This window comes from Pseudomonas sp. NyZ201, from assembly GCF_049860765.1.
Lineage (GTDB): Bacteria > Pseudomonadota > Gammaproteobacteria > Pseudomonadales > Pseudomonadaceae > Aquipseudomonas > Aquipseudomonas bharatica.
The window spans coordinates 6,150,373-6,205,869 of sequence record NZ_CP187557.1; the positions used below are offsets into that span (position 1 = coordinate 6,150,373).

Below are 55,497 nucleotides of genomic sequence, written 5' to 3' on the forward strand. Positions count from 1 at the left end.
CGCTGGCAGGATGCAGACCTCAACGGCCAGATCACCAGCGCGGCGGTCTATGGCTTTTTCGATACGGTGATCCAGTCGTGGCTTGCCAGCCATGGCCAGATCGATCCGCAGGAAGGCGAGGTGGTGGCCTTCGTGGTGAGTTCGTCCTGCGATTTCTACGCCTCGGCAGCCTTCACCGATATGTTGCAGGTGGGCCTGCGGGTCGAGCGCTTCGCCGGGAGCACGGTGGAGTACGAGGCGGCACTGTTCGATATGAGCGGTAAGCAGCTGCATGCCCTGGGGCGGGTGGTGCAGGTGTTCATCGAGCGCAATACCGGCAAGCCGGCCACCTTCCCGCAGCACCTGGAGGCGGCACTGTCGGCCCTGACCTGACAGCGCTCAGTCGTTGAGCCGGATGATTCCTTCGCGCACCGCGAACAGCACCAGCCCCGGTACATCGTGAATCTGCAGGCGATGCATGATCTGCGAGCGGTGCGCCTCGATGGTTTTTACGCTCAGTCCCAGGCCGTCGGCGATGGAACGGGTCGATTCGCCCCGGGCGATCAAGCGCAGGATCTCCATCTGCCGCGCCGTGAGCTGCATCGCTGCGCTGACCTGCGGCTTGCGCCGGTTCTGCTTCACCGCCTGGCCGATCACCAGCGGCAGCACCGCCGACGACAGGTACTGCCCACCCCCGCGCAACGATTGCAAGGCCAGCTCCAGCTCCTGCACCGTCGCACTCTTGAGCAGGAAGCCATGGGCGCCCTGCTGCAGGCAGTGCATGACGAAGTCCAGCTCCGAGCGCGACGACAGCATCAGCACGGTACAGGCCGGCACCCGCAGGTACAGCTCGCGCAACAATTCCTCGCCAGCCATGGTGCCGAGGGCGATATCCAGCACGATGATGTCCGGCTTGAGGGTTTCGGCCAGCTCCACGGTAGTCACCGTGTCGCCCGCTTCGCCAACCACGGCATATTCTTGTTTTTGTTCGAGCAACGCCCGCAGACCTGCACGGAACAGGGGCGAGTCGTCGGCTATCAGTAAACGGCAAAGCATAGGTTCGAGCCTGTATCGCGCGCAGGGCGGCATTGGAAGGTGATACTGGACTGCTCAGCCATTGCGGGCACTGACACCGAACTGGTTGATCAGGATCGGCATGCGATCGAGCGGCTCGATGGTCTGGGCCGCGCCGAGGCGAATGGCTTCCTTGGGCATGCCGAACACCACGCAACTGGCCTCGTCCTGGGCCACAGTGCTGGCACCCTGTTCGCGCATGGCCAGCAGGCCACGGGCTCCGTCGTCACCCATGCCGGTCATGATGATGCCCAGGGCATTGCTGCCGGCATGGCGAGCGGCGGAACGGAACAGGACATCGACCGAGGGCTTGTGCCGGTTGACGGCAGGGCCGTCGAGCACTTCGACCAGGTAGTGCGCACCACTGCGCTTGAGCTGCATATGCAGGCCACCGGGTGCCAGCAAGGCGAGTCCGGTGTGCACGCGATCCAGATGCCTGGCTTCGCGAACTTCGATCTGGCACAGGCCGTTGAGACGGCGTGCGAAGTCGGCAGTGAACTTCTCCGGCATGTGTTGAACGATGACCAGACCCGGACAGTCGCGCGGCAGTTGCCGCAGGACGAACTCCAGTGCCTGGGTACCGCCGGTCGAGCAGCCAAGTGTAACGATTCGGTCGGTGGTTTTGCGCAGCGCCGGGACCGGCTGCAGGTCTTTTTTTTCCGTCGCGGGCAAGGCGTGACGGGCCACTGGCCGGGTTTTCGCGGCATCCTCGATGCAGCGCACCAGATTCCCGGCAATGTTCTCCAGGCTCTGCTTGAGCCCCAGTTTCGCCTTGGTGAATACCCCGACAGCACCAGCAGCCAGGGCTTCGACATTGAGGTCGTTGCCGGCCTCGGTAAGCGTCGAGCAGATAATGGTCGGCGTCGGCCGCTCGGCCATGATCTGGCGCAGGAATGTCAGCCCGTCCATGCGCGGCATTTCCACGTCGAGGACCAGCACATCGGGCCAGTCGCGGCGCATCTTGTCGATGGCGTAGAGCGGGTCGGCGGCCATGCCGACCACCTGGATGCCGGGATGGTTGCCGAGATACTGCCCGAGCACCTGGCGGACCAGGGCCGAGTCGTCGACGATGAATACACGGATGGGAGTGGAACGCTCGATCATAAGCGTTCGAACACCGAAGGCCGCACCGGGCGCAGCGGCAGGTTGAAGCCGTGGATGCTTTCGGCGTGGCCGATGAACAGCAGCCCACCCGGGCACAGGCGCTCGACCAGGTTGCGAACGATGCGCTGCTTCTGCTGGGTATCGAAGTAGATCAGGAGGTTGCGCAGGAAGATCACCTCGAACTGGCCGAGGCTTTCCGGCATGGGCTGGATCACGTTGATTTCGCGCAACTGCACCTTGTTGCGCAGCCAGGCCTGCACGCGCATGCGCCCCTGCATGTCGTCGATCCCGCACAGGCAGTGACGGTGCAACCAGCCCTCGGGGAAATAACGCGCCTGGGCCAGGTCGTAGATGCCCTGCTCGGCGATCTCCAGCATGCTCTGGCTGAGGTCGCTGCCCAGCACCGACCACTCGTTGCCGCGCGCATGCTCGGCGGCGGTCATCGCCAGGCTGTAGGGCTCCTCGCCCGACGAACAGGCGGCGCTCCACAGGCGCAGCGGCCCGCCGCGCTTGCTCAGCCATTGGCCGAGAAACTCGAAATGGGCGAACTCGCGGAAGAAGTAGGTTTCGTTGGTGGTCAGCAAGTCCACGACCAGGCGCCGTTCACGGGCGTATTGGGGAGTGGCCAGGCAGTTCAGGTACTCGTCGTAGGTTTCGATCTGCAGGTGGCGCAGGCGCTTCAACAAGCGTCCGGCCACCAGCGAGCGTTTGTTGCTCGCCAGGTGGATGCCGGAGGCATCGCGCATCAACTGCTGCAACTGGCGAAAATTCTGTTCGCCGAGCACCGGCAACTTGGGCATCGCGGACATTTCAATGGGCCTTCGCCGCCTGGCTGAGGTGGCGGATATCGTCCAGCGACAGCACTTGCAGCATGTTGAGGATGATCAGGAATTCCTGGGCCTGCTGGGCCATGCCAGCGATGAAGTCGGAGCGGATGGTGGTGCCGAAGGCCGGCGCCGGCATGACCAGGCGCGGATCGATTTCCAGCACTTCGTCCACCTCGTCCACCACCAGGCCGATACGCTGCAGGCCATCGGCCAGCGCCAGTTCGATGATCACGATGCAGGTGCGCTTGCCGGGCTCGGTCAGGCTCAGGCCGAAGCGCGCGGCCAGGTCCAGCACCGGTACCACGTTGCCACGCAGGTTGATGACGCCGTGGATATAGGCCGGCATCATCGGCACCCGGGTGATCTCGGCGTACTCGATGATTTCGCGTACCAGGGCGATGGGCAGCGCGTAACCGGCCTCGCGCACGCGAAAGCTCAGGTGCTGGACGGCATCGACTTGCGTCTCGATTCGTTGCGGCTGGCTCATGGAAACCTCGCTCAAGTGAAACTGACGAACTGGCCTTCATCGATCAGCGCCTTGGGCCCTGGGCGTGCCGGGGCCGGCAGGCTGTCGCCGCGCGGATTGCGCACCACGACGCTGCCCTGTTCGAAACGGAAATAGCCGATCAGTTCCTGGAGCTGGCTGGCCTGGGCGTTCATCTCCTCGGCGGTGGCCGCCAGTTCCTCGGAGGCCGAGGCGTTCTGCTGGGTGATCTGATTCATCTGGCCCATGGCGATATTGATCTGCCCCGCCGCGCTGCTCTGCTCCTGCGAAGCCGCGGTGATTTCCTGCACCAGGTCGGAGGTGCGCTGGATGTTCGGTACTATCTCGCCGAGCAGTTGCCCGGCCTGTTCGGCCAGTTGCACGCTGCTCGACGCCACCTGGCCGATCTCCTGCGCGGCCACCTGGCTGCGTTCGGCCAGCTTGCGCACTTCCGCCGCGACCACCGCGAAGCCCTTGCCGTGATCGCCGGCGCGGGCCGCCTCGATGGCTGCGTTAAGGGCCAGCAGGTTGGTCTGGTAGGCGATGTCGTCGATGATGCCGATCTTGTCGGCGATCTGCTTCATCGCCAGCACCGTGTCGCCCACCGCGCTGCCACCCTGCACCGCATCGTTGGCGGCCTTGCCGGCGATACCGTCGGTGATCTTGGCGCTTTCGGTGTTCTGGGCGATGGAGGCGGACATCTCTTCCACCGAGGCGCTGGTCTGCTCGACGCTGGCCGCCTGTTCGTTGGCTGCCTGGCTGAGGGACTGGGAGGTCGAGCTGACCTGCTCGGACGCCGACGACAGTGCGTCGGCGGAGCTGCGGACATCACCGAGGATGCTGCGCAGGCGCTCGGTCATGTTTTGCATGGCACCGAGCAGACGGCCGGTTTCGTCCTTGCGATCGATCACCAGGTCCTGGCTCAGGTCGCCGGCGGCCATGCGGTCGGCAGCCTGCACCGCGCCAGCCAGCGGGCGGGTAATGCTGCGAGTGACCAGCACCCCGATCAGCATGCCGAGCAGGGTCGCGGCCAGCACCAGGACGATCATCTGCAACCGCGAGCTCTCGGCGATGGCACTGATATCGGCATTGGCCTCGCTGGCGCGGGCCTGCTTGGCGTCGCTGGCAATGCCCAGCAGGCGGTCCACTTCGTTGGCCGCAGCGGTGTTGCGCGGCATCAGTTCCAGGGCGGCGCTCATGGTTTGCAGCTCACCGGACTGACGGTGGGTATCGAGCATCAGGTTGGCGGCGCTGATGTACTCCTGCAGCGGGCCTTCGATCGCCGCGACCTGCGCCCTGCCCTCCGCCGTCAGGAAGTACTGCCGGGAGCTGGTCAGCAACTCGCGGGTCTTGTCCATCGCGGCCCGGGCCTGGGCGGCGGATTCGTCGCGGTCCTGTGCATCGCTGGCCATCAGGCTGCGGCGTACCGCACGGTTGGCCAGGAGCAACTGGATATTGGCTTCCTGGAGCGTGGACAGGCCTACCACGTCCATGTCGTACATGCGGTCGGAGAGGTCGTTGACCTGGCTCAGGTTGCGGATGCCGATGAAGCCGATGACCGCGGTCAACGCCACCACCAGCAGGAAGCCCAGGGTCAGGCGCACGCCTATCTTCATGTTGCTGATCATTTGCATGGTGACTCTCCGGAAGGGCTGAGCAGGTTCGATCGGGGTTCGCTTTCCGCACGTTGCTGCAACTGGCGGAACAGGCTGGGAATATCGAGGATCAGCGCGACCTGGCCGGAGCCGAGGATGGTCGAGCCGCTGATGCCGGACAGGTGCTGGAACATCTGCCCGAGGGGTTTGATGACGGTCTGCAGCTCGCCCAGCAGGTGCTCGACGATCAGCCCGGCCTGTTGCCGGCCCTGGCTGACCACGACGATGTTGCGCCGGGCGCGCGGGTCGCCACGCAGGCCGAAATGCCGACCCAGGTCGACGCTGGGCAGGGGCTTGCCACGCAGATTGAGGTGGCCGCTGGCATCGAGGGCGTCGGCACGCTCTTCCATGCACTCGGTGACCATGTCCAGCGGGATCACGAAGTGATCGCCACCAACGCTGACCAGGAAGCCGTCGATGATCGCCAGGGTCAACGGCAGGCGGATACGGAAGGTGCAGCCCTGTCCTGCGCTGGATTCGATCTCGATGATCCCGCGCAGCTCGTCGATGGCGCTGCGCACGACATCCATGCCGACACCGCGACCGGACAGGCTGGACACCGCTTCGGCAGTGGAGAAGCCGGGTTCGAAAATCAGTTGGTGGATGTCCTGCTCGCTGATCTGCGCATCGGCGTCGAGCATGCCGCGGGCGATGGCTTTTTCGCGGATGCGTTCGGTGTTCAGGCCGCGGCCGTCGTCGCTGACTTCGAGGACGATCATCCCCGAGTCATGGCAGGCGTTCAGGCGCAGGTTGCCCTGCTCCGGCTTGCCTGCGGTGCGGCGCTCTTCCGGCGATTCGATGCCATGGTCGATGGCGTTGCGCACCAGGTGCACCAGCGGATCGGCGATACGGTCGGTGAGGGTCTTGTCCAGCTCGGTGTCGCTGCCTGACAGGCTTAGCTGGATCTGCTTGTTCAGCCCCTGGCTGACATCGCGGACCACGCGATGGAAGCGGTTGAAAGTCTCGCCGATCTCCACCATGCGCAGCTTCAGCGCGCGCTCGCGGATCTGCTCGACGTGCTGCTGCACGGCCTGGACGCTTTCGATGCAGGCCGTGGAGCCGCTGCGCAGCGATTGCATATGCGCGCCCGCGGTGCTTATCACCAGCTCGCCGACCAAGTTGATCAGTTCATCGAGCTTTTGCGCGGCCACCTTGACCATCGCGCTGCCGTGGTTGCCGCTGCGCGGTTCGCTGGTGGCGCCCGGGAGGCTGGCGATGGACGGCAGCGGGGCCGGCGCCAACGTTTGCGCTTCGACTTCCGAAGCGAGCGGACCAGGCTCGCCGGCGTCCTCCCGCAGCTGCAGGCGCAAGGTGCAGAAGTCTTCGGCCAGGGCGAAAACGTCGAGCAATTCCTCGCGACTGGCGGCGCTGCGCAAGGTCAGCTCGTAGCCCAGGTAGCAGGCTTCGGCGTCCAGTGCATGCAGGTCCGGCACCGCCCAGGCGAGGGTTTGCAGCGTCTCGATGCGGCCCAGGCGGTCCAGGTAGCGCAGGAAGCTGCTGGGTTCGAAGCCGTTGCGCAGCAGTTCGTTGTCGAAGCGGATCGACAGGAACCACTCGTTGATCTCGCCCGCCTGTGCAGCACTTTCGGCAACCGCCTCGCCGCGCTCGGCCACGCCGCCGCCCAGCGCCACGAGCAACTCGCTCTGGCGTGGCGTATGAGGCGCCAGGGTACCGTGCCGAGGGTCGATGCTTTCGACCATGCCGTTGAGTTCGTCCATGCACTGCAACATCAAGGACACCAGCGGTGCGGTCAGTTGGCGCTGCCCGTCGCGAACCCCCATGAGCTGGTTTTCCAGCTGATGGGCCAACGACACCAGCGGCTCCAGCGAGAAGATCCCCGCCGAACCCTTGAGGGTATGCACCGCGCGGAACAGCGCGTTGATCACCTCGGCATCGTCGCTGCCCTGTTCCAGGCGCAGCAGGTTGTCCTCGGCTTCCTTGAGCAGGTCGCGGGCTTCCTCAAGAAAGCCTTCCAGCAGTTGCGTCCATTGATCGCTATCGAACATCGCGCAACTCCTCGCCAGCGCCAGAGGCGCCCAGCGGATACAGGGATTCGAGGCGCAGCAGGTCGACCAGTGCGCGGGCCTGGGCTGGCAGGTCGATTACCTGCGCGCCCTGCACCAGGGTCTTTTGCAGCGACAGCAGCAGTTGCAGGCCGGCGCTGTCGATTTCCTCCAGGCCGCCGAGATCCAGCGCCCAAGGGCCCGGGTCTTGCGCCAGCAGGGCCAGCAAGGTCTGTCGGGTCTCGCCCGCTTCGTAGATGGTCAGGTCGCCGTGCACGCTCAGCCGCGCAGGCGCCAGGTCGCTGGCCGGATGCAGCGTGACGGTGGCCATCAGCCGATCAGCTTTTCGACCGCCGCCAGCAGCTGCTGCGGCTGGAACGGTTTGACGATCCAGGCCTTGGCCCCGGCCGCCTGGCCTTCGGCCTTTTTCGACTGCTCGCTTTCGGTGGTGAGCATCATGATCGGAGTGAAACGGTACTCGGGCTTCAGCTTGACCGCCTTGACCAGGCCGATGCCATCGAGGTTGGGCATGTTCACGTCGCTGATGATCAGGTTGATTTTCTGCCCGGTGAGTTTGTTCAGGGCGTCCTTGCCGTCGCAGGCCTCGATCACCTGGTGACCGGCACCGGTGAGGCTGAGCTTGACCAGTTGGCGCATGGAGGCGGAGTCGTCGACGATCAGGATGGTCTTGGCCATGTCAGGGCCCTCGGTAGTTAGAAAAAGGTCACGTCACTGCTGCTGGCGGCCTGGCTGTGGCCGGCGCGCTCCTCGCTGGTGGTGAAGCGCTCGCGCAGCCGGGCAAGCCAGGCCTGGGCATCGTGCAGGCGCTGGTCGCCGCGCTCGATGGCTTCGAGCAGCTGCTGCAGGTCGGTCTGAAGGTGGTCGAGCATCTGGTCGGCGCGGTCCTGGAACTGCAGGGCGACCATGACGGCGTGGATATCGCCCTGGGTGGAGCGGGCGTTGTCCTGGAGATTGCGCGAGGCGGCGTCGAGCTCGTCGAGGTTGCTGCCCAGGCCGTTGATGACCTCGCCCAGCACTTGTTCCAGGCGCGCGAGGTTCTGCTGCTCTTCGGCATTCAGCTCGTTGGCGGATTCGATGCTGGACTGGATCGCCTGGTTGATCTCGCCAACCTTGCTGTCCATCGATTGGCCGGTCTCGGCCGACAACCGGGAAAGCTTGCGCACTTCGTCGGCGACCACGGCGAAACCGCGACCGAACTCACCGGCACGGGCGGCCTCGATGGCGGCGTTGAGGGCCAGCAGGTTGGTCTGGCTGGCGATTTCCTGGACGTGGCGGGCCATCTGCTGCAACTCGCCGGTGTAGCCGCCGAGGTGGCCGATGGTCGCGAGGAATTCCTGCTGGCGACGGCTGCCAGCGGCGAAGGCTTCGGTGACGCCCTGCAGGCGCTGGTTGGCCTGGCGCAGGTTCTCGCCGAGACCGCCGCTGGTGAGGACGTCTTCGCTCTGGTCGAGGCTGGCCTGGAGGCGCTGGCTGATATCGCTGAAGCGACCGAGCAGGCCGCCGATGTTATCGGCGAGCAGGCGGCGGCTTTGTTGCAGGCTGTCGGTCCAGGACGGCACGACAGCGGGCAGGAGTTTTTCCAGGGCGTGGGTTTCAGGTTCGAGCGGCAGGCGCTGCGCTATTTCCTGCGACCCGGTCGCGGCGACCTTGCGCGGGGCCAGGAACAGCGCGGCGGCGGCGATCAGCAGCAGACCGACGATGTTCAGCCAATGCAGTCCGGAGAGCATCGCGGCGACGCACAGAACAATCCCTATACCGATTCCTACGTGCATTCGCATCCCTTACGCCCACCGTCCCTTCTTTGAAGGCTTCGCATGGTAGCGATAGTGATTTGACGTCAAAATCGGGACGCCCCTTAATCCGACCGGAGCGTCACAAAACTGCGACGACGAAAGGCTACGGGAGTGCGCTGACCAGTCCGACAGGAATGTCGGGTGAAACGCTTTAGGCGCAGCGCGCCCGGGGATTCCGGGAAGGATTAGGAGGGAGTGGCAGGCGTAGGAGGATGGCTTAAGGCAAAGGTGTGATGGCGTTTAGCTTGATAAGCCATCGGTTACAGGGACCTTGGGGGCTTTCCCGCATTCCGTCCTCCGGGAGAACGGAATGCGGGGCGACGGATCAGTCGCGCCAGTGACGCTTGTGCTTGCGGTGGCCGTAGTGATGGCCACGATCATGGGCATAGCGGCGGTCGTAACCACGACCGCGATCACGGTAGTGACGATCGTCGTCGTCGGCCTTGTTGCCCATGTAGTTACCCAGGGCACCACCGGCGCCACCGCCGGCTGCGGCGCCGATCAGGCTGCCGGTGTTGCCGCCCATGCTGCGGCCCACCACGTTGCCGCCGGCTGCGCCCAGGGCACCACCGATGGCGGCTTCGCCGCGGCTGCGTTTGTCGGCGCCGACGGCACTACCGGCCGCACCGCCGAGACCGGCGCCGATCGCCGAACCGGTGCTGCCACCGATCGACTGGCCGACCACCGAGCCCAATACCCCACCCAATGCGCCGCCAATACCGGCTTCGGTGGTGCCGCCTGCGCTGGCAACGCCACTGAGCAGGCTAAGGGACAACAGAAGAATCGAGGAGTACTTCATACGAAAGCCTCAAAGGGATGACGCGGCGATCCTGCGTCCCGCGCGTGAGGCTGACAATTGAAATCCGACGAGTAGCACGACTGTCACACATATTTCTAACTTATTGATTTCAGGGTGAAACTTATCGTGTTTTTGCGGGTCTTACGTTACTTGCAGGATAAGGCTCTGACGGATGTCAGGGCCTTTTTTGTGGGCGGGGATTTGTGGTGTTGCTGAGGACCTCATCGCTGGCAAGCCAGCGATGAGGTCCGAATAAACGACATCAGACCCGAATCAGGGCAACGCCTTCTTCACCTCCAAGCGCTTCGGCAACAACCGGTTCTCGTAGAACAGATCCGCCGTCGCCTGCTGCGCCGCGATCACCGCGTCGGTGATCGGCAATACCGGCGAGGGCGGCCGGTTATCCACATAGCTGGCGACCACCGCCTCCGGTAGCCCCATCGAAGCGCTGAGCACTTTCAAACTCCCCGCACGATCGCTGCGAGTCAGTTCTTCCGCTGCGGTCAGCTGGTCCAGCAGGCTGTGGATAAACTCGCCATTCTCCGCCGCATAGGCCCGCCGTGCGGTGTAGATCGGCCCGGACAGCCCCAGGCCCTGCCCATCCGCCAGCTTGCGGCTGTGCCCCTCGCTTAGCGCCAGCGAGACATAGGGATCCCACACCGCCCAGGCATCCACGCTGCCGTGCTCGAACGCCGCGCGGGCATCGGCCGGGGTGAGGTACACCGGCTGGATGTCCTTGAAGCCCAGCCCTGCCTTGTTCAGTGCGCGCAGCACCAGGTTGTGCGAGCTGGAACCCTTCTGCAGCGCGACCTTGCGTCCCTTCAGATCCGCCACCTGCTTGAGCGCGCTGTCATTGCGCACCAGGATCACCTCCGCCGACGGCTTGGCCGGCTCGGCGCCGATATACACCAGGTCCGCCCCCGCCGCCTGGGCGAACAGCGGCGGAATATCACCGGTGGAACCGACATCCAGGCTGCCGATATTCAACGCCTCCAGCATCTGCGGCCCGGCAGGAAACTCGATCCACTGCACCTTCGTCCGGGCAAAGCGCTTCTCCAGCAGCCCATGCTCCTTGGCCAGTACCAGGGCGATGGAGCCCTTCTGATAGCCGATCCGCAATTCCTGCGGATCAGCCACCGCCACCGTCGCCAGCCCCAGCAGGGCCAGGCCGGCCCCCAGCATTGCGATTACCTTCATGCATCACTCCGCCAGCGAGGGCTTTTCCCATAGGTTGATACCGCCCTCGACCGCATGCCGGTCGATCTGCGCCAGTTCCTCGGCGCTGAACACCAGGTTATTCAAGGCACCGACGTTCTCGACGATCTGCTCCGGGCGGCTGGCACCGATCAGCGCCGAGGTCACCCGGGTATCGCGCAACGTCCAGGCCAGCGCCAGCTGGGCCAGGCTTTGGCCCCGCGCCTTGGCGATCTCGTTGAGGGCGCGGACATGGGCCAGGTTGGCCTCGGACAGGTGCGACGGCAACAGCGAGCCACCGCCCGGCTTGTTGACCCGCGCATCCTTGGGCACGCCATCGAGGTATTTGTCGGTCAGCAGGCCTTGGGCCAACGGCGTAAAGGCAATCACCCCGGCCCCGAGCTCATCGGTGACATCGAGCAGGTCCTTTTCCACCCAGCGATTGAGCAGGTTGTAGGCCGGCTGGTGGATCAGCAGCGGCACCTTCCACGCCTGCAGCAACCGGGCGATTTCCCGGGTCTTGCTTCCGGAGTAGGAGGAAATCCCGATATACAGCGCCTTGCCCTGCTGCACCGCCGTCGCCAGTGCGCCAGCGGTTTCTTCCAGCGGCGTGTCCGGGTCGAAGCGGTGTGAATAGAAGATATCCACATAGTCCAACCCCAGCCGCGCCAGGCTCTGGTCGAGGCTGGCAAGGATGTATTTGCGCGAGCCGCCGCCCTGCCCGTAAGGCCCCGGCCACATGTCCCAGCCGGCCTTGCTGGAGATGATCAGCTCGTCGCGGTAGCCCTTGAAGTCCTCGCGCAGCAGACGACCGAAGTTGCGCTCGGCGCTGCCGTAGGGCGGGCCGTAGTTGTTGGCCAGGTCGAAGTGGTTGATGCCCAGGTCAAAGGCGGTACGCAGCAGGGCGCGTTGGTCGACCAGCGGCGTGCTGTCGCCAAAGTTGTGCCACAGGCCCAGGGACAGGGCGGGCAGTACCAGGCCGCTGCGTCCGACACGGCGGTACGGCATGGAGGTGTAGCGGTTTTCCGCGGCAACGTAGGTCATCGGCGTGCTCCTCAAGAAAAATAGGGGTTGTTCGGCCGGCTCAGGCCAAGGTGTTCGCGCAAGGTGGTGCCTTCATAGCGGGTGCGGAACAGGCCGCGCCGCTGCAACTCGGGCACCACATGGTTGGCCACGTCTTCCAGGCCGCCCGGCAGATGCGGGACCAGTACATTGAAGCCGTCGGCGGCGTCGTTTTCGAACCATTCCTGCAATTGATCGGCGATCTGCGCCGCAGTGCCGATCAGGCTGTGATGCCCACGTCCACCGGCGATACGCCGGCCCAGCTGGGCCAGGTTGAGGTTTTCCCGCTCGGCCAGTTCGCTGAGCAGACGCTGGCGGCTGCGCTGGCCGCTGTCGGTGAGCGGCAGCTCCGGCAACGGGCCGTCCTGTGGATAACCCGACAGGTCGAAGTTGCCCAGCATCCTGCCAAGCAGGGCGATCCCCACCTCAGGCTCCACCAGCTCCTGGAACCCGGCGAATTTGTCCTCGGCCTCGGCCTGGCTGGTACCGGTCACCACGAACACGCCCGGCATGATCTTCAATGAATCGCGATCACGCCCGTACGCCGCGAGCCGGCCCTTCAGATCGGCGTAGAAGGCCTGCGCCGCCGCCAGCGAGGTCTGCGCGGTGAACACCACGTCGGCGGTGCGCGCCGCCAGGTCCAGCCCGGCCGGCGAGGAACCCGCCTGGACCACGACCGGGCGACCTTGCGGAGTGCGGGCTACATTCAATGGACCGCGCACTTTGAAGTGTTCGCCGTGATGATTGAGCAATCGTACTGAACCAGGCTTGTAGTACGTACCGGATTTCTTGTCGCGCACGAAGGCATCGTCGGCCCAACTGTCCCACAAGCCGACCACCACATCGTGAAACTCACGCGCGCGAAGGTACCGATCCGCATGGCCTACGTGTTCGTCCAGGCCAAAATTGCGCGCCTCCGCCGCTGCGTCGGAGGTCACCAGATTCCATCCTGCACGCCCTCCTGACAGATGATCGAGCGAAGCGAACTTCCGTGCTATGTGGTATGGCTCGTTGTACGTTGTAGTAGCTGTACCCACCAAACCGATGCGCTCCGTGACGCCGCTCAGCGCCGATAGCAATGTCAAGGGCTCGAAGTGGTCGGAACGGGCCATCCGGCTGGCAATCTCGCCTTCGGCAGCCGCAACGCTGTCGGCGACGAACAACGCGTCGAAGCATGCGTCTTCCGCGATCCGGGCCAGGTGTCGGTAGTGCTTGATATCCAGCCCGGCATTGGCCGGAACATCGGGGTGGCGCCAGGCGGCAACGTGATGCCCAGTGGCCATCAAGAAGGCGCCGAGGCTCATTTGCCGTGGGGTTTTGCTCATGTCAGAAGTCCTTGCGTAGCTGGATGCCGAAGTAACGTTCATCGTCCCGCGGCACCGCGCGGTAGATGTAGTTGCCTCCGGTGGCCAGGAGAGGTGAGTAGGATTTGTCCGCAAGGTTTTTCGCCAGCAGCGCCACGCGCCAGCCTTGGTTGTAGTCCGCCAGGGCGACACTGGCATTCCAGATGCCATAGGCGCCCTGAACGGTGTTGGCGTTCTGGGAAATGTCGTACTGCACTTTGCTCTGCCAGCTGAAGTCCGTACCCAGCTCGACATCCAGGCCGTTATCCAGCGGGATGCTGTAGTCGGCGCGGACGTAGCTTTTCCAGTCCGGGCTGTACGGCAGCGGCTTGCCATTCACGTTGCACGAGGCCGCCGCGCCCGCCGGACAGGCGAATTCGTCGATGCGCGCCTTGGTGTAGGCCACCGCACCGGAGAACTTCAGTTGCGAGGTGGCCTGCAGGGCGAAGTCCAGCTCGGCACCTTCGCTCTTGACGCTGCCGGCATTGATCAGGCGGGTCACCACCTGGCCGGCGACGCTGTCGAAGAAGTTCGCCTGGTAGTTGTCGTACTCGGTATGGAACACCGCCAGATTGGTGGTCAGGCGGTTGCCCCACAGGCTGGCCTTGAGCCCGGCTTCCCAACTGTTGGAGGTTTCCGGCTTGAGCGCCTCGGTGTCGCGCGGCTGCATGTTGAAGAACACGTTGTAGGCCGGGCCCTTGTAGCCACGGGAGTAGGTCAGGTAGCTGGTGATGTCGTCGGTCAGGTCGTATTGCACACCAAGGCGCCCGGACCAGCCGTCTTCGTCCACCGAACCGGAACTGCTGGTGCCCGGCTGGATGCCATTGACCGCGGTTGCCGAGGTAGAGACGCGGCGGTGGTCGTATTCGAGGTCGTCGTGGGTCCAGCGCAGGCCGGCAATACCACGGAAACGCTCGGTGAAATTGAGGGTGCTTTCACCGAACAGCGCATAGCTGTCATTGGTGGTGCTGTAGTCGGCGATGCCCTGCTGGGTCGCGGTGGTGGTGCGCAAGGTGCGGCGGTAGGTTTCTTCGTCCTTGCCGTGCATGTAGAACAGGCCACCGACGTATTCGAGGAACTGGCCCTTGGGCGAAGCCAGGCGCAGCTCCTGGGAGTACTGGTTGTACTCCAGCTCGCCCTTGTCCTCGATGCCGGGGAAGGCCGCACTGATGGTCGCCAGGCGATCACCGTCCTGCCATTGGGTGTTGTCCCAACCGCGCCAGGCGGTGATCGACGTCAGGGTGTAGTCACCGAGGCTCCAGTCGAGCTGGGCCGAGAGCCCCTTGTTGGTGTCGTCCACGTGGCTGCGGTAATCGCTGACGATATCGCGGTTATCGCTGTCGGCGCGGACCGGCGCCAGCGCGTTGGAGAAGGCCGGCAACAGCGACTTGCTGACCACGCCGTTGGGCGCGTCGTCGCGGGATTTCAGGTAGTCGGCGGCGAGGGTCAGGCTGAGGTCGTCATTGGGCGTAAACACCAGCTTGCCGCGCACGCCCTTGCGGTTGTAGCCGTTGACTTCCTGGCCGTTGGCCTTGTTATCCACATTGCCGTCATAGCTGCCGAACAGCGTGGTGATGGAGCCTTTCAGGGTGTTCGGAACCAGGCTACCGCCGATGCCGAAACGGGTGCGGCTCTCGTTGCCGCTGTAGTACGACTGCTCGACGAAACCGTGGGTTTCTTCCGTCGGCGTGCGGGTGGTGATGTTCAGTACACCGGCCGAGGCGTTCTTGCCGAACAGCGTGCCCTGCGGGCCGCGCAACACTTCGAGGCGTTCGATATCCAGCAGATCGAGGGTCGATTGGCCCGGACGACCGAAGACCACGCCATCGATCACCGTCGCCACGGTCGGCTCGACGCCCGGCGACGTGGAGATGGTGCCGACACCACGGATAAACAGCGAGGTGTCCTTGTTCGATGCGCCGGTACGGAAATTCAGGCTCGGCACTTGCTGGACGATGCTCGCCACGCTGTTACGGTTTTCCCGTTCCAGTTGCTCGCCATCCACCACCGAGACGGCGACCGGCACCTGTTGCAGCGAGGCTTCGCGGCGGGTGGCGGTGACGGTCACGGCCTTGAGGGTCGGACTGTCACCTTGAGCGGCCGGGGTGGTGTCGGCAGCCATTACCGGCGCCATCGGCAAGGCGCTCAGCGCGAGCGCGCCGAGGGCCAGGCGTTGACGGCGGATGGCCTGGGCCAAGGGAGAAGTGGTGGGGAAAAACGCAGCGCGGCTGTGCATGGTTTGCTACTCGAAGAATGCCCTGTCCACCGCGATCCCTGACCGCGGCGCCTGATGAAACGTCAGCGCGGGGTTCTTGGGCATTCGCTCGTGCGAGTAGCAGACAAACCACTTTGTTAGCGCTAACATCGCCAGTATCATCGGGCGCCGAATAGATCGTCCAATACTGAAAAATTACTTTTATATGCGTTTTGGTTTTTAAGGACATGCCTCGTGAGCGATGAAAAAAGCCCGCCCCGCAAGCGCCGTGGCGCCGGTCGCGTCACCCTGCAGGCGGTGGCGCGGGCTGCCGGGGTCTCGGCGATCACCGTGTCCCGCTACTTCAACCAGCCGGAGCAGGTATCCCCGGAGCGGCGCGAGCGGATCGCCGAGGTGGTGGCCGAACTGGGCTATGTGCCGAACCTGGTGGCGGGTGGGCTGGCCTCGGCGCGAGGGCGGATCGTCGGCATGGTGATCCCCAATATCTCCGGGCCGATCTTTGCCGACACCATCCAGGGCTTCAGCGACACCCTCAGTCGGCATGGCTACCAGCTGCTGCTGGCCTCCAGCTACTTCTCCGTCGAGCAGGAAGAAAATGCCGTGCGCGCTTTCCTCGGCTGGTCGCCGGCAGCACTGGTGCTGACCAGCCACTTCCACAGTGCCACCACGGAAAAGATGCTCGCCGAGGCGGATATCCCGCTGGTGGAAACCTGGGACTACCGGCCCGAGCGCGCACCGGTGCAGATCGGGTTTTCCCATCATGAGGTGGGGGTGGTCGCAACCCGGTACCTGCACGGCAAGGGTTACCGGCGGATTGCCTTCGTGCAGAACAGTGCGGCGGGGGACTTCAGCGCGCTGGAGCGGCGGGACGGCTATATCGACGCGCTGACCGCGCTGGGTGGCGAACCACAGGTATTCGCACCGGAGACGGACCTGGCGCCCTTCGAAGCGGGGAAGCAGGCGATGCTGGCGTTGATGGAATCAGCGCAGCGGCCGGAAGCGATCATCTTTGCCAATGACAACCTGGCGGCGGGGGCCTTGCTGGCGGGGCAGCGCGCGGGGTACAGGATCCCCGAGGATTGTGCCGTGATGGGGTTCGGGGATTATCCGTTCGCCGGGATGCTGATGCCTGGGCTGACCACGGTGAAACCGCCTGCGTTGCAGATGGGGGTCATGGCGGCTGAGCGGGTGTTGCAGCAGCTGGGGGTGATCGAGGGGGAGGCGGTACAGTTGAATTTGTTGGGGTGTGAGGTGATTGGGCGGGAGAGTGCTTGAAGGGATATCGCTACCGTTTTGTGTATTTGGACAGGATCGGTAGCTAACGTAGTCTCCGCCTTATCCTGAACAAACGCCAAGGCTCCCATTGCGTAGGGATGGCAAAGCAGTGAAGAAAAATGGCGGCGGTGGCTACTATTTCGACTATCAAATTACTTTTGAAGAGCCCAGGAAAACATTTAAAAAACAGCACACAATCACGCTGGGTAAGCTCCATGTAAAAGAAACCACAGAATCCATTGAAGAGCACGATAAAACATGCGATGAATTTATTGTAATTCCTTCCTGAAAACCTATATTTAAGAATATAGGCGAAAACGACGCCTAAGATCGCCTCCAATACAAGAGCACAAATTATCACTTCTTAAACCACACGCCTAGGCTCATTTTCTACAGGAAAAGCGAAGCAGTGAAGAAAAACGCAGGCAAATGCAAACCAACTCAAAACCGGATATTCAAAATGCAAACCGGGGAAACAGCCTATAAACATAATGCAGCGATTGGTTATGATTTCCAGATGAAAAATCCCAAAAGGAAAGTTGCACGCCACGCATAGCACAAAATACCTTCGCCTATAGTTTCTTCCCGAAAATTTCCGTCGCACCCAATAAGCGCAACATACAATCAAGGACGAAGTAAAGATGAACAACCCCGTAATCACTTCTCTGCTTCTTCCGCAATCTGAGAATACGTAAGCCAAGCTATATACGCCTCAAATATACGCGCTCCATTCCCCATTAGTTTGTATGCCGGAACATGATCAGCTGGTATTCTGTGAAAAAGCTTCCAGGCGTCAGGTCTCACAACAGGACGTAAAACCCCATAACCGGCCAACCCCAAATCAGCTAGCCAATACGCCATACTTCCTTGGCTTTCAGTTCCACCGAAGGCAACGGAGACTTTCTGATAGAGAGTCCGTACTGGTCCAACTATATCCGACCCGCCTTCCCATAAGTTGGCACCATTCTCATACATGTTATTGGTGCCATGAGCGATCATCGGTACACCAGCAAAACCACACGCCAAACCCGCACTTCCGTAACAGATTCCTGCGCCGGTCAAAGCTACAACGCCTCCTGAGACGAAACCTGCTAATTGTTTGCCAATATCCTGCGAACTTTTCTGCATGTGCTTGTGCTCGGTCTGGATTCTGAGCAGACCGTCATCGACCCTTAACCTCCCATTCCTTACATCCGACAAAACCTGCCGCACGTAATAAGCCATATCCCGGTTGAACTGCCCACGCAGCACCCCATCCTTGATATGTCTTGCGCTCACCATGCAGGCGTACTGCGTCAGATTCGCCGCGCTTTGGTGAAGCTCCTGCAGTTGCCTGTCACGCTTGTATGACGAAAGCTGGGTACTCATTCCTCCAGCCCCGAGAAGGCATAGCCATCGGTACGGGCGATATGGTGCGTCCAGGTGATGGTGTGGTAGCGCAACACCACCTGCTCCGTCGGCAAGGCGTCGTTGAACATCAGGACGTTCGGGATATCAAGGGTAAGACCGACGATGCGCGCGCCTTTCAGCGTGAGGGTGTAGTACTTCTGGTGGGTCGCGTCAGCGGTCCGATAAAGATCAATCTCGCACTCCAGCTCTTCCCGACGGGCCATTGCGTCAGCCAGCAACGGACTGGCCTTGTCCAGCAGCTTGTTGATGACCATGGGATTGTGAACCGCATCGAACATATTGCTGACGCTGGTCATCGCATGATTCAGCGCCAACACGAGGATTTCGTTGGTGTGCCCTGCCTGGCACAGGTTGCCGATGGACTTCAGAGTGGAGCACCCCGCAGAAATCAGCCCGCTCTTCTTGCCGGTAATGCGCATATAGCTGTGATTGGCCATGATCGAACGCCACTTGTAGCTTGGAGTTCGCAGCCTAGAGAGGTGAGACGGCAGCGTCTGTGAGACGTTTCCGAGAGAGTGTGCGGATTTTCGGAAAGCTGGTGGGAGGATGCCGTTTCCGGGAAAACACATGACCTTGTGGGAGCTGGCTTGCCAGCGATTGGGCCCGACCTGACAACATCTTTGTCATTGCCGGCCTCATCGCTGGCAAGCCAGCTCCCACAGTGACCGCGCTGCTAGCGCACCAGATGCAGATACTGCAAATGCCGCTCGTACTGGTCGAGGATGTCGTTGATGATCTGCTCCTTGCTGTAGCCCATCAGGTCATAGTCCTGGCTACCCTCGGCCAGATGCACCTCGGCGCGGTAGTAGCGGCGGTTCTTCAGTTCCTGGGTACCCAGCCCGGCCAGGGCGAAGGACGGCGTGAAGTACCCGCGCATCTGCACCTGGTAGAGGAACGGCTGCTCCTCGCCATGGCCGATCTTCAGGCTGACATTGTCGTGACTCGGATCCTCCTGGGTGATGACGCTCAGCCCCTTTTCCGCATAGACCTCGGTCACCTCGGCAATCGCCGGGCGCACTACGTCGTCCATGAAGCGATACACCTCGTCGCGCGACGGGAAGTGCACCGCCTGGCTCAGGCGCTGGCGCCAGCCGCCCTTGCCACGGCGCGAGCTGGCGAACGGCGCCAGCGAGTGCATCTGCGCGATCTGCCGCTGTGATTCCAGGTAGAACGCCTTGTGCAGGCCCCACATCATCGCCAGCAGGATCACCGAGAACGGCAACGAGGTGAGCACCACCGCGGACTTCAAGGAGTCGATGCTGCCGGCGAACAACAGCCCGCAGGTGACCAGCGCGGTCATCACGCCCCAGAATACGCGCAGCCAGTTCGGCCCGTCCTCGTCGGTGCTGCCGCCCTTGGCCGAGAGTGTCGAGAGCACCACGGTGCCGGAGTCGGCCGAGGTGACGAAGAACACGAAGCTGATGAACACGGTGATGGCGATCACCACCTTGCTCCACGGGTAGGTTTCCAGCAGCAGGTACAGGGTCATCGACGGATTCTCGATGGCCGAGTGGGCCAGCGCGGTCATGCCATGGTCGAGCACCTGGGTCAGGGCGCTGTTGCCGAAGATCGACATCCACGCCAGGGTGAAGCCGAGCGGGATCAGCAGTACGCCGAAGACGAACTCGCGAATGGTCCGGCCCCGGGAAATCCGCGCGATGAACAGCCCCACGAAGGGCGCCCAGGCAATCCACCAGGCCCAGTAGAACACCGTCCAGTTGCCCAGCCAGTCGTTGGACTGGTTGTAGGCATACACGTCGAAGCTCTTGCGCGGCAACACCGCGAGGTAGTCGCCAAGGTTCTGGATCAGGGTGTTGAACAGGTGCTGGGTGGGGCCGGCGAACAGCACGAACAGCAGCAGCGCGCAGGCGAGGAACAGGTTGATGTCGGACATCACCCGCACGCCCTTCTCCACCCCGGCGACAGCCACCATCACCGCAGCGCCCATCATCAGGGCGATCAGCGCGACCTGTATCCATTGGGTGTGGGCGATACCGAACAGGTAGTCGAGCCCGGAATTGAGGTGGAGCACGCCGAAACCCATGTCGGCACCGAGGCCGAACACCGTGGCGATGATGCCGAAACCATCCACCGCGTAGCCGATCGGCCCGTTGATGCGCTTGCCGATCAGCGGATACAGCGCCGAGCGCAGGGCCAACGGCAGGTTGTGACGGTAGGCGAAATAGGCCAGGGCCATGCCGACGAAGGCAAATACGCCCCAGCCGTGCAGGCCCCAGTGCAGGAACAGCACCTGCATCGCCTGACGCCCCGCCTCCACCGTGCCGGCTTCGCCCTGGGGCGGCTGCATCAGGTGGGTCAGGGGTTCGGAGACACAGAAGAAGAACAGGGTGATGCTGATCCCCGCGGCGAACAGCATGCCGGCCCAGGACAGGTAGCTGAACTCGGGCTCGTCATGGTCGGCACCAAGCTTGATCTTGCCGTAGCCGGACAGCGCGGTGACCACCACGAACACCAGGTACAGGGTCATGGCCAGCATGTAGTACCAGCCGACGGTATGCGCCGCCCAGTTCTGCGCGGCCAGCAGCCACTCGCCAGCGGCCTGCGGGTTGGCGATGACGGTCAGGGCGAACAGCAGGATGAAGGTGGCGGCGAAGTAGAACACCGGAGGGTTCATGCGGATCCTGGACGGGGCATTCATCGTTGAAGTACCTCGCAGGAACAAGGAGCGGTGGGGTTGAACGGGTTCAGCAAAGGCAGATCCTCCTGTTGAACACCGGCAGCGGACCAGCGTTTTTAATTTGAACAAGCGTTCAAGTTAAACATGGATCGGGATTCGAGGCGACCTATGGCTGACTACTGGACTGAGAAATTTCTGACAAGCACATCGAAAAACTTGTGGGAGCGGGTTCACCCGCGATTGCTGTAGTGAACCCACTATCGCAATCGCGGGTGAACCCGCTCCCACAGGGTCCCCATTCCAGTCAGTGAGGGTGTGTATTACTTCTGCGCGCCCTCGTCCGACTGCAGGTTGGCCTGGGTGATATTGCTTTCGGCCGGCACACTGCGGGTCAGCCAGACGTTACCGCCAATGGTCGAGCCCTTGCCGATGGTGATCCGCCCGAGAATGGTGGCCCCGGCATAGATCACCACGTCATCCTCGACAATCGGGTGGCGAGGATGGCCTTTCTGCAGCTTGCCGCATTCATCCTCGGGGAAGCGCTTGGCGCCCAGGGTGACGTGCTGGTAGATGCGCACGCGCTCGCCGATGATCGCGGTTTCGCCGATCACCACGCCGGTGCCATGGTCGATGAAGAAGCTCGGGCCGATCTGCGCGCCCGGGTGGATGTCGATCCCGGTGATGGAATGCGCCAGCTCGGAACTGATCCGCGCCAGCAGTGGCAGCCCGGCGCGGTAGAGGTGATGGGCGAGACGGTGATGGATGATCGCCAGGACGCCGGGGTAGCACAGCAGCACTTCGTCGACGCTGCGTGCCGCCGGGTCACCGTGGAAGGCGGCCAGTACGTCGGTGTCGAGCAGCACGCGCATGGCCGGCAGGGCTGCGGCGAACTCCTGGATCAGGCGCAGCGCCCTGGCATCGACATCCGCGTCATCCTGCTTGTCATGGCGCGCGGCGTAACGCAGTTCCAAGCGGGCCTGGGCGAGCAGCGAGGTCAGCGCCGAGTCGAGGGTGTGGCCGACATAGAAATCTTCGCTTTCCTCGCGCAGATCCACCGGGCCCAGGCGCATGGGGAACAGCGCACCACAGAGTTGTTCGAGGATCTGCCTGACCGCCTCGCGCGACGGCAGCTCGCGTCCGCCCTGCTCACCGCTGCTGCGGCCATTGCGGGTGCGCCACTCATCGCGGGCCGAACGAAGCTGGCCGACGATGGAATTCAATTGCCAATACCCGGACTGCGCGTTGTCGCTCACGGTTGTTTCTCCTGCTCGGCGGCATGGGACTGGTAGGGGAATGCCGCTCTCCTGTCCAGCACTCTACGTCATGGACGGGGGCTGGAAAAAATACCCTGTTATGACGGTTGGCTATATGCCATGCATAAGCAGGAATACCGGGGTGGCCCCAAATCGCTGGCAAGCCAGCTCTTACAGGTTCAGTGACGCCGCGGATACTTGTGGGAGCTGGCTTGCCAGCGATCGGCAGCACGGTTGTCCGTGAGTCGATCACTGCTTATGCTCGAATTTTCCTACAACTGACCAAGCCCATGATCGAACGACAGCTGTCCCGCTTCAATCGCCTGGAACTGCTCGGTACCCCGACCCCGCTGGAAAAGCTCCAGCGCCTGTCGGCCTGGGCCGGGCGCGAGATCTACCTCAAGCGCGACGACCTCACGCCCCTCGCCCTCGGCGGCAACAAGCTGCGCAAGCTCGAATACCTCGGCGCCGACGCCCTGGCCAAGGGCGCGGATACCCTGGTCACCGCCGGCGCGATCCAGTCCAACCATGTACGCCAGACCGCTGCCCTCGCCGCCCGTCTCGGCCTCGGTTGCGTGGCGCTGCTGGAAAACCCCACCGGCACCGATTCCACCGAGTACCTGGAGAACGGCAACCGCCGGTTGCTGGAGCTGTTCGATGCCAAGGTCGAGCTGGTCGACAACCTCGACAATGCCGACGAGCAGCTCCAGGCCCTCGGCGTGCGCCTGCATGCCAGCGGCCGCAAGCCGTACCTGGTGCCCATCGGCGGCTCCAATGCCCTCGGCGCCCTGGGCTACGTGCGCGCCGGGCTGGAGCTGGCCGCGCAGATCGAACAGAGCGGCCAGCGCTTTGCCGGCGTGGTCCTCGCCTCCGGCAGCGCCGGCACCCATGCCGGCCTGGCCCTGGCATTGGCCGAGCGCCTGCCCGACCTGCCGGTGATCGGCATCACCGTTTCGCGCAGCGAAGAGGCCCAGAAACCCAAGGTCCAAGCCCTGGCCGAACGCACCGCCGAGCTGCTCGGCGTACAACTGCCAAACGCCTTCAAGGTCAACTTGTGGGACGAGTACTACGCGCCCCGCTACGGCGAAGCCAATGCCGGCGGCCTCGCCGCGATCCGCCTGCTGGCCAGCCAGGAAGGCGTCCTGCTCGACCCGGTGTATACCGGCAAGGCCATGGCCGGGCTGCTCGACGGCATCGCCCGGCAACGCTTCGACGAAGGTCCACTGATTTTTCTGCACACGGGCGGGGCGCCGGCATTATTCGCCTACCCTGATGTCTATACACGCTGAGACCGGCGCAGACGCATAAGCCTGAAAAGAATATGAGAATTACTTTTTATTATTTTCAGGCCTATAGAGCGCGCTCTTATAGTCACCACCACTTTCACAACAAGACTGGGGACAGGGCATGACGATTTCCGTTTTCACCAAACGCATTCTCGGTGTCGGCGCCGGCATTCTGCTGGGTGCCAGCCTGCTCGGCCAGGCAGTGGCCGGCGAGCAGTTGCAGACCATCAAGGACAAGGGCGTGATCAACGTCGGCCTGGAAGGCACCTACCCACCGTTCAGCTTCGTCGACGAGAACGGCAAGCTGACCGGCTTCGAGGTAGAGCTGTCGGAAGCCCTGGCCAAGGAGCTGGGCGTCAAGGCCAAGGTCCAGCCGACCAAGTGGGACGGGATTCTCGCCGCCCTGGAGTCCAAGCGTCTCGACGTGGTGGTGAACCAGGTGACCATCTCCGACGAGCGCAAGAAGAAATACGACTTCTCCGAGCCCTACACCGTTTCCGGTATCCAGGCGCTGATCCTGAAGAAGAAAGCTGCTGACCTGAACATCAATGCCGCCGCCGACCTGGCCGGCAAGAAGGTCGGTGTGGGCCTGGGCACCAACTACGAGCAATGGGTGAAACAGGCCGTGCCGCAAGCCGACGTGCGCACCTACGAGGATGATCCGAGCAAGTTCGCCGACCTGCGCAACGGGCGCATCGACGCGATCCTGATCGATCGCCTGGCCGCACTGGAATATGCGCAAAAGGCCAAGGACACCGAACTGGCCGGCGCCGCCTTCTCCCGCCTGGAATCGGGCGTGGCCCTGCGCAAGGGCGAGCCGGAGCTGCTCGAGGCGATCAACAAGGCCCTGGACAAGCTGCGCGCCGACGGCACGCTGGCCAAGCTGTCGGAGAAATACTTCGGTGCTGATGTCACCAAATGATCGCTGAAAGCCTGCAACTGGTTGCCGACTCCACGCCCTTCCTGCTGAAGGGCGCTGGCTACACCGTATTGCTCAGCGTCGGCGGGATGTTCTTCGGCCTGATCCTGGGCTTCGCCCTGGCGTTGATGCGCCTGTCGAAGATCCCCCCGCTGGACTGGCTGGCGCGCATCTACGTGTCGTTCTTCCGCGGCACGCCGCTGCTGGTGCAATTGTTCGTGATCTACTTCGGCATGCCGCAGATCGGTATCGAACTCGATCCGATCCCGGCTTCGCTGATCGGCCTGTCGCTGAACATGGCCGCCTATATCTGCGAAATCCTGCGCGCGGCGATCTCCTCGATCGACCGCGGCCAATGGGAAGCCGCCGCCAGCATCGGCATGACCCGCACCCAGGCGATGCGTCGGGCGATCCTGCCGCAGGCGCTGCGCACGGCCCTGCCGCCGCTGGGCAACAGCTTTATCTCGCTGGTCAAGGACACCGCCCTGGCCGCCACCATCCAGGTACCCGAGCTGTTCCGCCAGGCGCAGTTGATCACCGCGCGCACCTTCGAGGTGTTCACCATGTACCTGGCCGTGGCGGTGATCTACTGGATCCTTTGCAGCATCCTCGCCCACTTCCAGCACCGCATGGAGGCCCGGGTCAACCGGCATGACCAGGAGCCGCAACGATGATCCGCGTGCAAGGCCTGAACAAGCATTTCAACGATCACGCCGTGCTCAAGGACATCGACCTGACCGTCGAGCCCGGGGAAGTCATCGCCATCATCGGCCCCAGCGGTTCGGGCAAGACCACCTTCCTGCGCTGCCTGAACCTGCTGGAAACCCCGGACGGCGGCACCATCCAGGTCGGTGACGTGCAGATCGACGCCGGCCGCCCGCTCAAGCAGCAGGGCGGGCTGATCCGCCGCCTGCGCCAGCAGGTCGGATTCGTGTTCCAGAACTTCAATCTGTTTCCCCATCGCACCGCGCTGGAAAACGTGATCGAAGGTCCGTTGATCGTGAAGAAAACACCCCACGAACAGGCGGCGGCACTGGGGCGGGCACTGCTGGCCAAGGTCGGTCTGGCGGGCAAGGAAGACGCCTATCCGCGGCGCCTGTCCGGCGGCCAGCAACAGCGCGTGGCCATCGCCCGCGCGCTGGCGATGGAGCCCCAGGTGATCCTCTTCGACGAGCCCACCTCGGCCCTCGACCCGGAACTGGTCGGCGAGGTGCTGGCGACCATCCGCGACCTCGCCAGGGAAAAACGCACGATGATCATCGTTACCCACGAAATGAATTTCGCCCGCGACGTGGCCAACCGGGTGATCTTCTTCGACAAGGGCGTGATCGTCGAACAGGGCGAAGCCAAGGCGCTATTCGCCAACCCGCAGCACGAGCGGACCAGGCAGTTCCTCGGCAAGATCCTTGGCGCCAACAGCGCCAGCCAGGGCTGAAAACACGGAGCGGGCCGGGAAAAACCTGGCGATGACGTTTTTCAATGGCCTCGATGCCGCAATCCGCCTTGCCCGTTCTGCGGTCGTGCACGATTCTTGTGGGTATCTGCCTTACCAACACCACCCCATGCAGAGGGCCCACAATGAAAACCGTGGCACAGCTATTGAAGTTGAAGTCGCAGCATACCGACCAGGTCTACACCATCGCGCCGCACCAGACGGTGCTCGAGGCTCTGATGGTGATGGCAGAGAAAAACGTCGGCGCGTTGCCGGTGGTCGAGGGTGGCGAAGTGGTGGGCATCGTCAGCGAGCGTGATTACGCGCGCAAGATGGTGCTCAAGGGGCGCTCATCGGTGGGTACCGAAGTACGCGAGATCATGAGCTCACCGGTGATCACCGTGAACTCCCATCAGAACGTCGACACCTGCATGAACATGATGACCAACAGCCACCTGCGCCACCTGCCGGTGGTGGAAGACGGCAAACTGCTCGGCCTGCTGTCGATCGGCGACCTGGTCAAGGAAGCCATCGCCGAGCAGGCCGATCTGATTCGCCAGCTGGAAGGCTATATCCGCGGCGAATGATAGCTAGCGGTATTCGCCCTCGAGTTCATCGAGCTGATGATCGAAACTGCGCAACCGCGCCGACCAGGTGTACACCAGCACCTCGAGGTCGCGGTTGAGCACCGCAGCACCGCGTCGCGAGCTTTGCTGCGAGTCGCACAGGTCGAGCTGGTAGCGCTCGCGGGCCATCGCCGTGGCCACGCTGGACAGCTCGCGGGCGTTGTTCAGCCAATGACGGTGGCGGTCGTGGGTTTCCTGGTCGAGCTCCTGGCACTGCGCCTTGAGCGCTTCGAGGCTGCGCTCCAGAGGCGTGCCTTCAAGCTCGCCCATCACTTCCTGGAAGGTCCGCCCCGGCTGCCAGTAGCTGCCCCAGAAATAGCGGTCGAACACGGTTTCGACGCGGCGCAGGGCAACCTTGGTGTTCCAGATGGCGACCAGCGTTCGTCCCTGTTCCAGCTGGCGTCTTCGCGTCTTCAGCAACTGCCAGCGAATCCACGCCAGCGCGCTCAGGGCGAGGGCCGCGATCAGGCCGGCGGCTCCGTAGAGGAACTGGCGGGCCTGATCGAGCTGGTGGACTTCCCTGACCCCGTAGAAATAACCGGCGGTCAGCAGGCCCAGGGCAGCAACGGCTGCCCAGAAGCCGACGGCATAGGGGTCTTTCATTGGCGCTGTCCCCTTGTTGTTTTTTTCTGAGCATAGCAACGCCAATGAAGCTCATAGGGTGCCGCTCAGCGTTTATTTCTGAGGGCCACGTTGAGTTGATCGATGGTCATGATCCAGTCCGAATCGGCGATGTATTCGGCCTTGAGGAAGGCGCGCTGGGCATCGCTCCAGAACGGCGCATCGACCAGCTTGATTTCGTTCTTCAGCGGGGAGTGACTGGTGAGGAACTGCTGGATGCTGGTGGCATCGGAAGGCAGGCCGAGTTGCTCGAACAAGGCGGAGAATTCGTGGTGGGACAGGTCCATGTGGCACTCCTTTGGGCGGGTTGATAAGGGATTGATTGCCTGGAGGAGTGAAAGTTTAGGTGAACCCTGTGGGAGCGGGTTCACCCGCGATTGCGATGGTGGGGCCACTGACGTAATCGCGGGTAAACCCGCTCCCACAGGGTTCTGGACCAGCCTGCAGCCCTGCGATCTACCAGCCACCACCGAGCGCCAGGAACAACCCGATCTGCCCCATCGCCACCTGGGTATTCGCCGTCGCCAGTTGCGCGCGCATATCGGTATAGGTCCGGGTCGCCTCCAGATCCGCGAGGAACGACGCCCGCCCGGCCTGATAGAACCGGTGCGTCTGGTCCGCCGCCAGTTTCGCCGAACGCTCCGCCTCTTCCAGCGCATCGCGCCGATCCAGCAAGGCGCTGTACTGCGACAGGCTGGTCTGGGTTTCGCGTATGGCGTTCAACACCACGCCGTCGAAGTTGGCCAGCGCCGCCTGGGTGCCGGCCTCGGCTTCGCGGATCCGCGCCCGCGAGCCATTGGTCGGCACCGTCCAGGTCAGCAGCGGGCCGAAGCCCCAGCGGTTGGTCGCCGGCTTGCCGAGGTTTTCCAGGATACCGATGGTCCCCACCTGCGCGCCGATGCTGATATCCGGATACAACTGTCCGGTCGCCACGCCGATGGTCGCGGTGGACGCCGCCAGCATGCGCTCGGCCCGGCGTACATCCGGGCGCCGCTTGAGCAACGCGGCGCCGTCACCCACCGGCAACACCCGGGCGATATGCGGCAGCTCGGCGCAATCGGCAGTCCCCGCCGGCAGTTGATCAACCGGTTTGGCCAGCAGCATCGACAAGGTGTACAGCCCCGCGTCCCGCGCCGCCTGGTAGCGCGGCAACTCGGCGCGCAGCGACTTGAAGCGGGTCTCGGTACGGGTCACCTGGGTTTCATCGCCACGCCCGGCATCACGCAGGCGCCGGGTCAGGCTGACGCTCTGGTTTTGCAGGTCCAGCGATTCGCGGGCGATGTGATATTCCTCGTTGGCCGCGCAGACCTGGGTATAGGCCCGCACCACATCGGCCACCACGGTGATCCGCGCTGTATCTGCCGCGGCCTGCACCGCGTCGGCATTGGCCTGGGCCGCCTCGACGCCACGCTTCAATGTGCCCCACAGGTCGAACTGGTAGGACGCGCTGATGATCGCCTCGCCGATGTTCGCCACCGGCACCTTGTCCGCCAGCAGGAAGGCCTCGCCGGACTCCTGCAGGCGCTGCGCGCCGAGCTTGACGCCACCGTTGAAGCCGCCTTGCGCCTCGGCTTCCTCGACCTGCGCCCGGGCCCGGGCGATGTTCGCCGCTGCCACGCGCAGTTCGCTGTTGGCCGCCAGCGCCTGGTTGACCAGGGCATCCAGGCGCTCGTCACGATACAGCCGCCACCAGTCCTTCGGCACCGGCGCCGAAACCACGCTGTCGGCGTCGGCGCGCAGTTGTCCTTGCAGGTCATTACGATTGAAGGCGGCCTTGTCCGGCAACCGGTAATCCGGCCCGACCATCTGGCAGGCCGAGAGCAGCACGCTCAAGCCAAGCAGCGACAGCCTTTTCATTGCCGGGTGTCCTCGATGATCGACACCGTGGCGGTGCGTCCGGCGATCAGGCGGAAGTCCGCCGGTACTTCGTCGAAGGCGATGCGCACCGGAATCCGTTGCGCCAGGCGTACCCAGCTGAACGCCGGGTTGACGTTGGGCAACAGGTTGGCGCCGCTGCTGCGGTCACGGTCCTCGATACCGGCAACGATGCTCTGCACATGGCCGCGCAGCCGGGTGTTGTCGCCCATCACGCGGATATCCACGGCCTGCCCGACATGGATGCCGGAGAGCTTGGTTTCCTCGAAGTAGCCATCGACGTGATACGACTCGCTGTCCACCACCGCCAGTACCGGACGCCCGGCGCTGACGAACTCGTGGGCGCGCGGCGCGCGGTCGTTGAGGTAGCCGTTGACCGGGCTGCGGACCACCGAACGGTCAAGGTTGAGCTGCGCCGCATCCACGGCCACCTGGGCCTCGTCCAGCGCCGACTGGGCGCGGGCCTGGCGCGACTGGCTCTCTTCCAGTTGCTCGGCGGCGACCAGGTTGCCCAGGCCCTTGTTGCGCCGGGCTTCGCGCTGGGCCTGGGCCAGGCTTTCCTTGCGCTCGGCCAGGGTCGCCTGGGCCTGGCGCAGGGCCAGGCGGAAGCGGTCCTGGTCGATGGTGAAGAGCACGTCGCCACGCTTGATCGGCTGGTTGTCGCGCACCGCGACTTCCTGGATCAGGCCGGAGACATCGGGAGCGATCTGGATCACGTCGGCACGGATATGCCCGTCGCGGGTCCAGGGGGCGAACATGTAGTACAGGACCATCTGCCAGACCAGCACGGTCGCCAGGGTCACAACCAACAGTGTCAGGACCACACGGCCCAGGGTCAAAAACGGTTTCTTCATGGCAGCATCAGGCTTCGGCAAAAGTGGTCCAGCGTGCCAAGGAGCACGGCGTAGAGCGCAACGTTGAACAACGCCCGGTGCCAGACCAGGCGGTAGAAATGCAGGCGGTTGAGCACCGCGTGGATGCCGAGGAACAGCAGGTAGCTGACTAGCATCATCACCAGCAGCGTGGGCAGGAATACCCCGCTGATATCCAATTCACCGATCACAGGGGTGCTCCGTCGAGGCCATAGGGCAGTTGCGATTGCGGATCGGGCTCCAGCACAACCTCCACACCCGGCAGCAGTGCCAGGCGCAGGCCGCTGAGGGCATGGAGCAAATGCAGGCGCGCTTCGGCGCAGCCTTCCATGGCGTCGAGGTTGAGGGCGCGACGGGCCTTTTCCATGCTGCCCAGCAACACAGCCGGGGCGTGCTGGCGCTCGCCGGCGTCAAGGCAGGCCTGGAAGTGGCCGCCGACTTCCTCGATGACGTTTTCCAGCGCCGCCCGAGGCTCCGGGGTTGCCCGTGGCAGGTAGGCGAGCAGGTCCAGCAGGTTAAGGCCCACGCGCAGGTCCCGCAGGGCCGCGCCGCTGTCCTGGCCGGTCTGGCTCAGGCGTGGCAGGTGCTGCATCAGGCGGTCGAGCATCTGCACCCCGAGGCGGCGGTGTTCAGCGAGGGTGGCTGGGCGGGTCATGCCGACGATGTCGCGCCAACTGAAGCGGGTCAGGCGCCGGGCCGCCAGCTCGACGCCGAACGGGCGCATCACCAGGGTCCAGATAAAGGCGAACAGCAGGCCCACCGGGCCGGCGATATTGGCATTGGCGAAGGCGAGGAAGTCCGCGTCGTAAGCGCCCTGGATGCTGATGAAGGAGGCGGTGTTGACGATAGTCAGCAAGGTGCCGAGGTAGAACTGCGGCTGCACGGTCAGGGTGCCGACGCAGATGAAGGGCACGGCGAAGGCCAGCACCAGCATGGGGAAGTCATGCAGGTTGGGCAGGACCAGGAATAGATACAGGCTGGCGAACACCACCGACAGGGTGGTCCAGAAGAAGAAGCGGTAGATCTGCGGCGCCGGGTCGTCCATGGCGGCGAAGAAGCTGCACGCCACTGCCGCGAGGATCACCGCGCTGGCGCCATCGGCCCAGCCCAGGGCGATCCACAGGCCGGTGGCCACGGCGATGGCACTGAAGGTGGAAAACACCGAATACAGCATCAGGCCGCGATCGAAGAAAGGCGTCAGGCGGCCCAGGCGCCAATGGCGATACACCGCGCGCCAGGGCGAAAGGTCTTCATTGGCGATGGCGTGCTTGAGGCTGCAGCAGTCCTGCCACAGGTCGATCCATTCACCGAGGCGGTAAAGGGCGTTGGACAGCAGCAGCCCGGGGCGCTGGTCGAGTTCGGCGACGCTGGGCTGCAGGCGTTCGAGCTGGTCGCGCAGGGCCGCCCAGCGTGCTACCGGGGCTTGCGTCGCGGTAATCTTCAGCCATTCGCGCGCCTGTGCAAGCAGCCCCTCCAGTTGCGCGGCCTGCTCCGGTGCACGGCCTTCGAGGGCGAGCAAGGCGTCATCCAGGGCATCGACCACCGGCAGCAGGTGGATCATGCGCCCACGCAGCTCGCGGGCGTTCTTCACCGTCTGTGGCCGCGCGCCTTCGTGGGATAGCTGGCCGATCATCATTTCCAGGGTATTGAAGGTCGCCACCATCGAGCCGCGCAGGCCCGCCACGCTGTCGGCAGGCACATTGCGGGCAAGAAAGATGTCGCAGTAGCCGATGGCGCTGCCGAACCAGTTGCCGGTGGCGCCAACGAACACCGGGGTCAAGCGGCGCGGCCAGAACACCGCACCGACCACCGCTGCACAGACGATACCCAGGCAGATTTCCTGGGCCCGGGACGAAGCGATGTCGAACACCGCCTGGGGATTGTCCACCACCGGCAGGGCGATCATCGGCAGGGTGTAGCCGGCCAGCATCAGGGTGTAGCTGTTGGCGGTGCGCAGGTGCAGGGAGAGGAACAGCAGGGTCGCGGTCCACAGGGCCACGGCCAGGGTCAGCAACACCGGCGCCTGAACCAGCAGCGGCACCAGGAACACCGCCCCGGCGGCGCCGAGCAAGGTGCCAACGGCACGGTACAGGGCCTTGGAACTGGTCGGCCCGACAAAAGGGCTGGAGACGATATAGACAGTCGCCATCGCCCAGTAAGGTCGTGGCAATTGCAGGAGCAGGGCGATGTACAAGGCGATCATCGATGCGGCGAAGGTGCGCACACCGTAGAACCAGTCCCGCGCGGGCGGCATCGAGCTGAAGAAGTGCTTCACAGGGGCAGGCCCGGCGAACGTTGCGCCGCCTCTTCGAAGGCCTTGACCACGCGCAGGGTGGCCTCCAGGTCTGCCGCGCAGACGTCCTTGAGCACGTCGCGGCGCAGGCGCACCAGCTCGCCCTCGATGGCTTCGGCCAGGCTGCGGCCTTCGTCGGTCAGCGACAGGGCCTTGGCCCGGCGGTCACCTGGATCTTCGCAGCGCCGGACATAACCGGCGCTGCACAACTGGTCGAGCAGACGCACCAGCGACGGGCTTTCCACCCCCACCGCCTGGGCCACCGCGACCTGATGCACACCGTCACCAAGGCGCAGGATCATCAGCAGCGGTACGGCGCAGGCCTCGCTGATGCCAAAGCGCGCCAGGGTGGTCTGGCAGATGCGTCGCCAACTGCGGCTGGCCATGACCATGCCGCTGCTGGTGTTCATTTGCAGTGCTTCGAGCTTCATCGGGGAATATTCATAGTTTGCTAACTATTAATATCCTTCGAAGGTGCGGGGAGCGTCAATAGCCGTCTGGGAGAGATACCGATCTACGCGTACCTGTGGGAGCGGGTTTACCCGCGATTGCGATGGTGAATTCACTATTGCAATCGCGGGTAAACCCGCTCCCACAGGGACCACGGTGTTCTTGCTAGGTACGCAACTGATCCTCGACCTTCATCGCCAACGCCAGCGGGCTGCCCAGGCCGATCGCCTGGTCGCGCCAGAACAGGTAGCGCAGCTCATTGCCTGCGGTCTGGAAATGCAGGGCCAGCTCTTCCGCCGCCTGCATCACTCCGGCCACCGCCGCCAGCTCCAGCCAATACACCCCGGCACGGCTGTCCTTGTCCACCTGGAGCCCGTGCAGCAAGCGATACCCCGCCTCGAAGCGACACCGGGCATCTCCGCGCTGCGCGCCACGCATGAACCATTCATAGGCTTGTCGCGGGTCCATCTGCCAGGGGTTGGAGTCGCTGTCGCTGTCGCAGACCTCTTCCTCGTACAGGTCTCCCAGCGCCGCCGCTGCCTCCGCCAGCCCCGCCTCGAAGGCATGCCGGTAGTACTCGGCGGCGTTGGCATAGGCGACCTGCACACCCTTGCCGAAGTAGTGCTGCTGGCCGAGGTTGAACCAGGCCACCGCACTGCCCTGCAACGCCGCCATGCGCAGCAGGTGCCCGGCCAGCACCGGATCGGCGCGCCAGTAACGGCCGTTGAGCCAGATCCAGCCAAGGTCGTTGAGCGCCGCCACGCTGCCATCCAATGCCTGCCTGCGCAGGTCGGCATACACCGTCTGCAGGTCGTGCGCTTCGTCCAGCAGGCTGACCAGGCTGAAGCTTTCCCCCAACGCCGCGCGCTGCGCCGGCATGCCGACACCGCTGTAGAGCCGCCGCACACGGGCAGGCCCGGGCGCTGGCATCACACGCTCCGGCAACAGGCGCCCGAGCAGAGAATAGATATTGCTGGCAGCAGACATGTTCATCCTCATGGAACCGCCCTCCTTCTTGGCTTCCTTCTGGGCGTTGAGGCGTGATTGTGCGCAGCGTCACGACAAAACCTGTCGCGAACACGTTCGTCGGAGCGATTCAACGGTTCATCCTTGAATGGATAAATTAATGGCAAATTGCCATATCATGTGGCGAATACCCTGCTTTTGCCGCAAGCCTAGACAAGGACTCACCGTTTTGCCCTCCGCTACCACACGCGCCACCCTCAGTCGTCAATGGGAATTGCTGCGCCAGTTGCCCAGCCGCTCGCCGGGCATCACCAGCGCGGAGCTGGTGATGCGCCTGAAGGACGCCGGCTTCACCATCAGCAAGCGCAGCATCGAGCGCGATCTCAACGAGCTTTCGTTGATCTTTCCGCTGGAGCGCAACGACCGCAGCATTCCCTATGGTTGGTATTGGGCAGCGAATGCCTGCGTAGAGTTGCGTGGCCTGAGCGTCAGCGAAGCACTGAGCCTGGCGCTGGTGGAGGAAGCCGTGCGGCCGCTGCTGCCCGGCAGCATGCTCAAGGGCCTGGATGCCCGCTTCGCCCATGCCCGGCAAAAGCTCGAAACCCTGTCGGCGCAAAACAAGGCCGCGCGCTGGCTGGACAAGGTCGCCAGTGTGCGGCCGGAGATGAACATGCGCGCGCCCGAGGTGCCGGACAACATCCTTGAAACGGTGCAAAAGGCGCTGCTCGACGAGCATCAGTTACAGGGCCTGTATTACTCGGCGCATAACGATCGCACCGTCGATCTGACCCTCAATCCGCTGGCCCTGATCCAGCGCGGCCAGGTCGCCTACCTGATCGCCACGGCCCAGCCCTACAGCGATATCCGCCAGTTCGCCGTACACCGTTTCCGCCACTTGAGCGTGCTGGACAGCCCGGCCCTGGGCCTGGACGACTTCGACCTGCAAGCCTACCTGCGCAGCGATGCCCTGCAGTTCGGCAGCGCGGAGAAGATCGAGCTGCAGGCCTGGATCAGCGACAACCTCGCCCGACGCATGCAGGAGACGCCGTTGTCACCGGACATGCAACTGACCGACCTGGAACACGGTCATCGCCTGCAGGCCACGGTCAGCAATAGCTGGAGCCTGCGCTGGTGGCTGCTGAGCCAGGGCGATGAGCTGGTGGTGGAGCAGCCGCCGGCCTTGCGCCAGTTGATCTCGCAGACCCTGAGCAATGCGGCGGCGGCGTATCAGCAAGACTGATTCAGCGCTGCATGCCCCAGCGGCGCACGGTCACGCGCTCCAGCGCGTTGAACACCAGGCCTTCCACCAGCAGGCCGATCAGGATCACCACCGCCAGCCCGGCGAAGACTTTGTCGGTGTACAGCTCGTTGCGGTTCTGGAAGATGTACCAGCCCAGCCCGCCCTTGCCGCTGGTAGCGCCGAACACCAGCTCGGCGGCGATCAGCGTGCGCCAGGCGAAGGCCCAGCCGATCTTCAACCCGGAAAGAATCGACGGCAGCGCCGCCGGCACCAGGATATGCAACACCAGGCGCAGCCCGCGCAGGCCGTAGTTGCGCCCGGCCATGCGCAGCGTCTCGTTGACCCCGAGGAACCCCGCGTAGGTATTCAGCGCCAGCGCCCACAGCACCGAATGCACCAGGACGAAGATCAGGCTGTTCTCGCCCAGCCCGAACCACAGCAGCGCCAGCGGCAGCAGGGCGATGGCCGGCAGCGGGTTGAACATCGAGGTCAGGGTGCCGAGCAGGTCACGGCCGAACTGGGTCGAAACCGCCAGGCTGGTGAGGCCGAAGGCGAGGATGATGCCCAGTACATAGCCCTTGACCAGCACCACCAGCGACACGCCGACCTTGGCCGGCAACTCGCCGCTGATCATGCCGTCCCACAGGGCCTGGGCGGTTTGCAGGAAGGTCGGCAGCAGCAGGTCGTTGCCCTGGTAGCGGGCGGCGGCTTCCCAGAGGATGGCGATCAACAGCAGGATCACGCTCTTGCGCAGCCAGCCGTGTTGCCACAAGCGCTGGACCAGCGGCAGCTCGCGCTCCAGCGCGACGCCGTCCCATGGCTGCAGGGCAATTTCGTATTCCCGACGCGGGGAAGATTGGATCGTCATGACAAGGCTCCCGGTCAGTAGGCGATACGGATATCGGTGAAACCCAGTTCGGCATCGGCGACCGGCGCCTGGCCGTCTTCGAACAGCAGGCTGTGGATACGCCGCGCGCTGGCCTGGAAGTCGGCGCCGCCGAGGCTGTGCAGGTCGTACTGATGGCTGTGGATCTCGGCGCGCACCCGGCCCGGATGGGGCGACAGCAGGAGAATGCGGTTACCCACCACCAGCGCTTCCTCGATGGAGTGGGTGACGAACAGCAGGGTAAAGCGCACCTCCTCCCACAGCGCCAGCAGCTCTTCCTGCATCTTGCGCCGGGTCAGGGCGTCGAGGGCGGCGAAGGGCTCGTCCATCAGCAGGATCTTCGGCTGCATGGCCAGGGCCCGGGCGATCGACACCCGCGCCTTCATGCCTCCGGAAAGCGTGTGCGGATAGGCGTCGGCGAAAGCCGCCAGGCCGACCTTCTCCAGGTATTCCAGGGCGCGCTGCTCGGCCTCGGCGCGCTTGAGGGTGCCCGAGACCAGCAGCGGAAACATGACGTTCTGCTTCACCGTCTTCCAGGGCGGCAATTGGTCGAATTCCTGGAACACCACGATGCGGTCCGGACCCGGGCCATGCACCGCTTGCCCTTGCAGGCGGATGCTGCCTTCGCTCGGCGCGATGAAGCCGCCGACCGCCTTGAGCAAGGTGGACTTGCCGCAGCCCGAGGGCCCGAGCAGGACGAAGCGGTCGCCCTTGTCCACTTCGAAACTGACCTGGTGGGTGGCCCGCACCACGCGCTGCGCGGTGCGGTATTCCAGGCTGAGGTTGTCCACCTGCAACAACGGTGGGGTGTCTACTCGGCTCAGCTTGCTGGCCGTGTGGCCTTGCAGTTGGGCGGTCATGAACTCAGCTCCCCTGAAGCGGCTTTTCATCCTGGAAGAAGTAGTCCTTCCACGACTCGGGTTTGTGCTTGATCGCACCGACGCGGTAGAGGAACTCCGCCAGCTTGTAGGTGTTCTTCGGCGTAATGGTGAATTCGTACTTCGGGTTGTCGATGATCTTCAGCAGCTCGTCGCGGCTGATCTTGGCCTTGGTCACGCGGATATAGGTGTCAGCCGCCGCAGCCTTGTCCTTCTGGGCGAAATCCGCCGCTTCGGCGAGGGCATCGACGAAGGCCTTGTAGGTTTTCGGGTTGTCCTTGCGGAATTTCTCGGTGGTGAACAGCACGGTCGGCGAGTTGGGGCCGAGCAGTTCATAGGTGTCGAGAACGACATGCACGTCCCTGTTGGCCAGTGCCTGCTCCTGGAACGGCGGGTTGGAGAAGTGACCGTTGAGCTCGGTGCCGCCGGCGAGCAGCGCGGCAGTGGCGTCCGGGTGCGGAACGGCCAGGGTGTACTTGTCGAGACGGTTGTACTCCTTGTCGCCCCACTGCTGGGCCGCGGCGTACTGAAGGAAGCGCGACTGCACCGAGACACCCACCGCAGGCAAGGCGATGCGGTCTTTCTCGCTGATGTCGGCGATGGTTTTCACGTTCGGGTTGCTGCTCAGCAGGTAGTACGGGAAGTTGCCGAGCGAAGCCACGGCCTTGACGTTCTGCCGGCCGTAGGTGCGGTCCCAGATGGTCAGCAGCGGGCCGACGCCGGCACCGACGATATCCACCGAGCCGGAAAGCAGCGCGTCGTTGGTCGCGGCGCCACCGGAAAGCTGGGTCCAGTCCACCTTGATATCGATGCCTTGTTCCTTGCCGTGCTTCTCGATCAGGTTCTGGTCACGGACCACGTTGAGCAACAGGTAAACGATGCCGAACTGTTCGGCGATACGGATTTCGCCTTCGGCCTGGGCCGTGGCCGGAGCGACGAGGCTGCCGGCGATCAGGCTGGCGCTCAGGCCGATACCGGCCGCGAGGCGGCTGAGAGTCTTGCGCATGATGAGTCCTCGACGGATCAGAACGGGGCGTCGCCCTGGATAGTGGTGCGGTACAGCTTGCGACGCAGGTGCGCCGGGCAGCCGGTGGCAAGGTGGATCAGCGAGCGGTTGTCCCAGAACACCAGGTCATGGGGCTGCCACTGATGGCGGTAGATGTTCTGCTCAAGCACGCTGTGGGCGTACAGCTCGGCGAGGATCTGCCGGCTTTCATCCTCGGGCAGGCCGACGATGCGGGTGGTGAAACCTTCGCTGACGAACAGCGCCTTGCGCCCGTTTTCCGGATGGGTGCGCACCACGGGATGGATGACTTCGGCCACCTGGGCCAGTTGCTCGGCGGTCAAGGTCGGGCGCCAATTGCCTTCGAACTTGGTCTCGCTGTAGCGCGCGGTGTAGGAATGCGCCGCCTGACGGCCTTCGACCGCCTTGCGCAATGCTTCCGGCAGGCCGTCCCAGGCCTTGTGCATATCGGCGAACAAGGTATCGCCGCCTTCGCTGGGCAGTTCCTGGGCATGCAGCATCGACCCCAGGCTCGGCAGTTCCTTGTAGGACAGGTCCGAGTGCCAGAACTTGCCGGCGTCGCCGAGACCGATGTTCTGGCCGTTCTCGACGATGTTGGAGACGATGAGGATTTCCGGATGATTGGCCAGCAGGAACTGCTTGAGTACATGGATCTGCAGCACGCCGAAGCGACGGCTGAAGGCAATCTGTTGTTCCGGGGTGATGCGCTGGTCGCGGAAGACCAGGACATGATGGTCGAGGTGGGCCCGGTGGATCCTGGCGAAGTCTTCGCCATTCACCGGTTGCGCCAGGTCCAGGCCGATGATCTCGGCGCCGACTGCGCCGTCGAAAGGCCGGATCTCGAAGTGTTGCTGCTGTGCGCTGTCGATGGACGACAAGGCGTTGGAGGCCGCTGACATGTTTAACTCCCGCGAAGAGCGCGTCCAATGGAGCGCGCGTCGATCAGAAACTCACGGTTTCGCCGTGTTGGTTCGTGTTCGTGCGGCGCGCCGATTGGTCGGCAGGTACGCAGGGGGTCGACTATAAAGGCATAAGAAAAATTATTTAAATACCTTTAGGAAATAAGAATAGTCAGCTTTCTTAGGATCACGCGGACCCTGTGGGAGCGGCGGTTCGGCGCTCCGATTCACCCGCGATAGCGTTTGAGAAGCCACTACCGCTATCGCGGGTGAACCCGCTCCCACAGGGTCCGCGATCCGTCAGTAAGTCCGGTATGGTGCGGTAGCCTGCAACCCCGCCAGCACCAGCCGCTGGTACACCTCCTCCTTCAACCCCTCCGGCTTTTCCAGCCCCATCCGCGCCAACTGCGCCGACCAGTCTTCCGCCGGAGGCGCGTCCAGCGCCGCCTTGCCCAGTTCCAGCGCTTCGCTGAGCTTGAATTTGCTCTTCAGCCAGTTCAGCGCCCGCAGCAGGTCCCGCTCCTCGGCCGTGAAATCACACCCCAGCGGATACTCCGGGAACAACCGCGCATGCCGCCCGCGCAAAGCCTCCAGGCGCTCCGGGGTGTTGTCGTAGTAACGCGGGTCCAGCTCAAAGCCCTCCGGCAATTTCCCGGCCTTCTTGGCCTGGGCCAGCAACTGCGGCTGGAAGCGTGAATCACTGATCGCCAGCAGCCGGGCGATCACCTCGGCGTCGGTCTGCCCGCGCAGATCGGCGATGCCATATTCGGTCACCACCACATCGCGCAGGTGCCGGGGAATGGTGCAGTGGCCATAGTCCCAGACGATATTCGAACTCACCTCACCGCCCGCTTCGCGCCACGAACGCAGGAGCAGAACCGAACGCGCACCCTCCAGCGCGTGCGCCTGGGCGACGAAGTTGTATTGCCCACCGACACCGCTGAGCACCCGCCCGTCCTCCAGTTGGTCGGCCACCCCGGCGCCCATCAGGGTCATGGTGAACACCGTGTTCATGAAGCGCGCCTCGCGGCGCTGCAGGCGCTTGAGCGCTTCCTGCCCATACAGCTCGTTGATGAAACTGATGGCACCCATGTCGATGCGCTTGCGCAGGGCCAGCGGCATGTCGCGCAGCCGCTGATAGAAGGCCTGCGGCCCGAGGAAGAAACCGCCATGCACCAGCACGCCGTCCTCGGTGTCCGCCGCGCCCGCGTTGGCCGCCTGCTGACGCACCGCATCGGGGTATACCGGACGGCGGATGATGCCCGCCTCGAACAACGCCAGCAGGCCGTTGACCAGCATCTCGCTGCAACCATAAAGCCCCCTGGCGAAAGGCATCACCCCGCCCTCGCGCTCGATCAGCCCATGCCAGCGCCCCAGGTGCAACTCGCCGAGCAGGGCCTGGTAGGCTTCGTTGTCCGCCTGCCGGGCCAGCAAGGCCGCAGTCAGCGCATCGCCCATGGCGCCGATGCCGATCTGCAGCGTGCCGCCATCGCGCACCAGGGTGCTGGCGTACACGCCTATCAGATGATCCTGGGTGCTGACCGGCATGTTCGGCGTGGAAAACAGTCGGGTCCGCTCGGGCTCGTCGATCAGCAGGTCGAAGTCTTCGCGCCTCAACTCGGAGGCGCCCGGCATATAGGGCAGCCCGGCATGTACCTGGCCGAGCAGGAGGATGGTTTCACCGGCAGCGCGGCGGCGCTCGATCATCGGCAGCAGGTCGAGGGTGATGTCGGGGTTGCAGCTCAGGCTCAGGTGATCGGGCCGCTCGCCATCCTCGGCGACGATCTGGGCGATCAGGTTGAGGCCCTTGGCATTGATGTCCCGCGCCGCATGGCTGTAGTTGCTGCTGACGTAGTCCTGCTGCGCCTGCGCGCTGTGCAGCAGGCTGCCGGGCTGCATGAAGAACTGTTCGACGCGGATATTGGCTGGCAGGCGGCTGGCACGCAGGTCGCGCAGGTAATCCAGCTCCGGGTAGTCGGCGAAGATTCGCTCGACGAAGGGTTCGAGAAAGCGCCGTTGCAGGCCATCGCCGAGGTCGGGGCGGCCGAGCGACAACGCCGTGTATATCGTCAGCCGACGCTCCGGCAGCTCGCGAATCCGGGCATACAGCGCATTGACGAAGCGGTTGGGCTTGCCCAGGCCCAGTGGCAGGCCCATGTGAATGTGGGCCGGCAATTGCGCCAGTACCTGGTCCACTGCGGCTTCGATCGAATAGATGCGCACGCTGTCGGCTCTCCGTCGGGTTCGTTGAGTACAGCTTGGACCGAAGCGACGTGCAAATTACTGCACAGCCCGGAAACGACTAAGCCCGCACAAGGCGGGCTTCGAGGCGCGACGCGCGGGGGCTACAGGCCGGACATCTTCTTGATGGCGCCTTTGAGGTCGTCATCCGAGCAGTCGGCGCAGGTGCCTTTGGGTGGCATGGCATTGATGCCGGTAATGGCCTTGGCGAGGATGCCGTCCAGACCACCCTGGTGGTCGGCGCGCTCTTTCCACGCGGCGGTATCGCCGATCTTCGGCGCACCCAGCAGGCCGGAACCGTGGCAGGCGTTGCAGTGCTTGGCGATGATTTCATCCGGGGTCTTGGCGCCGCCGCCACCTGCGGTAGCCACGACTTCCATGCCCTTGCATTCCTGGCCCTGGACGCAGACCTGACCGACCGGTTCCAGGCGCTTGGCGATATCGTCGTTGGTTGCAGCCTGGGCACTGACTGCCCAAAGGGCCACTACGGTAGCTGGTATAGCCAGCATTTTCTTGATTGGATTCACACGTACACCCTCATGGTGGCTAGTCACGCCCGCGGCCACGGATTCGCAGGCGGCGCAAGTATAGCGGGAACCCTGACTCACCGGAACAACCACATTAAATAAAGGGCTTTATCCGCGACAATCAGCCGCGCCACCCGTACTGTCAGAAGTTCGCCGGGGTGGCGGCGCTGATAAGCCGGGCCGGCTCATCGAAGGGGTTGCGAAAACGGTGTGGCTTGGTGCTTTCGAAATAGTAGCTGTCGCCCGCCTCGAGGATGAAGGTTTCCAGGCCGACTACCAGTTCCAGCCTGCCTTCGAGGAGGATGCCAGTCTCTTCGCCGTCGTGGGTGAGCATTTCTTCACCCGTATCGGCGCCCGGCGGGTAGATCTCGTTGAGAAAGGCGATGGCGCGGCTCGGGTGGCCGTTGCCGACCAGCTTCATGGTCACTTCGCCGTCCGAAATGTCGATCAGTTCGTGGGCCTTGTAGACGATCTGCGTCGGGATCTCCGGCAGCAGGTCTTCGGAAAAGAACTCCATCATCGACATGGGAATACCGCTCAGCACCTTGCGCAACGAACTGATCGAAGGGCTCACGCTGTTCTTCTCGATCATCGAGATGGTGCTGTTGGTGACACCCGCGCGCTTGGCCAGCTCCCGCTGGGAGAGGCCCCTGATCTTGCGAATGGCTTGTAGTCGTTCACCGACGTCCAATGCTGGAGCCTCCTGACGAATGAATGGGGGTCGAAATGTGCGCCATCATCGCAACAGCGTTCAGTATTTACAACACTTCGACCCGCAGCTCGTCAGTGATGGCGCTACTCTCCGGTATAGACCAAAGGCACCCGCCGCAGGTTGCAAAAGATCTGGTAGGGGATGGTGCCGGCCTGGCTGGCGACATCGCTGGCCAGGACGCGCTTGCCCCACAGCTCCACGCTACTGCCGAGGCCGGCTTCGGGTACATCGGTGAGATCGATGCAAAGCATGTCCATCGACACCCGGCCAATCAGCTGGGCACGCTTGCCGGCCACCAGCACCGGCGTGCCGGTCGGGGCATGGCGCGGATAGCCGTCGGCATAGCCCATGGCGACCACACCGACCCGGGTCGGACGCGGGCTGACGAAGCGTGCGCCGTAGCCCACCGGCTCGCCCGCCGGCAACTCGCGCACACTGATGACTTTCGATTCCAGGGTCATCACCGGCTGCAGGCGCGCGGCTTCGGCCTGATCGGTATCGAACGGCGTGGCACCGTAGAGCATGATGCCCGGCCGCACCCAGTCACTCGGCACCTGCGGCCAGCCGAGCACGGCGGGTGAGTTGCGCAGGCTGGTTTCGGCCTTCAGGCCCTGACGCGCGGCGTCGAATACCGCGACCTGCTCGTTGCTGGCGTTGCTGTCCAGTTCGTCGGCGCGGGCGAAGTGGCTCATCAGGACGATTTTCGCCACCTTGCCGCTGGCCTGCAGGCGCTGGTAAGCCGCTTGGTAATCGCGCGGATGCAGGCCGACGCGGTGCATGCCGGTGTCCATCTTCAGCCAGACCTGGATCGGCCTGGCCAGGCTGGCCTTCTCGATCGCCTCCAGTTGCCACAGCGAATGCACCACGCACCAAAGGTCGTGCTGGACGATCAGTTCCAGTTCGCTGGCCTCGAAGAAGCCTTCGAGCAGCAACACCGGTGCCTTGATCCCTACCTCGCGCAGCGCCAGCGCTTCCTCGATGCAGGCCACGGCAAAACCGTCGGCCTCCGGCTCCAGGGCCAGGGCGCAGCGCAGCGCGCCGTGCCCGTAGGCATCGGCCTTGATAACCGCCAGGGCACGAGCCCCGGACAGTTGGCGGGCAAGGCGGTAGTTGTGTCGCAGGGCTTGGAGGTCGATCAGGGCACGGGCGGGACGCATGACGGCAGCCTTCTGGCAGTCTGTTCGTGGATGAAAAAGACCCGGTGCCGCAACGACACCGGGCAGAAGAGAGGAAGGTTACGAGAGCGCAGCGACCACGGACATTTCAACGAGGATTTCCGGCTCGCAGAGCTTGCTCTGCACCGTGGCCCGGGCAGGAGCCACGCCCTTGGGCAGCCATTTGTCCCAGACCGCGTTCATGCCCTGGAAATCGGCATCGATATCCTTCAGGTAGATGGTCACCGAGAGCAGGCGGGTCTTGTCGGTACCGGCCAGGTCCAGCAGGCGCTCGATATTGCCCAGCGTTTCCCGGGTCTGCTGTTCGATCCCGGCGTTCATGTCGTTGCCCACCTGGCCCGCAAGATACACGGTGCCGTTATGGGCAACGATCTGGCTCATGCGTTCATTGGTGAGCTGGCGCTGGATTGCCATGCTTGGCGGTCTCCTGAGTGTATCCGTAACGGGAAATGTCGAGCCCTTCGGGGCTGATCTGCGGCTTTTTGCGCGCCATCAGGTCGGCCAGCAAGCGACCCGAGCCGCATGCCATGGTCCAGCCGAGGGTGCCATGACCAGTATTGAGGAACAGGTTGCGGAACGCTGTCGCGCCGACGATCGGCGTGCCGTCCGGGGTGGTCGGGCGCAGGCCGGTCCAGAACTCGGCCTCGCGCAGGTTGCCGCCCAAAGGATAAAGATCGTTGACGATCATCTCCAGCGTTTCGCGCCGGCGTGGGTTCAGCGACAGGTCAAAACCGGCGATCTCGGCCATGCCGCCGACGCGGATGCGGTTGTCGAAGCGGGTGATGGCAACCTTGTAGGTTTCGTCGAGGATGGTCGAGGTCGGGGCCATGTCCGGGTTGGTGATCGGTACGGTCAGCGAGTAGCCCTTGAGCGGGTACACCGGCGCCTTGATGCCCAGCGGCTTGAGCAGTTGCGGCGAGTAGCTGCCCAGGGCGAGCACGTAGCGGTCGGCGGTTTCCAGCTTGCCGTCGATCCACACGCCATTGATGCGATCGCCGGCGAAATCGAGGCGCTGGATGTTCTGGCCAAAGCGGAACTCGACACCGAGCTTGACGGCCATCTCCGCCAAGCGGGTGGTGAACAATTGGCAGTCGCCGGTCTGGTCGTTGGGCAGGCGCAGGGCACCGGCGAGGATATCGGAGACGTTGGCCAGGGCCGGCTCGACCCGGGCGATACCGTCGCGGTCGAGCAACTCGTAAGGCACGCCGGCCTGTTCGAGCACGGCGATGTCCTTGGCGGCGTTGTCGAGCTGGGCCTGGGTACGGAACAGTTGGGTGGTGCCGAGGCTGCGACCTTCGTAGGCGATGCCGGTCTCGGCGCGCAGTTCGTCGAGGCAATCGCGGCTGTATTCGGACAGCCGGACCATGCGTTCCTTGTTCACGGCGTAACGGTTGGCGGTGCAGTTGCGCAGCATCTGCGCCATCCACAGGTACTGGTCGATATCGCCGGTGGCCTTGATCGCCAGTGGCGCATGGCGCTGCAGCAACCACTTGATGGCTTTCAGCGGCACGCCCGGCGCGGCCCAGGGCGAGGCATAACCTGGCGACACCTGGCCGGCATTGGCGAAACTGGTTTCCATGGCCACCGCCGGCTGGCGGTCGACCACCACGACTTCGAAACCTTGCCGGGCCAGGTAGTAGGCACTGGCGGTTCCGATCACACCGCTACCGAGTACCAGAACGCGCATGTTGTAAACCCTCGAGGCGGCGCACCGCACAATCTTGTGAATGGCATGGATGAGCGCAGTTTAAAAAACTAGAGGCAGTGCATTTCACTATATAAAAACCTATATTTGGCGAGAATTCTCGGCAAAGTCGGCTTTTACAAAGGGGCATCCACTATGAGAACCCAGCACCAAAGCAAGCGCGAGCTGGACAAGATCGACCGCAATATCCTGCGGATACTGCAAAGCGACGGGCGTATTTCCTTCACCGAGCTGGGGGAAAAGGTCGGCCTGTCGACCACCCCGTGCACCGAGCGGGTCCGCCGCCTGGAGCGCGAGGGCATCATCATGGGCTACAACGCCCGGCTCAACCCGCAGCACCTCAAGGGCAGCCTGCTGGTGTTCGTCGAGATCAGCCTGGACTACAAGTCGGGCGACACCTTCGAGGAGTTCCGCCGGGCGGTGCTCAAGCTGCCCCATGTGCTGGAGTGTCATCTGGTATCGGGGGATTTCGACTACCTGGTGAAAGCGCGGATTTCCGAGATGGCGTCGTATCGCAAGCTGCTCGGCGACATCCTGCTCAAGCTGCCCCATGTGCGGGAGTCGAAGAGCTATATCGTGATGGAAGAGGTGAAGGAGAGCCTGAGCCTGCCGATTCCGGATTGATCTTGAGGGCCTCATCGCTGGCAAGCCAGCTCCCACAGGTCCCTTGTGGGAGCTGGCTTGCCAGCGATGAGGCCCGAAGCCTTCACACAAGCACCTGCCGTGTAGTGGCAATGAACTGATGCACCAAGCGCTCCGCACCCGGGTCGATCATCTCCTCCGGCCCCCGCCCACGCGGGCATGGCAAGCGCGGCGTGGTCCCGAACAACCGGCAGATCAACGGCCGTTCCTCATACACCGTGCACCCTTGCGGCCCCAGGTGCACACAGTTCAGCTCGGCCAGCGCCGCCTCCTGCTGCTCGGCACTCTTGCGCGGCAGCCGGGCCATTTCCTCGGTGGATGTGGTCACCGGCCCACAGCAGTCATGACAACCCGGCACGCACTCGAAGGACGGAATCTGCTCACGCAGAAAACGGATTTTGTGACTGTTGCAGGCCATGAAACGGAACCGCCAAAGGAGAGAAGGCCGCTATTTTGCCCGACGGTTGCCTGCGCCCGGAAGCACCACCTATGCTGCCCGCCTCTCCAGCCATTACCCCGGGACAACATCAAATGCATACCGCTTCCTACTACGCCGCCAGCAGCGTCCCACAGCCGGACTACCCGCGGCTGAACGGCGAACAGCGCTGCGACGTCTGTGTGGTCGGCGGCGGCTATTCCGGCTTGAACACCGCCATCGAACTGGCCGAACGCGGCTTCAGCGTGATCCTGCTGGAAGCACGCAATGTGGGCTGGGGCGCCAGCGGGCGTAATGGCGGGCAGTTGATTCGCGGTGTCGGCCACGGCCTCGAACAGTTCGAGCCGGTCATCGGTGTCGACGGCGTCAAGCAGATGAAGCTGATGGGCCTGGAGGCCGTGGAGATCGTCCGCCAGCGGATCGAGCGCCACGGCATTGCCTGCGACCTGACCTGGGGCTATTGCGATCTGGCCAACAAACCCCGCGAATTCGACGGCTTCGCCGAAGAGGCCGAAGCCCTGCGCGCCCTTGGCTACCGCCACGAACTGCGCCTGGTACCGCCGGAGCGGATGCATGACGTGATCGGCTCGGATCGATACGCCGGCGGCCTGATCGACATGGGCTCAGGCCACCTGCACCCGCTCAACCTGGCGCTGGGTGAAGCGGCCGTGGCCAGCGCGCTCGGCGTGCAGGTTTTCGAACAGTCGGTGGTCACCCGCATCGACTACGGTCCCGAGGTCAAGGTCCACACCGCCCAGGGCAGCGTCCGCGCCGCAACCCTGGTGCTGTGCTGCAACGCCTACCTCAATGACCTGAACCCCGTGCTCGGCGGCAAGGTACTGCCAGCCGGCAGCTACATCATCGCCACCGAGCCGCTGGACGAAGACCGCGCCCGGCAACTGCTGCCGCAGAACATGGCGGTCTGCGACCAGCAGGTGACAGTGGATTACTTCCGCCTTTCGGCCGACCGCCGCCTGCTGTTCGGTGGCGCGTGCCATTACTCCGGGCGCGATCCGCAGGACATCGGCGCCTACATGCGCCCGAAGATGCTCAAGGTGTTCCCGCAACTGGCGGATGTGCGTATCGACTTCCAGTGGGGCGGAATGATCGGCATCGGCGCCAACCGCCTGCCGCAGATCGGCCGCCTGCGCGAACAGCCCAATGTGTATTACGCCCAGGCCTACGCCGGACACGGCCTGAACGCCACGCACCTGGCAGGGCGGTTGCTGGGCGAGGCGATCAGTGGGCGGGAGAGTGGGCGTTTCGATCTGTTTGCCCAGGTGCCGCATATCACCTTCCCGGGCGGGAAGCATTTGCGCTCGCCGTTGCTGGCGCTGGGGATGTTGTGGCATCGACTCAAGGCGCTGGTTTGAGCTCTTCAATGTTGCTGATGGCCTCATCGCTGGCAAGCCAGCTCCCACAGGTATCGCGTGCACCGCAGACCCTGTGGGAGCTGGCTTGCCAGCGATGAGGCCATCAAAAACGCCACAAGACTTCACTCGCGCCAGAACGGCTTGAGCCCCTCCTCCACCGCATCGGCCTTGCTCAACCCGATGTCCTTCAACTGCGCAGTCGTGAGTTCCAGCAGCGCCTGCCGGGTTTTCCAGCGATGCCTCCACAAGCGCACGGTGCCCATGAACCATGGCCCGCGCAGACGGGCGTTGCGCTGCGCCCGCTCCACTTCGCTGCCATACAGTTTCAAGCGCACATCGCTCAGGCCGTTCATCGCGTCATCCCTCCAGGGTTTGTAAACCGTGGAGACAGGATGCGCGTGCGGCGAAAGACATTACAGATTCAAACTATCGGAATTTTCTTCATACAGATTTCTACATTTCCTCTCTGAATGATGTATTTTTCCGAAATCTGTACTGGTTATTTCCTACAGCATTTTCCCGGAGTACGACCCATGACCCTGTACGTCAACCTCGCCGAGCTGCTCGGTGCCCGTATCGAACAGGGCCTTTATCGTCCCGGGGACCGCCTGCCATCGGTCCGGGCCTTGAGCCTGGAGCATGGGGTAAGCCTGAGTACGGTCCAGCAGGCCTACCGCCTGCTGGAGGATAACGGCCTGGTGGCACCACGCCCGAAATCCGGCTATTTCGTGCCGCAGCACCGCACCCTGCCCGCCCTGCCGGCAGTCGGCCGGCCAGCCCAGCGGCCTGTGGATATTTCTCAATGGGAACATGTGGTGGAGCTGGTACGCAGCGTGCCGCGCAAGGACATCGTCCAGCTCGGCCGGGGCATGCCCGATGTCAACAGCCCGACCCTGAAACCCCTGCTGCGCAGCCTCGCCCAGCTCAGCCGCCGGCAGGACATGCCCGGCCTGTACTACGACACCATCAGCGGCACCCAGGCCCTGCGCGAGCAGGTCGCGCGGCTGATGCTCGACTCCGGCTGCACCATCGATGCCGACGACCTGGTGATCACCACCGGCTGCCATGAAGCGCTGTCGGCCAGCATCCGTGCGGTGTGCGAGCCGGGCGACATCGTCGCGGTGGATTCGCCAAGCTTCCATGGCGCCATGCAGACCCTCAAGGGCCTGGGCATGAAGGCCATGGAAATCCCCACCGACCCGCTCACCGGCATCAGCCTCGAAGCCCTGGAACTGGCCCTGGAACAGTGGCCGATCAAGCTGATCCAGGTGACGCCGAGCTGCAACAACCCGCTCGGCTACATCATGCCGGAGGCGCGCAAGCGTGCCCTGCTGAGCCTGGCGCAGCGCTTCGACGTGGCGATTCTGGAAGACGATGTGTATGGCGACCTTGCCTACACCTACCCGCGTCCGCGGACGATCAAATCCTTCGACGATGACGGACGCGTCCTGCTCTGCAGTTCCTTCTCCAAGACCCTGGCTCCTGGCCTACGGGTCGGCTGGGTGGCGCCCGGGCGTTATCTGGAGCGCGTGCTGCACATGAAGTACATCAGCACCGGCAGCACCGCGACCCAACCGCAGCTGGCGATCGCCGATTTCATCGAGGCCGGCCACTACCAGCCTCACCTGCGGCGCATGCGCGCCCAATACCAGCGCGGCCGCGACCAGATGATCGACTGGGTAGCCCGCTATTTCCCCGAAGGCACCCGGGTCAGCCGGCCCCAGGGCAGCTTCCTGCTCTGGGTCGAACTGCCGGAAGAGTGCGACACCCTGAAACTGAATCGCCTGCTGCTCGAGCAGGGCGTACAGATCGCCATGGGCAGCATCTTTTCCGCGTCGGGCAAGCACCGCAACTGCCTGCGCATGAACTACGCGGCGCGACCGACCCCGACCATCGAGGCGGCGGTGCGCAAGGTCGGGGAAAACGCCATTCGTCTATTGGGCGAGGAAGCGAAGCTCGGGTAACGTTTCGCTGTTTAACGCGGTCTACAGTTCAACTGCCCCGCGACCACGGAATCCACCCTTGACCCATCATCGGCTCCTGCCCCTTCTACTTGTCCTGTTGCTGAGCCTGGGCGGCTGCGCCAGCGTCAGCGTACCCCGCGACGTCAGCCAGGCGATCCCGGCCAGCGAATCGGCGTTCGGCCGCTCGGTGCAGCGCCAGGCCGCAGCCCATGAAGGGCGCTCGGGCTTTCGCCTGCTGCCCAACAGCAACGAAGCCTTCCGCGCCCGCGCCGAACTGATCCGCAATGCGCAAAGCAGCATCGACCTGCAGTACTACATCGTTGCCGACGGCCTCAGCACCCGGGCGCTGGTCCACGAACTGCTGGCCGCAGCCGACCGCGGCGTGCGCGTGCGCATCCTGCTGGACGACACCGCCGCCGACGGCCAGGACGGCCCGATCGGCACTCTGGCCGCTCACCCGAACATCCAGATCCGCGTATTCAATCCGCTGCAACTCGGGCGCGCCACCGGCGTTACCCGGGCCATGGGCCGGCTGTTCAACCTGTCGCGCCAGCACCGGCGCATGCACAACAAGCTGTGGCTGGTGGACAACAGCATGGCCATCGTCGGTGGGCGCAATATCGGCGACGCCTATTTCGACGCCGAGCCCAACCTCAACTTCACCGATATCGACCTGCTCGGCGTCGGCCCGGTGGCCGAGCAACTGGGGCACAGCTTCGACCAGTACTGGAACAGCGCCCTGAGCAAGCCCATTGGCGACTTCCTTTACAGCCAGCCCGACGCCGACGATCTGCGCGAAAGCCGCCAACGCCTGGAGCAATACCTGGCCGAAGCACGCACCCAGCGCAAGGCGTTGTACGACCGGCTGATGGCCTATCGGACCCAACCGCGCCTGGACACTTGGCGCAACGAGTTGATCTGGGCCCACGGCCAGGCGCTATGGGACGCGCCGAGCAAGGTGCTGGCGGACGACGAGCCCGATCCACAGTTGCTGATGACCCGGCAACTCGCCCCAGAGCTCAACGGTGTGCGCAAGGAACTGATCCTGATCTCCGCCTATTTCGTGCCCCGCGAGGAAGGCCTGCTGTACCTGACCAGCCGTGCCGACGCCGGGGTCCAGGTCGACCTGCTGACCAACGCCCTGGAAGCCACCGACGTGCCGGTGGTTCACGGCGGCTACGCGCCCTATCGCCGGGCGCTGCTGGAGCACGGCGTAAAACTCTTCGAACTGCGCCGCCAGCCCGGCGACCCGGGCCAGCCGCGTTATGGCTTCAGCGGCGCCTCGGACTCCAGCCTGCACAGCAAGGCCATCGTCTTGGACCGCCAGAAAACCTTCATCGGCTCGTTCAACTTCGACCCGCGCTCGGTGCTGTGGAACACCGAAGTCGGGGTACTGGTGGACAGCCCCGAGCTGGCGCAATACACCCGCGACCTGGCGATCCAGGGCATGGCGCCGGCGGTGGCGTACCAGGTGGAATTGCGCGAAGGCAAGCTGGTGTGGGTGACCGAGGACAATGGCCAGCTGCACGTGCTGACCACCGAGCCCGGAGGGTTGTGGCGAAGGTTCAATGCATGGATCGCCAAGGCGGTGGGGTTGGAGAAGATGCTTTAGGGTTGACGTCGATTCAATCCAGCCGCCAGCCTTCGTCGCCTTCGACCAGGGTGCCGCCGTGACTGGTGGTGTCGCCCAAACGGGCAACGGCCTTGCCCTCGATCAGGGTGTCGGCCGAGCCGGTCTGGATGACCGCGCCGCAACTGATCGAATCGCCCACGCGGGCGATGGGCTTGCCGTTGAGGCGGGCGTCGCTTGCGCCGGTGACGACGTGGCCAGGGCCGTGGATAGGGCAGCGGTGTTGATGGCCCAGCAGGACGACGGGTTTCATGGGTGGGTTTCCTTGGTCGAGAGAGCGGTTTTCAGGGTGCGGTCCTTGATTCCAGATCCATATCGGCGGGCCATTTGACTTTGGGGGCCAGCAGCAGGGCGATGTTGAACCACGACACATCGTTGTGATCCTTCGGCGGACCGGGTGGCGGCAGGGCATCGGGGCCTTGCTGCATGTAGGTGCAGATGTAGGCCCAGGCATGGGCGTCGGCGCCCATGGTGGTAAGGGGGAAACGGTCGATGACTTCGTTGGTGCCGGGTTTGACGATGGAGAGCACTACGCCGCCCTTGATGACGAGTCCGCCTTGAACGGTTGCGCCGCGCTTCAGCCAGCGTTCGGCTCGGACTTGGGACCAGTCGTAGGCTACTGGTTCAACCCGCCAGCGTTCGAAGGGGTTCCACCAGCGGTAGTTGAAGTTGTAGGCGTAGATGCGTTGACGGGCGCGGTTGAAGCGGAGGGGCATATCGCGAGGAGGTGCCGTGTCAAATCTTGCAGAAAGGAGTGCTGACCACACTCCTACCAGTAGCCCAAAAGCTAGTGCGAACCATTCTTCATATGTCATAACCCGCCAATCTGAATGGATAATCCACAATAACATGAGCAAATAGATACAAAATATCGGCGAAAACCAGATCAGTAGACCTCTAGCAAATGCTGCGGCGCGGGGTAGTTCTAGAAGTACATCATCCTGATGATTGGGCTTATCAGATCCGAGTGTTGGCATTACGACCGGCTGTTCCTCTGGGCGGGGCAAATCCTCTTTCCAGCCAGAACAAGGGGGGACGAGTTTAGGTTTTTTCACTGGACTTACCACTTTGCTGGTCCAGGGATTTTGTCTTCCTTCACAATGAGCCGAGCCACACCGGACTCGTCACTTTTGTCGGGCCAATACGACACCTCAAGCTCCAAGGCGTGAAAATCCAGAACTCCCCAGTAGACAATCGAACCCTTGATCTCGAAAGTCTTCGACTCGATATTGTGATCAATTATCGGAGCTGATGTTTTGGGGTCATAGCTCGGGTGTTTCCATGACGTCGGGGCTGGCAGAAGTTCATGCGTATCACCGGTCTTTCCCCCAGCGACGACTCCCCCTGATTTGTCACCCCGCCGGTACGCCCGCAAATTCCATTCATAGTACGACCTGTCCGGGGTGTAGCCAGGAAGGACAAACCGGTAATCAATGGTGCCGCCTTCACCTGGTACGCCGGGAGCCGGTCTGTGGACGCGATAGGTAACACCAATATCTGCGGCCAAACCCAATAACGCAGCGTTTAAAGCACCAATCGCCGTATCCATTTCGTGCCAGTGCGTCCAGCGGCGGTGCTTTTCCGGCAGCCCCCAAAGCGAATGTCTCACCCACAGTTCCAGTGGTTGCGACTCCTCTCCCTTTGCCCACACCGCAAATCCATAAGCCGCCAATCCAAAGAGGACTGCTACCGCGAGGGGAATGAGGAGTACCGTTACGGATGCTAAAGCGCCCACACCCCCTGCTAGCGCGGAAGCCACTGCCATCCCGGATGCGACTGCGTAAAGAGTTCTTGCCGATCTATCACCGACGCTGTGAGCACGCCTAGCCGCCATCGCATACTGCAACCCCTCCACCGCAGTAGCCACCGCCGCAATCGCACTACCAAACTGCAGAATCCTCCCACCCAACCTGACCGGCTCCAGCCCGGTAGTCGTGTGGACATTCATCTTCCATTCAGGCCGAAACGCCTGAACCGTCCCCCCAACCAGCTCGACCCCCACCCCAAGATTCCCCACCGACGCCGCCATGAACGCCGCCACCGCTTCGGGCCGTTCATCTCCAAACGCCTCAAGCATGTTCTTGTAGGTAGTGCGCAACGCATCCTGCTGGAACCACAGGCTTCCCAAGGCCAGCCCCAGGTTGAAGGCGCCTTCACCGCCTCTCATGGCGGCATTGCGCATGCTGCTCATGGTCTCCCGCACGTAAAGGCGGGCGACGTCGGCATCGAGGCTCAGGTGACGGGTGGAATCCTGCATCCCGCCCTTGAGTGCCCCAGTGTCGATACTGACCGGACGCAGGGCATCATCGATGCCGTCGCCAACGCCGTCCCGCAGTTGCTCCAGACGCGCGCTCAGCTTTTCGGCGTTTTCCATCGTCCAGAGCTTTACGTAGATCAGCTTGTCATCGAGATCTGCCAGTGCCGGAGTGAAGTGGCCGCTCAGCAGCATGGCCCGCACCTTGCCCGCAGCCGGGTTGCGGAATTTTTCGTTGAGCTTGTCGAGATAACGCTCGGTCCCTTCGTAGAGCGTTTCATTGAGCAGCGTGAGGTATTCACCCACCTTGAGCGCCACCGTGACCTGGGTGGCCTCCACTCCGGAGAAACGCAGCCAGGCCTCCCGGTGCAGATGCCCGACCAACGCCCGGGTGTTCTCGGAAATATGCTTGCCGAGGACATTGCTGGCCGTGGCCGCACCGCCGAGCAACTGGCCAGCGGCCGTTCTCACGGAGTCCCTCATCAACTTGGTGCCCTGTTCGGTCGTGATCAGGGTCTTGATGCCGTGATAGATCCGGGTCCGCTCATCATCAACCAGGGACTTGTGGATCTGTTCGAACACGCCTGGATCCTTCGCGTGCAGGGCCTGATGAAGCAGGCTGTTCTGGTCTTCCAGTTGCTGCTTCCAGAGCTGCTGGGTGGCCTCCAGCCTGTTCTCCTCGATAAGCCCGGTCGGCCCGCCGGAGAGGCAGTGGCCGATCAGGCAGATGAAACCCATGACGGATTCGTCGTGGCGATCGATGTAGTCAAACCGGCTGGCCAGCCTGAACGCCGGGCTCTGGAAGTGCCTGACGTAGATCTCGCCGGCATCATCGATAAGCCGTTGCCAGGCGGCGAGGGTTTTGTCGAATTCGCGCTGGAAGTCCGAACGGGCCTTTTCGTCGTAGCGCTCATCAAGGCGCTCGGCGGCCTCTTCCTGCATGCCCGGGGTCAAGCGCTCGGCTACCCCTTCGACCTCGACCTTCGGCAGGACTGATTTAGCGACAATATGGGTTTCGTTGCGGTAGCGGGCGTACTCGTCGCGTGTACTCGCTTCTGCTGCAGCCAGCTTTTCCGCTCTCTGCGCTTGAAACTCGCGAATCCCCAGCAACGCCTGCGACGTCAGGTGCTCGAAGCTCCGTTGCGGCTCGGCCCGCCATTCCAGCATCTGCTGATAGCGCACTATGCGCTGGGCATTGCACTCCTGCACCATGCCGATCGGATCGGGCAACACCAGGGCCAGCACGCCGTTGGGCAGCTTTTCCCGCTGGATCACCGTGCGCACATGGTTCCTCAGGGCGTTAAGGCGGTGATTGCGTCCGTAAAAGCCATGCACGCTGTAGAAGTCACCGGCCATGGGCTGGGCGTATTCGAGGACCTTCTCCATCTGCAGTTCGTGTTCGGTCATCGCCAGGCCGATGCTGGCGGGGTCTTCGCGGGCGGTCTTGAGGTCAAGCTTGTAGAAGCGCTCCTCCAGGCTCATGCCGTCGACCGTACCGCCGCTCAGATAGCGCTTGAGCACCTGCTTCGGCCAGGGGTCGTTGGCGATGGCCAGCCAGGCGGTGGAGTACTTTTTCGTGTCGAAATTGATGAAGGAAGCAGGGATATCGTGGTCGTGCTTGACGCAGGCCATGCTCAGGGGCAGGGGTTCCTCGCGGGAGGTCTGGTACGGCGGCACCTGGCGCAGCGCCCCCTCGGGAGTGATCTGGTAGGCCTGCCATTCCTTCCTGTCGAGCATGACGTAGAGGAAACCCCGGCGCAGGATGCGCGGCTGGCTGTCACGCAGGGGCACGGCCTTGACCTTGGGGTCACTGGCCAGCGGCAGTGCCTGGGTGTGCCAGGGTTCCGGGGCATAGGCGGCGCGCAGGGGCAGGACGGGCAGACCGACACGTTCGCAGGCGCGGCAGGTGCGCAGGGGAACGGGCCTGGCCTCGCAGGTGGCCAAATGAAGGGCGGTGCTCATGAGTAGTCCTTTGCAAGAGGCAGGCTGTAGACGATCCGTTTCCAGGTTGTTTCGCTGTAGGTGGCGAAATGGCTTGGCAGGTCGAGGCTGCCGGCGCGGGCCTGGGAGATGGCCTGCTGGATATCCGGATGCTGTGGCAGAAGGGGGTGCATGAACACCCGGTGCAGACTGAGGGAGATCCGGTCGCTGCTGTTGTGGAGACCAAGTTGGCGGGCGTCGCGGATCAGGCGCAAGCCATACACGCTGGCCTGCTCCGGCAGGATGCCAGGGCCTTTCCAGCGCCAAGGGGCAAAGCCTTCGGGGAGTGTCAGGGCATGCCGCCAGATGCCCAGGAATGCATTCACCTCAGATGCCAGTTGCTGGGTTTGCCTTGCCCGCTCGGAAAGCTCCGGATCGCAGGCATACTCGGAGCTGCGCGCCACGGTGTAGGCACCCCAGCTGAGCGGCAAAAGCCAGTTCTGGATCGGACGCAATAAACAG

Annotated in this window: 55 protein-coding genes (2 of these 55 cut by a window edge); 13 read left to right on the plus strand and 42 right to left on the minus strand. The window is 63.6% G+C overall.

What is annotated here, in order from left to right; translation table 11 throughout:
- A protein-coding gene (locus tag ACPFMA_RS27700; RefSeq protein ID WP_009400091.1) for an acyl-CoA thioesterase crosses the window boundary here: on the plus strand, positions 1-372 show its 3' portion. The gene continues 54 nt to the left of window position 1, outside the view; the window shows 372 of its 426 coding nt (coding positions 55-426); the start codon falls outside the window, past its left edge; its stop codon occupies positions 370-372.
- 6 nt (positions 373-378) lie between these two features.
- Here ACPFMA_RS27700 and ACPFMA_RS27705 read toward each other — a convergent pair whose 3' ends face one another.
- The 14 genes from ACPFMA_RS27705 to ACPFMA_RS27770 form a co-directional block, all read right to left on the minus strand.
- Positions 379-1,035: a response regulator gene (locus ACPFMA_RS27705; RefSeq protein WP_009400089.1), complete on the minus strand. Its 657-nt coding sequence runs from the start codon at positions 1,033-1,035 to the stop codon at positions 379-381.
- 54 nt (positions 1,036-1,089) lie between these two features.
- Positions 1,090-2,157, minus strand: coding sequence for a protein-glutamate methylesterase/protein-glutamine glutaminase (locus ACPFMA_RS27710; protein ID WP_009400087.1), 1,068 nt, complete (start codon positions 2,155-2,157; stop codon positions 1,090-1,092).
- A complete protein-coding gene (locus tag ACPFMA_RS27715) occupies positions 2,154-2,966 on the minus strand; it encodes a CheR family methyltransferase (RefSeq protein WP_037060494.1) in 813 nt (270 codons plus the stop codon). The genes ACPFMA_RS27710 and ACPFMA_RS27715 overlap by 4 nt, the downstream gene beginning before the upstream one ends.
- A 1-nt stretch (position 2,967) precedes the next feature.
- Positions 2,968-3,471, minus strand: a complete 504-nt coding sequence (locus ACPFMA_RS27720; protein ID WP_064303129.1) for a chemotaxis protein CheW — start codon at positions 3,469-3,471, stop codon at positions 2,968-2,970.
- A gap of 11 nt (positions 3,472-3,482) precedes the next feature.
- On the minus strand, positions 3,483-5,102 hold the full coding sequence (locus ACPFMA_RS27725; protein ID WP_081263178.1) for a methyl-accepting chemotaxis protein: 1,620 nt from the start codon (positions 5,100-5,102) through the stop codon (positions 3,483-3,485).
- On the minus strand, positions 5,093-7,129 hold the full coding sequence (locus tag ACPFMA_RS27730) for a chemotaxis protein CheA (protein WP_425929403.1): 2,037 nt from the start codon (positions 7,127-7,129) through the stop codon (positions 5,093-5,095). The genes ACPFMA_RS27725 and ACPFMA_RS27730 overlap by 10 nt, the downstream gene beginning before the upstream one ends.
- Complete coding sequence (locus ACPFMA_RS27735; protein ID WP_064303127.1) at positions 7,119-7,457, minus strand: STAS domain-containing protein; 339 nt, start codon at positions 7,455-7,457, stop codon at positions 7,119-7,121. The genes ACPFMA_RS27730 and ACPFMA_RS27735 overlap by 11 nt, the downstream gene beginning before the upstream one ends.
- Complete coding sequence (locus ACPFMA_RS27740; protein ID WP_009400075.1) at positions 7,457-7,822, minus strand: response regulator; 366 nt, start codon at positions 7,820-7,822, stop codon at positions 7,457-7,459. Before ACPFMA_RS27740 ends, ACPFMA_RS27735 begins: the two co-directional genes overlap by 1 nt.
- Positions 7,823-7,839: 17 nt before the next feature.
- The gene (locus ACPFMA_RS27745) at positions 7,840-8,925 is read right to left on the minus strand and encodes a methyl-accepting chemotaxis protein (RefSeq protein ID WP_425929406.1); all 1,086 of its coding nucleotides are present in this window, start codon (positions 8,923-8,925) and stop codon (positions 7,840-7,842) included.
- Positions 8,926-9,265: 340 nt separating this feature from the next.
- Positions 9,266-9,739, minus strand: coding sequence for a YMGG-like glycine zipper-containing protein (locus ACPFMA_RS27750; RefSeq protein WP_420059047.1), 474 nt, complete (start codon positions 9,737-9,739; stop codon positions 9,266-9,268).
- A gap of 273 nt (positions 9,740-10,012) precedes the next feature.
- Positions 10,013-10,936, minus strand: a complete 924-nt coding sequence (locus ACPFMA_RS27755; RefSeq protein ID WP_064303125.1) for a sulfonate ABC transporter substrate-binding protein — start codon at positions 10,934-10,936, stop codon at positions 10,013-10,015.
- A gap of 3 nt (positions 10,937-10,939) precedes the next feature.
- Entirely contained in the window at positions 10,940-11,977 is a 1,038-nt protein-coding gene (gene mgrA / locus ACPFMA_RS27760) for an L-glyceraldehyde 3-phosphate reductase (RefSeq protein ID WP_420059049.1), read from the minus strand.
- Positions 11,978-11,988: 11 nt separating this feature from the next.
- On the minus strand, positions 11,989-13,320 hold the full coding sequence (locus ACPFMA_RS27765; protein WP_425929409.1) for an LLM class flavin-dependent oxidoreductase: 1,332 nt from the start codon (positions 13,318-13,320) through the stop codon (positions 11,989-11,991).
- A gap of 1 nt (position 13,321) precedes the next feature.
- Positions 13,322-15,574 carry a TonB-dependent receptor gene (locus ACPFMA_RS27770; protein ID WP_425929411.1) on the minus strand — a complete coding sequence of 751 codons (2,253 nt, stop codon included), beginning with the start codon at positions 15,572-15,574 and terminating at the stop codon, positions 13,322-13,324.
- 213 nt (positions 15,575-15,787) lie between these two features.
- Between ACPFMA_RS27770 and ACPFMA_RS27775 the strand changes: the two genes are divergently transcribed.
- Together ACPFMA_RS27775 and ACPFMA_RS27780 are read left to right on the plus strand one after the other, a co-directional pair.
- The gene (locus ACPFMA_RS27775) at positions 15,788-16,828 is read left to right on the plus strand and encodes a LacI family DNA-binding transcriptional regulator (protein ID WP_064303121.1); all 1,041 of its coding nucleotides are present in this window, start codon (positions 15,788-15,790) and stop codon (positions 16,826-16,828) included.
- 109 nt (positions 16,829-16,937) lie between these two features.
- Positions 16,938-17,117: a hypothetical protein gene (locus tag ACPFMA_RS27780; protein WP_425929414.1), complete on the plus strand. Its 180-nt coding sequence runs from the start codon at positions 16,938-16,940 to the stop codon at positions 17,115-17,117.
- A gap of 368 nt (positions 17,118-17,485) precedes the next feature.
- Here ACPFMA_RS27780 and ACPFMA_RS27785 read toward each other — a convergent pair whose 3' ends face one another.
- The 4 genes from ACPFMA_RS27785 to epsC all read right to left on the minus strand — a co-directional run bounded on the left by ACPFMA_RS27785 (position 17,486) and on the right by epsC (position 22,129).
- On the minus strand, positions 17,486-18,196 hold the full coding sequence (locus ACPFMA_RS27785) for a DUF4225 domain-containing protein (RefSeq protein ID WP_425929416.1): 711 nt from the start codon (positions 18,194-18,196) through the stop codon (positions 17,486-17,488).
- Positions 18,193-18,675 carry an Hcp family type VI secretion system effector gene (locus ACPFMA_RS27790; protein WP_425929418.1) on the minus strand — a complete coding sequence of 161 codons (483 nt, stop codon included), beginning with the start codon at positions 18,673-18,675 and terminating at the stop codon, positions 18,193-18,195. Before ACPFMA_RS27790 ends, ACPFMA_RS27785 begins: the two co-directional genes overlap by 4 nt.
- A 236-nt stretch (positions 18,676-18,911) precedes the next feature.
- Positions 18,912-20,897 (minus strand): choline transporter BetT, encoded by a 1,986-nt coding sequence (gene betT, locus ACPFMA_RS27795; RefSeq protein WP_425929420.1) that lies wholly within the window; start codon positions 20,895-20,897, stop codon positions 18,912-18,914.
- Positions 20,898-21,196: 299 nt separating this feature from the next.
- Positions 21,197-22,129, minus strand: coding sequence for a serine O-acetyltransferase EpsC (epsC, locus tag ACPFMA_RS27800; protein WP_009396549.1), 933 nt, complete (start codon positions 22,127-22,129; stop codon positions 21,197-21,199).
- 290 nt (positions 22,130-22,419) lie between these two features.
- On the opposite strand from epsC, the gene ACPFMA_RS27805 reads away from it, so the two are divergent.
- The 5 genes from ACPFMA_RS27805 (at position 22,420) to ACPFMA_RS27825 (ending at position 26,353) form a co-directional block, all read left to right on the plus strand.
- On the plus strand, positions 22,420-23,418 hold the full coding sequence (locus tag ACPFMA_RS27805; RefSeq protein ID WP_425929423.1) for a D-cysteine desulfhydrase: 999 nt from the start codon (positions 22,420-22,422) through the stop codon (positions 23,416-23,418).
- Positions 23,419-23,536: 118 nt separating this feature from the next.
- Positions 23,537-24,337, plus strand: coding sequence for a cystine ABC transporter substrate-binding protein (tcyJ, locus tag ACPFMA_RS27810; protein ID WP_009396551.1), 801 nt, complete (start codon positions 23,537-23,539; stop codon positions 24,335-24,337).
- Positions 24,334-25,008, plus strand: coding sequence for a cystine ABC transporter permease (tcyL, locus tag ACPFMA_RS27815; protein ID WP_009396552.1), 675 nt, complete (start codon positions 24,334-24,336; stop codon positions 25,006-25,008). Before tcyJ ends, tcyL begins: the two co-directional genes overlap by 4 nt.
- Positions 25,005-25,769 (plus strand): L-cystine ABC transporter ATP-binding protein TcyN, encoded by a 765-nt coding sequence (gene tcyN / locus ACPFMA_RS27820; protein WP_425929425.1) that lies wholly within the window; start codon positions 25,005-25,007, stop codon positions 25,767-25,769. The genes tcyL and tcyN overlap by 4 nt, the downstream gene beginning before the upstream one ends.
- A gap of 143 nt (positions 25,770-25,912) precedes the next feature.
- Positions 25,913-26,353: a CBS domain-containing protein gene (locus ACPFMA_RS27825; RefSeq protein WP_420059056.1), complete on the plus strand. Its 441-nt coding sequence runs from the start codon at positions 25,913-25,915 to the stop codon at positions 26,351-26,353.
- 3 nt (positions 26,354-26,356) lie between these two features.
- Here ACPFMA_RS27825 and ACPFMA_RS27830 read toward each other — a convergent pair whose 3' ends face one another.
- From ACPFMA_RS27830 to ACPFMA_RS27865, 8 genes are all read right to left on the minus strand, one after another.
- Entirely contained in the window at positions 26,357-26,995 is a 639-nt protein-coding gene (locus tag ACPFMA_RS27830; protein WP_064303115.1) for a hypothetical protein, read from the minus strand.
- Between the two features lie 65 nt (positions 26,996-27,060).
- Positions 27,061-27,300: a DUF2789 domain-containing protein gene (locus tag ACPFMA_RS27835; RefSeq protein ID WP_009396560.1), complete on the minus strand. Its 240-nt coding sequence runs from the start codon at positions 27,298-27,300 to the stop codon at positions 27,061-27,063.
- A 169-nt stretch (positions 27,301-27,469) separates the two neighbouring features.
- Positions 27,470-28,870, minus strand: coding sequence for an efflux transporter outer membrane subunit (locus ACPFMA_RS27840; RefSeq protein WP_425929428.1), 1,401 nt, complete (start codon positions 28,868-28,870; stop codon positions 27,470-27,472).
- On the minus strand, positions 28,867-29,742 hold the full coding sequence (locus ACPFMA_RS27845; RefSeq protein ID WP_425929430.1) for an efflux RND transporter periplasmic adaptor subunit: 876 nt from the start codon (positions 29,740-29,742) through the stop codon (positions 28,867-28,869). Before ACPFMA_RS27845 ends, ACPFMA_RS27840 begins: the two co-directional genes overlap by 4 nt.
- Positions 29,739-29,951, minus strand: a complete 213-nt coding sequence (locus tag ACPFMA_RS27850) for a DUF1656 domain-containing protein (protein ID WP_009396566.1) — start codon at positions 29,949-29,951, stop codon at positions 29,739-29,741. Before ACPFMA_RS27850 ends, ACPFMA_RS27845 begins: the two co-directional genes overlap by 4 nt.
- Positions 29,948-32,035 (minus strand): FUSC family protein, encoded by a 2,088-nt coding sequence (locus ACPFMA_RS27855; protein WP_425929432.1) that lies wholly within the window; start codon positions 32,033-32,035, stop codon positions 29,948-29,950. Before ACPFMA_RS27855 ends, ACPFMA_RS27850 begins: the two co-directional genes overlap by 4 nt.
- Positions 32,032-32,484 (minus strand): MarR family winged helix-turn-helix transcriptional regulator, encoded by a 453-nt coding sequence (locus ACPFMA_RS27860; protein WP_064303112.1) that lies wholly within the window; start codon positions 32,482-32,484, stop codon positions 32,032-32,034. Before ACPFMA_RS27860 ends, ACPFMA_RS27855 begins: the two co-directional genes overlap by 4 nt.
- Positions 32,485-32,668: 184 nt before the next feature.
- Positions 32,669-33,490: a tetratricopeptide repeat protein gene (locus ACPFMA_RS27865; protein ID WP_064303154.1), complete on the minus strand. Its 822-nt coding sequence runs from the start codon at positions 33,488-33,490 to the stop codon at positions 32,669-32,671.
- Positions 33,491-33,698: 208 nt separating this feature from the next.
- Here ACPFMA_RS27865 and ACPFMA_RS27870 point away from each other — a divergent pair, with 208 nt between their 5' ends.
- Complete coding sequence (locus ACPFMA_RS27870) at positions 33,699-34,709, plus strand: helix-turn-helix transcriptional regulator (protein WP_064303111.1); 1,011 nt, start codon at positions 33,699-33,701, stop codon at positions 34,707-34,709.
- Between the two features lies 1 nt (position 34,710).
- On the opposite strand, the gene ACPFMA_RS27875 is transcribed toward ACPFMA_RS27870, so the two are convergent.
- From ACPFMA_RS27875 to dadA, 10 genes are all read right to left on the minus strand, one after another.
- Positions 34,711-35,577, minus strand: coding sequence for an ABC transporter permease (locus ACPFMA_RS27875; RefSeq protein WP_009396577.1), 867 nt, complete (start codon positions 35,575-35,577; stop codon positions 34,711-34,713).
- Positions 35,578-35,591: 14 nt separating this feature from the next.
- Positions 35,592-36,455, minus strand: coding sequence for an ABC transporter ATP-binding protein (locus tag ACPFMA_RS27880; protein ID WP_009396579.1), 864 nt, complete (start codon positions 36,453-36,455; stop codon positions 35,592-35,594).
- A 4-nt stretch (positions 36,456-36,459) separates the two neighbouring features.
- Positions 36,460-37,479, minus strand: coding sequence for an ABC transporter substrate-binding protein (locus ACPFMA_RS27885; protein WP_425929436.1), 1,020 nt, complete (start codon positions 37,477-37,479; stop codon positions 36,460-36,462).
- A gap of 17 nt (positions 37,480-37,496) precedes the next feature.
- The gene (locus ACPFMA_RS27890) at positions 37,497-38,396 is read right to left on the minus strand and encodes a TauD/TfdA dioxygenase family protein (protein ID WP_064303108.1); all 900 of its coding nucleotides are present in this window, start codon (positions 38,394-38,396) and stop codon (positions 37,497-37,499) included.
- Positions 38,397-38,696: 300 nt separating this feature from the next.
- Positions 38,697-40,553, minus strand: a complete 1,857-nt coding sequence (locus tag ACPFMA_RS27895) for an acetyl-CoA hydrolase/transferase C-terminal domain-containing protein (RefSeq protein ID WP_425930632.1) — start codon at positions 40,551-40,553, stop codon at positions 38,697-38,699.
- A 188-nt stretch (positions 40,554-40,741) separates the two neighbouring features.
- Positions 40,742-41,146: a c-type cytochrome gene (locus ACPFMA_RS27900; protein WP_009396587.1), complete on the minus strand. Its 405-nt coding sequence runs from the start codon at positions 41,144-41,146 to the stop codon at positions 40,742-40,744.
- A gap of 160 nt (positions 41,147-41,306) precedes the next feature.
- Positions 41,307-41,855: a cupin domain-containing protein gene (locus ACPFMA_RS27905; RefSeq protein ID WP_009396592.1), complete on the minus strand. Its 549-nt coding sequence runs from the start codon at positions 41,853-41,855 to the stop codon at positions 41,307-41,309.
- Between the two features lie 104 nt (positions 41,856-41,959).
- Positions 41,960-43,033: an alanine racemase gene (gene alr / locus ACPFMA_RS27910; RefSeq protein ID WP_064303106.1), complete on the minus strand. Its 1,074-nt coding sequence runs from the start codon at positions 43,031-43,033 to the stop codon at positions 41,960-41,962.
- A 78-nt stretch (positions 43,034-43,111) separates the two neighbouring features.
- On the minus strand, positions 43,112-43,465 hold the full coding sequence (locus ACPFMA_RS27915; RefSeq protein WP_009396595.1) for a RidA family protein: 354 nt from the start codon (positions 43,463-43,465) through the stop codon (positions 43,112-43,114).
- On the minus strand, positions 43,437-44,738 hold the full coding sequence (gene dadA, locus ACPFMA_RS27920) for a D-amino acid dehydrogenase (RefSeq protein WP_064303105.1): 1,302 nt from the start codon (positions 44,736-44,738) through the stop codon (positions 43,437-43,439). The genes ACPFMA_RS27915 and dadA overlap by 29 nt, the downstream gene beginning before the upstream one ends.
- Before the next feature lie 153 nt (positions 44,739-44,891).
- On the opposite strand from dadA, the gene dadR reads away from it, so the two are divergent.
- Positions 44,892-45,380, plus strand: a complete 489-nt coding sequence (dadR, locus tag ACPFMA_RS27925; protein ID WP_009396597.1) for a transcriptional regulator DadR — start codon at positions 44,892-44,894, stop codon at positions 45,378-45,380.
- 82 nt (positions 45,381-45,462) lie between these two features.
- Here dadR and ACPFMA_RS27930 read toward each other — a convergent pair whose 3' ends face one another.
- Positions 45,463-45,816 carry a YkgJ family cysteine cluster protein gene (locus tag ACPFMA_RS27930; RefSeq protein ID WP_064303104.1) on the minus strand — a complete coding sequence of 118 codons (354 nt, stop codon included), beginning with the start codon at positions 45,814-45,816 and terminating at the stop codon, positions 45,463-45,465.
- Between the two features lie 113 nt (positions 45,817-45,929).
- Here ACPFMA_RS27930 and ACPFMA_RS27935 point away from each other — a divergent pair, with 113 nt between their 5' ends.
- Positions 45,930-47,207: an NAD(P)/FAD-dependent oxidoreductase gene (locus tag ACPFMA_RS27935; protein ID WP_425929441.1), complete on the plus strand. Its 1,278-nt coding sequence runs from the start codon at positions 45,930-45,932 to the stop codon at positions 47,205-47,207.
- Between the two features lie 122 nt (positions 47,208-47,329).
- Here the strand turns inward: ACPFMA_RS27935 and ACPFMA_RS27940 are convergent, their stop codons facing one another.
- A complete protein-coding gene (locus ACPFMA_RS27940; RefSeq protein ID WP_064303102.1) occupies positions 47,330-47,560 on the minus strand; it encodes a DUF1127 domain-containing protein in 231 nt (76 codons plus the stop codon).
- Positions 47,561-47,740: 180 nt separating this feature from the next.
- Between ACPFMA_RS27940 and ACPFMA_RS27945 the strand changes: the two genes are divergently transcribed.
- Positions 47,741-49,171, plus strand: a complete 1,431-nt coding sequence (locus ACPFMA_RS27945) for a PLP-dependent aminotransferase family protein (protein ID WP_425929443.1) — start codon at positions 47,741-47,743, stop codon at positions 49,169-49,171.
- Positions 49,172-49,229: 58 nt separating this feature from the next.
- The gene (locus ACPFMA_RS27950; protein WP_425929444.1) at positions 49,230-50,783 is read left to right on the plus strand and encodes a phospholipase D family protein; all 1,554 of its coding nucleotides are present in this window, start codon (positions 49,230-49,232) and stop codon (positions 50,781-50,783) included.
- Positions 50,784-50,796: 13 nt separating this feature from the next.
- On the opposite strand, the gene ACPFMA_RS27955 is transcribed toward ACPFMA_RS27950, so the two are convergent.
- The 4 genes from ACPFMA_RS27955 to ACPFMA_RS27970 all read right to left on the minus strand — a co-directional run.
- Complete coding sequence (locus ACPFMA_RS27955; protein ID WP_064303099.1) at positions 50,797-51,054, minus strand: PAAR domain-containing protein; 258 nt, start codon at positions 51,052-51,054, stop codon at positions 50,797-50,799.
- A 31-nt stretch (positions 51,055-51,085) separates the two neighbouring features.
- The gene (locus tag ACPFMA_RS27960) at positions 51,086-51,778 is read right to left on the minus strand and encodes a DUF6708 domain-containing protein (RefSeq protein ID WP_425929445.1); all 693 of its coding nucleotides are present in this window, start codon (positions 51,776-51,778) and stop codon (positions 51,086-51,088) included.
- A gap of 83 nt (positions 51,779-51,861) precedes the next feature.
- The gene (locus ACPFMA_RS27965) at positions 51,862-55,017 is read right to left on the minus strand and encodes a T6SS effector BTH_I2691 family protein (RefSeq protein WP_425929446.1); all 3,156 of its coding nucleotides are present in this window, start codon (positions 55,015-55,017) and stop codon (positions 51,862-51,864) included.
- Positions 55,014-55,497: the 3' portion of a hypothetical protein gene (locus ACPFMA_RS27970; RefSeq protein WP_425929447.1), read on the minus strand. It continues 458 nt past the right edge of the window; the window shows 484 of its 942 coding nt (coding positions 459-942); its start codon lies beyond the right edge, outside the window; it ends in the stop codon at positions 55,014-55,016. The genes ACPFMA_RS27965 and ACPFMA_RS27970 overlap by 4 nt, the downstream gene beginning before the upstream one ends.

Excerpts from the sequence above, each read along its gene's own strand:
- ACPFMA_RS27715 (WP_037060494.1), bottom strand. The coding sequence starts at position 2,966 with ATGTCCGCGATGCCCAAGTTGCCGGTGCTCGGCGAACAGAATTTTCGC.
- ACPFMA_RS27885 (WP_425929436.1), bottom strand. The coding sequence starts at position 37,479 with ATGCGCAAGACTCTCAGCCGCCTCGCGGCCGGTATCGGCCTGAGCGCC.
- dadR (WP_009396597.1), top strand. The coding sequence starts at position 44,892 with ATGAGAACCCAGCACCAAAGCAAGCGCGAGCTGGACAAGATCGACCGC.
- ACPFMA_RS27755 (WP_064303125.1), bottom strand. The coding sequence starts at position 10,936 with ATGAAGGTAATCGCAATGCTGGGGGCCGGCCTGGCCCTGCTGGGGCTG.
- ACPFMA_RS27740 (WP_009400075.1), bottom strand. The coding sequence starts at position 7,822 with ATGGCCAAGACCATCCTGATCGTCGACGACTCCGCCTCCATGCGCCAA.
- ACPFMA_RS27900 (WP_009396587.1), bottom strand. The coding sequence starts at position 41,146 with ATGCTGGCTATACCAGCTACCGTAGTGGCCCTTTGGGCAGTCAGTGCC.
- tcyJ (WP_009396551.1), top strand. The coding sequence starts at position 23,537 with ATGACGATTTCCGTTTTCACCAAACGCATTCTCGGTGTCGGCGCCGGC.
- ACPFMA_RS27945 (WP_425929443.1), top strand. The coding sequence starts at position 47,741 with ATGACCCTGTACGTCAACCTCGCCGAGCTGCTCGGTGCCCGTATCGAA.
- ACPFMA_RS27860 (WP_064303112.1), bottom strand. The coding sequence starts at position 32,484 with ATGAAGCTCGAAGCACTGCAAATGAACACCAGCAGCGGCATGGTCATG.
- ACPFMA_RS27955 (WP_064303099.1), bottom strand. The coding sequence starts at position 51,054 with ATGAAACCCGTCGTCCTGCTGGGCCATCAACACCGCTGCCCTATCCAC.
- ACPFMA_RS27785 (WP_425929416.1), bottom strand. The coding sequence starts at position 18,196 with ATGAGTACCCAGCTTTCGTCATACAAGCGTGACAGGCAACTGCAGGAG.
- ACPFMA_RS27725 (WP_081263178.1), bottom strand. The coding sequence starts at position 5,102 with ATGCAAATGATCAGCAACATGAAGATAGGCGTGCGCCTGACCCTGGGC.
- ACPFMA_RS27720 (WP_064303129.1), bottom strand. The coding sequence starts at position 3,471 with ATGAGCCAGCCGCAACGAATCGAGACGCAAGTCGATGCCGTCCAGCAC.
- ACPFMA_RS27965 (WP_425929446.1), bottom strand. The coding sequence starts at position 55,017 with ATGAGCACCGCCCTTCATTTGGCCACCTGCGAGGCCAGGCCCGTTCCC.
- ACPFMA_RS27960 (WP_425929445.1), bottom strand. The coding sequence starts at position 51,778 with ATGCCAACACTCGGATCTGATAAGCCCAATCATCAGGATGATGTACTT.
- tcyN (WP_425929425.1), top strand. The coding sequence starts at position 25,005 with ATGATCCGCGTGCAAGGCCTGAACAAGCATTTCAACGATCACGCCGTG.
- ACPFMA_RS27915 (WP_009396595.1), bottom strand. The coding sequence starts at position 43,465 with ATGGCAATCCAGCGCCAGCTCACCAATGAACGCATGAGCCAGATCGTT.
- ACPFMA_RS27825 (WP_420059056.1), top strand. The coding sequence starts at position 25,913 with ATGAAAACCGTGGCACAGCTATTGAAGTTGAAGTCGCAGCATACCGAC.
- ACPFMA_RS27750 (WP_420059047.1), bottom strand. The coding sequence starts at position 9,739 with ATGAAGTACTCCTCGATTCTTCTGTTGTCCCTTAGCCTGCTCAGTGGC.
- ACPFMA_RS27935 (WP_425929441.1), top strand. The coding sequence starts at position 45,930 with ATGCATACCGCTTCCTACTACGCCGCCAGCAGCGTCCCACAGCCGGAC.
- ACPFMA_RS27865 (WP_064303154.1), bottom strand. The coding sequence starts at position 33,490 with ATGTCTGCTGCCAGCAATATCTATTCTCTGCTCGGGCGCCTGTTGCCG.
- ACPFMA_RS27880 (WP_009396579.1), bottom strand. The coding sequence starts at position 36,455 with ATGACCGCCCAACTGCAAGGCCACACGGCCAGCAAGCTGAGCCGAGTA.
- ACPFMA_RS27840 (WP_425929428.1), bottom strand. The coding sequence starts at position 28,870 with ATGAAAAGGCTGTCGCTGCTTGGCTTGAGCGTGCTGCTCTCGGCCTGC.
- ACPFMA_RS27930 (WP_064303104.1), bottom strand. The coding sequence starts at position 45,816 with ATGGCCTGCAACAGTCACAAAATCCGTTTTCTGCGTGAGCAGATTCCG.
- ACPFMA_RS27875 (WP_009396577.1), bottom strand. The coding sequence starts at position 35,577 with ATGACGATCCAATCTTCCCCGCGTCGGGAATACGAAATTGCCCTGCAG.
- ACPFMA_RS27730 (WP_425929403.1), bottom strand. The coding sequence starts at position 7,129 with ATGTTCGATAGCGATCAATGGACGCAACTGCTGGAAGGCTTTCTTGAG.
- ACPFMA_RS27790 (WP_425929418.1), bottom strand. The coding sequence starts at position 18,675 with ATGGCCAATCACAGCTATATGCGCATTACCGGCAAGAAGAGCGGGCTG.
- dadA (WP_064303105.1), bottom strand. The coding sequence starts at position 44,738 with ATGCGCGTTCTGGTACTCGGTAGCGGTGTGATCGGAACCGCCAGTGCC.
- ACPFMA_RS27735 (WP_064303127.1), bottom strand. The coding sequence starts at position 7,457 with ATGGCCACCGTCACGCTGCATCCGGCCAGCGACCTGGCGCCTGCGCGG.
- ACPFMA_RS27710 (WP_009400087.1), bottom strand. The coding sequence starts at position 2,157 with ATGATCGAGCGTTCCACTCCCATCCGTGTATTCATCGTCGACGACTCG.
- ACPFMA_RS27835 (WP_009396560.1), bottom strand. The coding sequence starts at position 27,300 with ATGGACCTGTCCCACCACGAATTCTCCGCCTTGTTCGAGCAACTCGGC.
- ACPFMA_RS27895 (WP_425930632.1), bottom strand. The coding sequence starts at position 40,553 with ATGGGCCTGCCACTGGGCCTGGGCAAGCCCAACCGCTTCGTCAATGCG.
- ACPFMA_RS27845 (WP_425929430.1), bottom strand. The coding sequence starts at position 29,742 with ATGAAGAAACCGTTTTTGACCCTGGGCCGTGTGGTCCTGACACTGTTG.
- ACPFMA_RS27770 (WP_425929411.1), bottom strand. The coding sequence starts at position 15,574 with ATGCACAGCCGCGCTGCGTTTTTCCCCACCACTTCTCCCTTGGCCCAG.
- ACPFMA_RS27745 (WP_425929406.1), bottom strand. The coding sequence starts at position 8,925 with ATGCGAATGCACGTAGGAATCGGTATAGGGATTGTTCTGTGCGTCGCC.
- betT (WP_425929420.1), bottom strand. The coding sequence starts at position 20,897 with ATGAATGCCCCGTCCAGGATCCGCATGAACCCTCCGGTGTTCTACTTC.
- ACPFMA_RS27890 (WP_064303108.1), bottom strand. The coding sequence starts at position 38,396 with ATGTCAGCGGCCTCCAACGCCTTGTCGTCCATCGACAGCGCACAGCAG.
- alr (WP_064303106.1), bottom strand. The coding sequence starts at position 43,033 with ATGCGTCCCGCCCGTGCCCTGATCGACCTCCAAGCCCTGCGACACAAC.
- ACPFMA_RS27705 (WP_009400089.1), bottom strand. The coding sequence starts at position 1,035 with ATGCTTTGCCGTTTACTGATAGCCGACGACTCGCCCCTGTTCCGTGCA.
- ACPFMA_RS27765 (WP_425929409.1), bottom strand. The coding sequence starts at position 13,320 with ATGAGCAAAACCCCACGGCAAATGAGCCTCGGCGCCTTCTTGATGGCC.
- ACPFMA_RS27940 (WP_064303102.1), bottom strand. The coding sequence starts at position 47,560 with ATGAACGGCCTGAGCGATGTGCGCTTGAAACTGTATGGCAGCGAAGTG.
- mgrA (WP_420059049.1), bottom strand. The coding sequence starts at position 11,977 with ATGACCTACGTTGCCGCGGAAAACCGCTACACCTCCATGCCGTACCGC.
- tcyL (WP_009396552.1), top strand. The coding sequence starts at position 24,334 with ATGATCGCTGAAAGCCTGCAACTGGTTGCCGACTCCACGCCCTTCCTG.
- ACPFMA_RS27830 (WP_064303115.1), bottom strand. The coding sequence starts at position 26,995 with ATGAAAGACCCCTATGCCGTCGGCTTCTGGGCAGCCGTTGCTGCCCTG.
- ACPFMA_RS27805 (WP_425929423.1), top strand. The coding sequence starts at position 22,420 with ATGATCGAACGACAGCTGTCCCGCTTCAATCGCCTGGAACTGCTCGGT.